The 53,013-nt window shown below is 44.9% G+C and carries 48 protein-coding genes, 1 other RNA gene and 1 pseudogene; 31 read left to right on the top strand and 19 right to left on the bottom strand.

Features of this window, described 5'->3' with window-relative positions; genetic code table 11:
* Positions 1-232 (top strand): integrase core domain-containing protein (locus A3729_RS04505; protein ID WP_156497664.1); only part of this gene is annotated, 232 nt, incomplete at its 5' end.
* A gap of 10 nt (positions 233-242) precedes the next feature.
* Here A3729_RS04505 and A3729_RS30490 read toward each other — a convergent pair.
* From A3729_RS30490 to smpB, 3 genes and pseudogenes are all read right to left on the bottom strand, one after another.
* Positions 243-500 (bottom strand): annotated as a pseudogene (locus tag A3729_RS30490) (transposase zinc-binding domain-containing protein); the annotation flags it as partial.
* 505 nt (positions 501-1,005) lie between these two features.
* Positions 1,006-1,391: a transfer-messenger RNA gene (gene ssrA / locus A3729_RS04515) on the bottom strand.
* Positions 1,392-1,673: 282 nt separating this feature from the next.
* The gene (gene smpB, locus A3729_RS04520) at positions 1,674-2,153 is read right to left on the bottom strand and encodes an SsrA-binding protein SmpB (RefSeq protein ID WP_068514034.1); all 480 of its coding nucleotides are present in this window, start codon (positions 2,151-2,153) and stop codon (positions 1,674-1,676) included.
* Positions 2,154-2,345: 192 nt separating this feature from the next.
* Here smpB and A3729_RS04525 point away from each other — a divergent pair, with 192 nt between their 5' ends.
* A complete protein-coding gene (locus A3729_RS04525) occupies positions 2,346-2,780 on the top strand; it encodes a type II toxin-antitoxin system RatA family toxin (RefSeq protein WP_068553707.1) in 435 nt (144 codons plus the stop codon).
* Between the two features lie 13 nt (positions 2,781-2,793).
* Positions 2,794-3,084 carry an RnfH family protein gene (locus A3729_RS04530; RefSeq protein ID WP_082865264.1) on the top strand — a complete coding sequence of 97 codons (291 nt, stop codon included), beginning with the start codon at positions 2,794-2,796 and terminating at the stop codon, positions 3,082-3,084.
* A 9-nt stretch (positions 3,085-3,093) separates the two neighbouring features.
* Here the strand turns inward: A3729_RS04530 and A3729_RS04535 are convergent, their stop codons facing one another.
* A complete protein-coding gene (locus A3729_RS04535) occupies positions 3,094-3,423 on the bottom strand; it encodes an outer membrane protein assembly factor BamE (RefSeq protein WP_068514039.1) in 330 nt (109 codons plus the stop codon).
* A gap of 163 nt (positions 3,424-3,586) precedes the next feature.
* Between A3729_RS04535 and fur the strand changes: the two genes are divergently transcribed.
* On the top strand, positions 3,587-3,991 hold the full coding sequence (gene fur, locus A3729_RS04540) for a ferric iron uptake transcriptional regulator (RefSeq protein ID WP_068514042.1): 405 nt from the start codon (positions 3,587-3,589) through the stop codon (positions 3,989-3,991).
* Positions 3,992-4,165: 174 nt separating this feature from the next.
* Here the strand turns inward: fur and recN are convergent, their stop codons facing one another.
* Positions 4,166-5,830 (bottom strand): DNA repair protein RecN, encoded by a 1,665-nt coding sequence (gene recN / locus A3729_RS04545; protein WP_068514043.1) that lies wholly within the window; start codon positions 5,828-5,830, stop codon positions 4,166-4,168.
* A gap of 327 nt (positions 5,831-6,157) precedes the next feature.
* Here recN and grpE point away from each other — a divergent pair, with 327 nt between their 5' ends.
* From grpE to greA, 7 genes are all read left to right on the top strand, one after another.
* Entirely contained in the window at positions 6,158-6,745 is a 588-nt protein-coding gene (gene grpE / locus A3729_RS04550; RefSeq protein WP_082865342.1) for a nucleotide exchange factor GrpE, read from the top strand.
* A gap of 160 nt (positions 6,746-6,905) precedes the next feature.
* A complete protein-coding gene (gene dnaK / locus A3729_RS04555) occupies positions 6,906-8,846 on the top strand; it encodes a molecular chaperone DnaK (RefSeq protein ID WP_068514045.1) in 1,941 nt (646 codons plus the stop codon).
* Between the two features lie 258 nt (positions 8,847-9,104).
* The gene (gene dnaJ / locus A3729_RS04560) at positions 9,105-10,250 is read left to right on the top strand and encodes a molecular chaperone DnaJ (protein ID WP_068514048.1); all 1,146 of its coding nucleotides are present in this window, start codon (positions 9,105-9,107) and stop codon (positions 10,248-10,250) included.
* Positions 10,251-10,495: 245 nt separating this feature from the next.
* Positions 10,496-11,299: a 4-hydroxy-tetrahydrodipicolinate reductase gene (gene dapB, locus A3729_RS04565; RefSeq protein ID WP_068511692.1), complete on the top strand. Its 804-nt coding sequence runs from the start codon at positions 10,496-10,498 to the stop codon at positions 11,297-11,299.
* A 349-nt stretch (positions 11,300-11,648) separates the two neighbouring features.
* Positions 11,649-12,779 (top strand): glutamine-hydrolyzing carbamoyl-phosphate synthase small subunit, encoded by a 1,131-nt coding sequence (carA, locus tag A3729_RS04570; RefSeq protein ID WP_068553352.1) that lies wholly within the window; start codon positions 11,649-11,651, stop codon positions 12,777-12,779.
* A gap of 110 nt (positions 12,780-12,889) precedes the next feature.
* A complete protein-coding gene (carB, locus tag A3729_RS04575; RefSeq protein WP_068508947.1) occupies positions 12,890-16,096 on the top strand; it encodes a carbamoyl-phosphate synthase large subunit in 3,207 nt (1,068 codons plus the stop codon).
* Between the two features lie 171 nt (positions 16,097-16,267).
* Positions 16,268-16,744, top strand: coding sequence for a transcription elongation factor GreA (greA, locus tag A3729_RS04580; protein WP_068508948.1), 477 nt, complete (start codon positions 16,268-16,270; stop codon positions 16,742-16,744).
* 66 nt (positions 16,745-16,810) lie between these two features.
* Here the strand turns inward: greA and A3729_RS04585 are convergent, their stop codons facing one another.
* From A3729_RS04585 to A3729_RS04600, 4 genes are all read right to left on the bottom strand, one after another.
* On the bottom strand, positions 16,811-18,040 hold the full coding sequence (locus A3729_RS04585; protein ID WP_068508950.1) for a hypothetical protein: 1,230 nt from the start codon (positions 18,038-18,040) through the stop codon (positions 16,811-16,813).
* Positions 18,041-18,255: 215 nt separating this feature from the next.
* The gene (locus A3729_RS04590; RefSeq protein ID WP_197470067.1) at positions 18,256-19,824 is read right to left on the bottom strand and encodes a cation:proton antiporter family protein; all 1,569 of its coding nucleotides are present in this window, start codon (positions 19,822-19,824) and stop codon (positions 18,256-18,258) included.
* Positions 19,825-19,882: 58 nt separating this feature from the next.
* A complete protein-coding gene (locus tag A3729_RS04595; protein ID WP_068508952.1) occupies positions 19,883-21,523 on the bottom strand; it encodes an iron ABC transporter permease in 1,641 nt (546 codons plus the stop codon).
* Between the two features lie 126 nt (positions 21,524-21,649).
* On the bottom strand, positions 21,650-22,672 hold the full coding sequence (locus tag A3729_RS04600) for a Fe(3+) ABC transporter substrate-binding protein (protein ID WP_156490469.1): 1,023 nt from the start codon (positions 22,670-22,672) through the stop codon (positions 21,650-21,652).
* 161 nt (positions 22,673-22,833) lie between these two features.
* Between A3729_RS04600 and A3729_RS04605 the strand changes: the two genes are divergently transcribed.
* The 6 genes from A3729_RS04605 (at position 22,834) to queF (ending at position 28,524) form a co-directional block, all read left to right on the top strand.
* The gene (locus A3729_RS04605; RefSeq protein WP_068508954.1) at positions 22,834-23,439 is read left to right on the top strand and encodes a hypothetical protein; all 606 of its coding nucleotides are present in this window, start codon (positions 22,834-22,836) and stop codon (positions 23,437-23,439) included.
* 247 nt (positions 23,440-23,686) lie between these two features.
* Positions 23,687-25,009: an HD-GYP domain-containing protein gene (locus tag A3729_RS04610; RefSeq protein WP_068508956.1), complete on the top strand. Its 1,323-nt coding sequence runs from the start codon at positions 23,687-23,689 to the stop codon at positions 25,007-25,009.
* Between the two features lie 99 nt (positions 25,010-25,108).
* The gene (locus tag A3729_RS04615) at positions 25,109-25,744 is read left to right on the top strand and encodes a tRNA-uridine aminocarboxypropyltransferase (protein ID WP_068508958.1); all 636 of its coding nucleotides are present in this window, start codon (positions 25,109-25,111) and stop codon (positions 25,742-25,744) included.
* Positions 25,745-25,870: 126 nt separating this feature from the next.
* Complete coding sequence (locus tag A3729_RS04620; protein WP_068508960.1) at positions 25,871-26,803, top strand: ABC transporter ATP-binding protein; 933 nt, start codon at positions 25,871-25,873, stop codon at positions 26,801-26,803.
* A gap of 1 nt (position 26,804) precedes the next feature.
* A complete protein-coding gene (locus A3729_RS04625; RefSeq protein ID WP_068633283.1) occupies positions 26,805-27,578 on the top strand; it encodes an ABC transporter permease in 774 nt (257 codons plus the stop codon).
* 79 nt (positions 27,579-27,657) lie between these two features.
* Positions 27,658-28,524, top strand: coding sequence for an NADPH-dependent 7-cyano-7-deazaguanine reductase QueF (gene queF, locus A3729_RS04630; RefSeq protein WP_068508964.1), 867 nt, complete (start codon positions 27,658-27,660; stop codon positions 28,522-28,524).
* Positions 28,525-28,538: 14 nt separating this feature from the next.
* Here the strand turns inward: queF and A3729_RS04635 are convergent, their stop codons facing one another.
* Positions 28,539-29,963: an adenylate/guanylate cyclase domain-containing protein gene (locus A3729_RS04635; RefSeq protein ID WP_231872322.1), complete on the bottom strand. Its 1,425-nt coding sequence runs from the start codon at positions 29,961-29,963 to the stop codon at positions 28,539-28,541.
* Between the two features lie 203 nt (positions 29,964-30,166).
* Here A3729_RS04635 and A3729_RS04640 point away from each other — a divergent pair, with 203 nt between their 5' ends.
* From A3729_RS04640 to flgL, 12 genes are all read left to right on the top strand, one after another.
* A complete protein-coding gene (locus A3729_RS04640) occupies positions 30,167-30,757 on the top strand; it encodes a nitroreductase family protein (RefSeq protein WP_068508969.1) in 591 nt (196 codons plus the stop codon).
* Between the two features lie 225 nt (positions 30,758-30,982).
* Positions 30,983-31,390, top strand: a complete 408-nt coding sequence (gene flgB, locus A3729_RS04645) for a flagellar basal body rod protein FlgB (RefSeq protein ID WP_068508978.1) — start codon at positions 30,983-30,985, stop codon at positions 31,388-31,390.
* Between the two features lie 2 nt (positions 31,391-31,392).
* Positions 31,393-31,836 (top strand): flagellar basal body rod protein FlgC, encoded by a 444-nt coding sequence (gene flgC, locus A3729_RS04650; protein ID WP_068508971.1) that lies wholly within the window; start codon positions 31,393-31,395, stop codon positions 31,834-31,836.
* A 13-nt stretch (positions 31,837-31,849) separates the two neighbouring features.
* On the top strand, positions 31,850-32,530 hold the full coding sequence (locus A3729_RS04655; protein ID WP_068508973.1) for a flagellar hook assembly protein FlgD: 681 nt from the start codon (positions 31,850-31,852) through the stop codon (positions 32,528-32,530).
* Between the two features lie 72 nt (positions 32,531-32,602).
* Positions 32,603-34,567 (top strand): flagellar hook-basal body complex protein, encoded by a 1,965-nt coding sequence (locus A3729_RS04660; RefSeq protein WP_068633285.1) that lies wholly within the window; start codon positions 32,603-32,605, stop codon positions 34,565-34,567.
* A 124-nt stretch (positions 34,568-34,691) separates the two neighbouring features.
* Complete coding sequence (flgF, locus tag A3729_RS04665; protein WP_068511763.1) at positions 34,692-35,435, top strand: flagellar basal-body rod protein FlgF; 744 nt, start codon at positions 34,692-34,694, stop codon at positions 35,433-35,435.
* Between the two features lie 179 nt (positions 35,436-35,614).
* Entirely contained in the window at positions 35,615-36,400 is a 786-nt protein-coding gene (gene flgG / locus A3729_RS04670) for a flagellar basal-body rod protein FlgG (RefSeq protein ID WP_068511766.1), read from the top strand.
* 34 nt (positions 36,401-36,434) lie between these two features.
* Positions 36,435-37,133: a flagellar basal body L-ring protein FlgH gene (flgH, locus tag A3729_RS04675; RefSeq protein WP_068511767.1), complete on the top strand. Its 699-nt coding sequence runs from the start codon at positions 36,435-36,437 to the stop codon at positions 37,131-37,133.
* Positions 37,133-38,290 carry a flagellar basal body P-ring protein FlgI gene (locus A3729_RS04680; protein ID WP_082865169.1) on the top strand — a complete coding sequence of 386 codons (1,158 nt, stop codon included), beginning with the start codon at positions 37,133-37,135 and terminating at the stop codon, positions 38,288-38,290. Before flgH ends, A3729_RS04680 begins: the two co-directional genes overlap by 1 nt.
* 43 nt (positions 38,291-38,333) lie before the next feature.
* On the top strand, positions 38,334-39,446 hold the full coding sequence (flgJ, locus tag A3729_RS04685; RefSeq protein ID WP_082880499.1) for a flagellar assembly peptidoglycan hydrolase FlgJ: 1,113 nt from the start codon (positions 38,334-38,336) through the stop codon (positions 39,444-39,446).
* A gap of 1 nt (position 39,447) precedes the next feature.
* Positions 39,448-42,138, top strand: coding sequence for a flagellar hook-associated protein FlgK (flgK, locus tag A3729_RS04690; protein ID WP_068511769.1), 2,691 nt, complete (start codon positions 39,448-39,450; stop codon positions 42,136-42,138).
* Positions 42,139-42,200: 62 nt separating this feature from the next.
* A complete protein-coding gene (flgL, locus tag A3729_RS04695; RefSeq protein WP_068511772.1) occupies positions 42,201-43,418 on the top strand; it encodes a flagellar hook-associated protein FlgL in 1,218 nt (405 codons plus the stop codon).
* On the opposite strand, the gene A3729_RS04700 is transcribed toward flgL, so the two are convergent.
* Positions 43,413-44,864, bottom strand: a complete 1,452-nt coding sequence (locus A3729_RS04700; protein ID WP_068511775.1) for a DUF3336 domain-containing protein — start codon at positions 44,862-44,864, stop codon at positions 43,413-43,415. The genes flgL and A3729_RS04700 overlap by 6 nt on opposite strands.
* Positions 44,865-45,024: 160 nt before the next feature.
* On the opposite strand from A3729_RS04700, the gene A3729_RS04705 reads away from it, so the two are divergent.
* Complete coding sequence (locus A3729_RS04705; RefSeq protein WP_068511777.1) at positions 45,025-45,510, top strand: glutathione peroxidase; 486 nt, start codon at positions 45,025-45,027, stop codon at positions 45,508-45,510.
* Here A3729_RS04705 and A3729_RS04710 read toward each other — a convergent pair.
* The 7 genes from A3729_RS04710 to A3729_RS04735 form a co-directional block, all read right to left on the bottom strand.
* Positions 45,507-45,869, bottom strand: a complete 363-nt coding sequence (locus tag A3729_RS04710) for a response regulator (RefSeq protein ID WP_068511780.1) — start codon at positions 45,867-45,869, stop codon at positions 45,507-45,509. The two genes, A3729_RS04705 and A3729_RS04710, sit on opposite strands and share 4 nt — an antisense overlap.
* Before the next feature lie 119 nt (positions 45,870-45,988).
* A complete protein-coding gene (locus A3729_RS04715; RefSeq protein WP_068511782.1) occupies positions 45,989-46,621 on the bottom strand; it encodes a TetR/AcrR family transcriptional regulator in 633 nt (210 codons plus the stop codon).
* A 1-nt stretch (position 46,622) separates the two neighbouring features.
* Complete coding sequence (locus tag A3729_RS04720) at positions 46,623-47,384, bottom strand: SDR family oxidoreductase (protein ID WP_068511786.1); 762 nt, start codon at positions 47,382-47,384, stop codon at positions 46,623-46,625.
* A 131-nt stretch (positions 47,385-47,515) separates the two neighbouring features.
* Positions 47,516-48,073, bottom strand: coding sequence for a hypothetical protein (locus A3729_RS04725; protein ID WP_068511790.1), 558 nt, complete (start codon positions 48,071-48,073; stop codon positions 47,516-47,518).
* A gap of 85 nt (positions 48,074-48,158) precedes the next feature.
* Positions 48,159-50,648, bottom strand: a complete 2,490-nt coding sequence (locus tag A3729_RS04730; RefSeq protein ID WP_068633288.1) for a hypothetical protein — start codon at positions 50,646-50,648, stop codon at positions 48,159-48,161.
* A gap of 87 nt (positions 50,649-50,735) precedes the next feature.
* Positions 50,736-50,885 (bottom strand): hypothetical protein, encoded by a 150-nt coding sequence (locus tag A3729_RS31315; RefSeq protein WP_156495103.1) that lies wholly within the window; start codon positions 50,883-50,885, stop codon positions 50,736-50,738.
* Between the two features lie 43 nt (positions 50,886-50,928).
* Positions 50,929-51,774, bottom strand: coding sequence for a molecular chaperone (locus A3729_RS04735; protein ID WP_068511797.1), 846 nt, complete (start codon positions 51,772-51,774; stop codon positions 50,929-50,931).
* A 291-nt stretch (positions 51,775-52,065) separates the two neighbouring features.
* Here A3729_RS04735 and A3729_RS04740 point away from each other — a divergent pair, with 291 nt between their 5' ends.
* Positions 52,066-52,272 (top strand): hypothetical protein, encoded by a 207-nt coding sequence (locus A3729_RS04740; RefSeq protein WP_068508080.1) that lies wholly within the window; start codon positions 52,066-52,068, stop codon positions 52,270-52,272.
* Positions 52,273-52,305: 33 nt separating this feature from the next.
* Here A3729_RS04740 and A3729_RS04745 read toward each other — a convergent pair.
* Positions 52,306-53,013 (bottom strand): class I SAM-dependent methyltransferase (locus A3729_RS04745; RefSeq protein WP_068633290.1); only part of this gene is annotated, 708 nt, incomplete at its 5' end.

Below are 53,013 nucleotides of genomic sequence, written 5' to 3' on the forward strand. Positions count from 1 at the left end.
CATCAGAGCTAGCATGGGGGATGTAGGTGCTTGCTGGGATAACTCTGTTGTGGAGCGGTTCTTTGGAAGCTTAAAGCATGACTGGGTTTTGAAAGTGCCCCAGCCAACGAGAGAGCATATGAGAAATGATGTGGCTGACTACATGCGTTATTACAACTTAGAGCGGCTCCATACTTCTAACGAAGATATGTCGCCAATCGAGTACGAAAACTCTTTAAGAAAAGTGTCCTGATTTAGTTGCGCAGAACAGTTGAGAGTGTACGGTAAACGATGCTCAAGACCTTGCCCATCAGCTCCGGGTAACGGTCCAGCAAAAAGCGCAACTGGAAAGGAAAACTCAGCACCCATTGGCGAATAGGCTCTGCGGGAAATACTTCATCCACCAAAAGTGCGGCACTCTCCGCCATCCGCCGAGCGCCACAACTAGGGCAGAAACCACTCCGTTTGCAGCTGAAAGCGACCAAACGCTCGTGATGACAATCTTCGCAGCGCACACGCAATTTGAGGCTGTTCAAATTTTGGTATCTACGAAGCTGGAATATCAACAAGGTCTATCTGTGTTTCTTGTTTTCCTTATGGAGTGTGTCTTCTTTTATCGTATCTCTGCTGTTTGCTATGGGAGCTCTTGGAACTAATCGGCCCTTGGCATTGGCTTTGGTATGTTATTTATTTCTAATTGTTGTTATTTATGCGGGCTCAGTGCACGATCCTTTCTGGTTTAAATCTACTAAGAATAATGAGTTAGCTCTGTTTCTTCAGGTTTACAAATCAGAAATGCTTATTGAGGGCGGGTCGAAGGATTAAAAAAAGGTTCGCAAATCATAGATATTAAAAAGTAAAGCTCATTGAATCATAACGCTATGATTAAATGAGCTTTTTCAGTCTAGAAAGGGTTGCATTTGTCCGGTTGTTGCCAAACTTATGCTTCCCTGTGAACCATAATTTTAGCAAATGCTAAACTTATGGTTACTTCCCTACTTTATTGGTTCTTGATGAACCAGCTTTTGGTGGAGACGGCGGGAATTGAACCCGCGTCCGTCAGCACTCTGCCATCGGCTCTACATGCTTAGAATCCGTTAATTAGTTTAACCTTCCACAGCCCAACGGGCAGGACGTGGTTGGCGAGCTCAGTAAAGTTTAACGAAACGACCCTGAGTAAGCCGCTTGGCGATCCTGTTCTGAGTGACAGTCATTAGCGCGATACAGGCACCTTGCTAAAGACCGTTAGGGCCGTAGCCCTAAAAGTGCTTTTTCACTGCTTACGCAGCTAGTTGAGCACCGTAGTTGTCATCATTTGCAACTATGAGTTATAGCGATTGGAGTACGAGTGCCACTATACACTCGGCATGCACCTTTGGTTTTGTTACCAGCGTCGAAGCCATGTCGTCCCCGTAACTTTTACCAAGATTAAGCGTCTGGCTTCGACTGCGTCGAGTCCCGGCCAGCGGGCGGAGCCGCTGTCGCTTATGCCTTTTGAAGGCCAAGAAATTGGCTTTCAATTTGAGACAAAACAGGCATAAGCCCATGTCGTCCCCGTAACTTTTACCAAGATTAAGCGTTTGGCTTCGACTACGTCGAGTCCCGGCCAGTGTTTTAGCAACTGTCGCTTATGCCGTAATTTAATTGTTAGTCATTATATAGGGGCGCTTGTTGGGAATACAAGGCAAGCCTATTTATTTTACGTGTTCTCGAACAATACGTGCTTTCTGGCGATCCCAGTCACGGTTCTTCTCGGCATCTCGTTTATCGTGATCTTTCTTACCTTTGGCCAGTGCTATCTCGCATTTGATGTGGTTTCCTTTCCAATAAAGCGCCAATGCAACACAGGTGTGTCCAGCTTGGTTCATTTTGGCATTTATCTTTGCGATTTCTTTTTTATGTAGCAATAGCTTTCGTTGGCGCGTTGGTTCAGCGATAACGTGAGTACACGCTGACGTTAGCGGTGTGATATAGACGTTAAGAAGCCAGGCTTCACCGTTTTTTAGGAATACGTGTGAATCCGTAAGCTGAGCTTTGCCTTCTCTTAAGCTTTTGACTTCCCACCCTGTTAGAGCGAGTCCGGCTTCGAACTTTTCTTCAATATGGTAGTCGTGTTTAGCTTTCTTATTGAGAGCAATGGTGCCTGGCAGTTGTTTTGGTTTTTTCTTGGCCATATATCTATTGTTATCACTATCTCGTACAAATAGACCTAAACGTTTCTAGGGCTATAAAAATGAACCATTCTACACCATGTTTCAGTCATTTGTGCCAGCCTTCTGAAAATTTATGTTGCGTGTTTTTATTGAGGCTAGGCGACCACGGTCTTGGCGGGTACAATAGAGGTAAGATAGTTTAGGGTGATGTGAATGTCTTTAAGTATTAATCGTAGTGCCTTGGTTATGCACTCTGCTGAGCGTATGAGTGCACTGGTAAATGATGTGGCGGCTTACTCGCAGTTTCTTCCTTGGTGTTCAAGCTCGCAGGTCTTGGAGTCTGAATCGGAGTATATGTTGGCGAGCATTGAGGTTCAAAAGGGCGCGCTGAAGCAGTCGTTTACCACGCGTAACGACTTGTCTGAAGATGGCAGAATTATTATGAGCCTGGTGGAGGGACCTTTCAGCTATTTAAAAGGCGCCTGGGAATTTATTCACCTGAAAGAAGGAGCTTGTAAGGTTGAACTTACGCTCGATTTTGAGATTAAACAAAATTTGGCAAAAATGGCCTTTGCCAAGGTATTTAATCAGGCAGCTAACTCGATGGTTGATGCGTTCTGTGAACGTGCAAATCAATTATATCGTTAAGGAAACGTAAATAATGGAAAATATGATCCAAATAGAAGTTGCCTATGCCGCGCCTGATAAGCAGAAAATACTAACAGTCGAGGTGAAGCCGGGTACCAACGTTTTTGATGGGGCAAAAAACTCGGGAATTGATAAGGTTTTTCCTGAGATAGATTTCGATAAGGCCGATATGGGAATATTTGGTAAAGCGGTTCGTAAACCACTGGAGCAGGAGCTGAAAGAAGGGGATCGTATTGAAATTTACCGCCCATTAATGATCGACCCTAAACAGGCTCGCTTAAATCGGGCGGCAAAGAAAGACTAAATAGAGCGCTTAATATGCTGGGTTGCTCTCAAGTAGTGTGCCTTCGTAGCGTTGGTACACGCCTTGGCTATAGTAGACTTTTATGGTTTGTTTCTCGATTTCACCGCCCGCAACTTGATAGGTGTATACGTAGTTTTCGAGTTCTGTATCGAAGGTGTTGTCTAGAACGGGAGCACCTAATACGAAGTGAACCTGTTTTTTAGTCATACCTGCTTTTAATGTGTCGAGCATGTCTTGGGTGATGATGTTGCCTTGCTGGACATTGATTTTGAAAACGCCAGGAAAGCTACAGGCGCTTATGCTTAAAGCGGTGAGAATAATAATTAAAAACTTTTGCATCTAATTTTTGAATTCCATTATCTTTGCTTTACAATGTTTTCGGCTGATCTTTATGAAGATAGGCGAAACGCAAGCAAAGTATGTTGTAAAGAAGAAACTAACATTATAGCGAGGCATGATACCTGATTCGTGCAAACGCTGTGAATAGGATTACAAATAAATCATGCCAGACAACTCAGAGTTAAAAAAAGTTGGTTTGAAAGTTACCTTACCACGATTAAAAGTATTGGGGCTTTTGGAAGAAGCTGATGAGCACCATATGAGTGCGGAAGATGTCTATAAGGCTTTATTGGAATCGGGTGATGATGTAGGTTTGGCGACCGTTTATCGTGTACTTACCCAGTTTGAGGCTGCCGGTCTGGTCTTGCGTCATAACTTTGAGGGTGGACATGCGGTATTCGAGTTGGCGAAAGATGATCATCATGACCATATGGTCGATACCGAAAGCGGTAAAGTTATTGAGTTTCTAGACCCTGTTATTGAAAGGCGTCAGCATGAAATTGCAGAAGAGCATGGTTATGAATTAGTCGATCACAACCTTACGCTGTATGTTCGTCCCAAGAAGTAAGATTTGATATTACTGTGTTTTCTAAAGCCGCTCTTTGAGGCGGCTTTTTTTATAAAGAATAATTAACCACAGAGGATACAGGGCGCTACGCTTCACCGAGAAAAAAGAAAAGTCTTAAAAGCTTTTCTCTGTGAAGGCTGAAAGTTGCTCAGTGTTCTCGGTGGTTTATAGTTTTTATGCGGTCTCCAACATCTCCCTGGCATGAGCAAGTGTCTGCTCGGTCATTTCAATACCGCCTAGCATGCGAGCAACTTCCTCGGTTCTGGCTTTCTTATTAAGCAAGTCAATCGAAGAGCTAACTTTTCCGTCAATTGATTTCTTGCTAATGAAATAATGGTTGTCACCTTGTGAGGCAACTTGTGGCAGGTGGGTAACGCAAATGATTTGTCCATTCTTGCCTAGCGATTTGAGTAGTCGGCCAACAATTTGTGCTGTGCCGCCGCCAATGCCTACATCCACCTCATCGAAAACCAGTGTTGGAATGGTCGAGTTTTGAGCGACAATGACTTGAATCGCTAAGCTGATTCGGGACAGCTCACCGCCTGAGGCAACTTTGTTGATGGCTTTGGGGGGCTGTCCAGGATTGGTGCTAATCAGGAATTCGACGGTATCCAGACCGTGCTGGCTTACCTTGCTGTTATCGAGAGGTGTTAGGCTGACGCAGAACTTCACTGACTTCATATCCATCAATGCTAGCTGCTCACATATTTTCTTTTCTAAAGAGCTGGCACACTTTATACGCTTCTGACGCTGCGTTTCAGCTAAGGCCCGGTAAGTGTTTTCCAATTCGATTACTTCAGCTTGCAGTTGCTCCAGATTTTGGTCGCCATTATTAAAGTCATGTAGTTCTTTGCTGAGTTTGTTTTGTATGGTTAACAGCTCAGTGGGTTCACAGCGGTGTTTTCTTGCTAACTGGTAAGCAGTGCTTAGGCGTTCTTCGATTTCTTGCAGGCGTGCTGGGTTGAGTTCAAATGAGTCGATAAAATGGCGTAAATTACTACCTGCCTCTTCAATTTGGATTTGCGCTTCATTCAGCATGTTGAGTGCTTCACTAATCTCATGATTTTCGCTGGGTAGGTTGTGTAGTGATGAGGAGGCTGAAGAAACCATGCTGGCGGCATTAGCATCACCCTCTGAACATAACGCTAGAGCTTCATGTGCTCTACTCAAAAGCAGTTCTGCATTTGCTAGCTGGGATTGCTCTTTTTCGAGCTGCTCAACTTCACCTTCTTGTAGGCCCAGTGCCTCGAGCTCTTCAAGTTGAAAGGTAATGAGGTGAATGCGGGCAGTAATCTCATCCTGGTTGTTTTCAAGTTTAGATAGGTGCTTAGCTTGACTTGACCATTTATTAAAAGCGCTGGAAACCTTGTCTGAGGTACTTTGTAGTTGGCCAAAGTTGTCGACAATCACCCGGTGGTTATCTTTGTTAAGTAAGGATTGGTGTTCGTGTTGGCTGTGAATATCAATCAGTAGCTCGCCAATTGATTTTAAATTCTGTAGAGGGCTAGGGTGGCCATTTATATAGCTGCGCGAGCGGCCCTCGGCTGTGATGACTCTGCGCAATATACATTGCTCGCCTTCTTCCAGGTCGTGGTCTTTAAGCCATTCAAGTGCCTTGGGGTGTTTGTCTAACTCAAAGGCTGCAGAAATTTCAGCCTTGGGCTCTCCGTGACGCACCATGCTCGTATCAGCCCTGTCGCCAAGCGCCAAGCCTAATGCGTCGAGAATAATTGATTTACCAGCTCCGGTTTCTCCGCTGAGTACGGTCATGCCGTTGTTGAATAAAACTTCCAGGTGGTCAGCGATGGCGAAGTTGGAGACTTTGAGTTGGCTAAGCATGGTTATTTTTCCGTGTCTGGATATGCAAATCAAAATTTGCTAAATATTACTGTATCTATAACCAGTTGGTAAAGATAAATATTATTCTTTCAGGCCGAGATTAAATGCAGTTAAAAAATAACTTGGTGGTGACTTGAAACTTTTCAGAGTGGCCCCCATATAGGCACCAACTTATTTATTACTGGCGATGCTTAAGTGCACGTAGAGCATTTGAAAGTCGCTATGTCAGGGTGTGCAGCATGTGCTGCGTAACGTTAATTAGTTTGATTAACTGCTGTTTTGAGATTGATAAGCGAAATAGCAGAGTTGTGGTCAGTGGAGGCGCAGGTGAGCGTAGAAAACGAAAATAATTCAAATGAAGAGCATATTGTAGAGGCAGCTCAAGAGGCTGTGGAAGCTGCTCAGGAAGAAGTCGAAACTAGTGGCCCTGAGCAGAATGCTGAGGCAGATGGCAAGGATTGGCAGGCTGAGGCTGAGTCTTTGGCGAAGCAAATTGAAGATCTTAAAGATCAGGCAATTCGTGCCAAAGCTGAAGTGCAGAATGTTCGCCGCAGAGCAGAGCAGGATGTAGAGAAAGCGCATAAATTTGCTTTGGAAAAATTTGCCAAAGAATTATTGCCTGTCATCGACGGCTTAGAGAAAGCGGTAGAGGCGGAAGTTGCAGCGGGTAATGAAATGACGACCTTGCGCGAAGGTGTAGAAATGACGCTTTCGATGTTTTTGAGTGGCGTGCAGAAGTTTAATCTGGAGCAGGTTGACCCGGTTGGTCACCCATTTGATCCAACGTTGCACGAGGCGATGTCAATGGTTCCTGCGCCGGATGCAGAGCCAAATACAGTGATTGCAGCAATGCAGAAAGGTTATACCTTGAATGGTCGTTTGGTCAGACCGGCAATGGTTGTTGTATCCAAATAAACGCACAAAAAAAGTACAAAATAATGGTTTAAAGCTTGAAAATGGAAATTTCGGCCAAATATAAGCGTTAACCCAAAAATATAGGCGCTAAGGCTTAAGATGAAAAAAGCCATTAAGCCTTACCAACAGAATTTAGAAATTAGAGAACGGGAGTAAATCAATGGGCAAAATAATCGGAATTGACTTAGGTACAACTAACTCATGTATTTCATTGCTAGATGGCGAAAAGCCAAAAGTTATTGAAAATGCAGAAGGCGATCGTACCACACCTTCAATCATTGCATTCACTGACGATAACGAAATCTTGGTTGGTCAGCCAGCTAAGCGTCAGGCAGTAACGAACCCGACTAATACTTTGTTTGCGATCAAGCGTTTAATTGGTCGTCGTTTTGAAGATGAAGTTGTACAGAAAGACATCTCAATGGTGCCTTACACCATTTCTAAAGCTGACAATGGTGATGCGTGGGTAGAAGTTAAGGGCGATAAGAAAGCGCCACCTCAGATCTCTGCAGAAATCTTGAAGAAGATGAAGAAAACGGCTGAAGACTTTCTAGGCGAGTCAGTAACTGAAGCGGTAATTACAGTTCCTGCTTACTTTAACGATTCTCAGCGTCAGGCAACTAAGGATGCCGGTAAAATTGCTGGTCTAGATGTTAAGCGTATTATCAACGAGCCAACTGCAGCAGCACTAGCGTTCGGTTTAGATAAGAGCAAAGGCGATTCAACAATTGCTGTTTATGACTTGGGTGGTGGTACTTTTGATATTTCTATCATCGAAATTGCTGACGTTGATGGCGAGAAGCAGTTTGAAGTATTAGCGACTAACGGTGACACCTTCTTGGGTGGTGAAGATTTCGATATGACGCTAATCGATTACTTGGCTGATGAGTTCAAGAAAGATAGCGGTATCGACCTTAAAGGTGATCCTCTAGCGATGCAGCGTTTGAAAGAAGCGGCTGAAAAAGCAAAAGTTGAGCTTTCAAGTGCGCAACAGACAGATGTAAACCTTCCTTATATTACGGCTGATGCGTCAGGTCCTAAGCACCTTAACGTGAAAATGACGCGTTCGAAGCTAGAGTCGCTAGTTGAAGATTTGGTTGAACGTAGTTTAGCGCCTTGTAAGACTGCATTGAATGATGCAGGTCTTAGCGCTTCAGAAATTGACGACGTTATCTTGGTTGGTGGTCAGTCTCGTATGCCTTTGGTTCAGAAGAAGGTTGAAGAGTTCTTCGGCAGAGAGCCACGTAAAGACGTTAACCCAGACGAAGCGGTAGCAATGGGTGCAGCGATCCAGGCTGCGGTATTGGCTGGTGACGTAACAGACGTACTGCTACTAGACGTTACGCCATTAACTTTGGGTATCGAAACAATGGGTGGCGTAGCCACAGCATTGATCGAGAAGAACACGACTATCCCAAGTAAGAAGTCCCAGATCTTCTCAACGGCTGAAGATAACCAGTCTGCTGTAACGATTCACGTTGTACAGGGTGAGCGTAAGCAAGCGGCTCAGAACAAATCTTTGGGACGTTTCGACTTGTCAGATATTCCTGCGGGCCCTCGTGGTATGCCTCAGATCGAAGTGACTTTTGACATCGATGCAAACGGTATCTTGAACGTATCGGCGAAAGACAAGGCGACAGGTAAAGAGCAGTCTATCGTGATTAAAGCTTCTTCTGGTCTATCTGATGATGAAGTCGAGCAAATGGTAAATGATGCAGAAGCAAATGCTGATGCCGATCGCCAGTTCGAAGAGCTAGTGACTGCGCGTAACCAAGGTGATGCGATTGTTCATGCGACTAAGAAGACTCTAGAAGAAGCTGGTGATAAGGCGACTGAAGAAGAGAAAACTGCGATTGAAGCTGCGATTACTGACCTTGAAGAAGCGCTTAAGGGTGATGATAAGGCAGATATCGAAGCGAAGACTCAGGCATTGACTGAAGCTTCATCAGGTTTGGCTCAAAAGATGTATGCTGAGCAAGCAGCAGCGGGCGCAGGCCCAGAAGCAGCAGCGCAAGGCGGTGCAGCAGAAGAGCCAGCTGGCGCAGCGGACGACAATGTGGTTGACGCTGAGTTTGAAGAAGTTAAAGACGACAAGAAGTAAGTTGTCGATAGGAGGGCGTAGCCCCTCCTGTTCTGAGACTTAAATAGCGTAATTTTTGAATCTTCTGGTTTGAAAGCTTACGTTTGAACGCGGAAGCATCGCCTTCCGCGTTTGCATATCTTCAGGTTTATTTTGCTAGGTCAGTTTGTATTAATGCGCAATAGAGCTATTGAGAGCTGCGCTAGCAAAATGATTCATCCTTCGGCAGAGGTCGGGGAAGAGTTTTATTTACGGTTTTATTGAATACGGTTGTTGCATATGTCGAAACGAGATTATTACGAAGTTCTGGGTATTGAACGCTCAGCTGATGCGAAGGAAGTTAAGAAGGCCTACAGACGCTTGGCGATGAAGTACCACCCGGACCGCAACCCGGATGATGCTCAAGCAGAAGAAAAGTTTAAAGAAGCAACTGAGGCTTATGAGATCCTTTCTGATGAGCAGAAGCGTGGCGCTTATGATCAGTATGGTCACGCAGGTGTTGACCCGCAAGCTGGTGGCGGTGGCTTTAGTGGTGGTAATGGTAACTTTAGCGATATTTTTGGTGATGTTTTCGGTGATATTTTCGGTGGCGGCGGAGGTGGCGGTGGCCGCCAGCGTAGCGCTCGTGGTGCTGATTTACGTTATACCCTCGACTTGGACTTGGAAGATGCCGTTAAGGGTACAACAGTAAAAATTCGCGTACCAACTCATGTGACCTGTAAGCCTTGTAATGGCTCGGGTGCTGCAAAAGGTTCTAAGCCTGAGCATTGTGGTACTTGTAATGGTGCGGGCCAGGTCAGAATGCAGCAAGGCTTTTTCTCTGTGCAGCAGACCTGTCCAAATTGTCGCGGCCAGGGAACAATGATTAAAGATCCTTGTCGTTCATGTCACGGTTCGGGTGTGATAGAAGAAACCAAGACTTTGTCTGTTAAGGTTCCGCCGGGTGTCGATACCGGTGATCGAATTCGCTTGGCAGGTGAGGGTGAAGCGGGCACGCATGGCGCGCCGTCAGGTGATTTATATGTACAGGTTTCGGTTAAAGAGCATCCGATCTTTGTGCGCGATGGCAAGACCTTGTATTGCGATGTGCCAATTTCCTTGGTAGATGCTGCTCTGGGTGGTGAGCTGGAAGTGCCTACACTAGATGGTCGCGTTAAATTGAAGATTCCGGCCGAGACTCAGACAGGCAAAATGTTCCGCTTGCGTGGCAAAGGTGTTGCCCCTGTTCGCGGTGGTGCAGCTGGTGACTTGATGTGTCGTGTGACTGTTGAAACGCCAGTTAACTTATCTAAAAAGCAGAAAGACCTATTGCGCGAATTTCAGGATACGCTAGATAAACATGGTGATAAAAAGCACGCGCCAAAAAAGCATACCTGGTTTGAAGGTGTGAAAAGCTTTTTTGATGATATGACGAGTTCTAATTAGATTATTGCCTCCACCACCGTCATTCCTGCGCAGGCAGGAATCCATTGTCTCGCGGAGTTAGATACACCCAATTAGTAGGTATCGACGGGGAAATCATGGTATTTAGAATGATCTAGCATTTTCCAGCACCTGAGGTGGGTTCAAAACAATGGATTCCCGTCTGCGCGGGAATGACGAGAATCTGCGCGAGAATGACGTAGAGGTAGTTGGGCCGGTTTATTCGCCTATAAATAAGGAAAAACAAAGTGACAAGAATTGCAGTGACCGGTGCAGCTGGTCGAATGGGTAAAATGTTAATTGAGGCCGTGGGTCTATCTTCTGAAGCAGAGCTAACGGCAGCCATTGAGCGCCCAGAAAGTTCCCTTGTCGGAACGGATGCTGGAGAGTTAGCAGGTGTGGGTGCGAACGGTGTTGTTGTCTCAGGTAGCTTGTCTGAAGTGATTGGTCAGTTCGATGTCTTGATTGACTTCACTGCGCCCGTAGCGACCTTGGCAAATGCTAAGTTATGTGCGGAGCATGGTAAGGGTATTGTTATCGGAACGACTGGCTTTACCGTTGAAGAAGAGGAGGAGTTGTTATTGGCTCAGTCTTCTGCGGCAATGTGTAAGGCTGCCAACTTTAGTACAGGCGTAAATGTTTGCCTGAACCTGCTTCAAAAAGCGGCTGAAATTTTGGGTGACGACTACGATGTTGAGGTTTACGAAGCTCATCATCGACATAAGGTTGACGCGCCTTCTGGTACTGCACTGGCGATGGGGCAAGCGGTGGCCGATGGTTTGGATCGGGATTTACGCTCGGTTGCGGTTTATGGGCGAGAAGGTCAAACCGGTGCACGTGATAAAGAAACTATTGGTTTTGCGACCGTTCGTGGTGGTGATGTTGTCGGTGATCACACCGTGATGTTTTTGGGCGAAGGTGAGCGTGTAGAGATTACTCACAAAGCGTCTAGCCGTATGTCTTTCGCTCGGGGTGCAGTTCGTGCTGCAGCCTGGTTGCAGAGTCAGAAGCCTGGCTTGTATGAAATGCGAGATGTTCTGAATTTGAAATAAGTGGCTTGGCTAAAAAATGCGCTATGAACTGCCTCTCACTGATAGACATAATTGTCATAAATGTGTACAATGCCGCCGTTTGAATAGTGGTTGTCTATTCAAAGCCCGCATGTATCAGCAGGGTTAACATTGAAGCGCGCGCAAGTATAAGAATTTTAAGCGAGGTGGGGTAAGCTCCGTCTCGCTTTTTTGCAACTTATCTGTGTGAAAATGCTGCTTTGAATGCCTGCTCGGGGACCAGATGCTTATCGCTTATACCTAGCGTGTAGTTTCTGAAGGCCACTTCAAACCCGCCTAAAGACGGTATCTTTATTATTCTCTCCTAGCCGATTACGACGAGGAACTGGCGTTGACAAAACCTGCAATTTTAGCACTTGAAGATGGCTCCATTTTTAAAGGAGTCTCCATTGGATCAGACGGTGAAACCATCGGGGAAGTTGTATTTAATACAGCGATGACCGGGTATCAAGAAATCCTGACTGACCCTTCCTATGCAAAACAAATCGTAACTTTGACTTATCCGCATATCGGAAATACCGGTGTTAATGCCGAAGATGTTGAGTCAGATAAAATTTGGTCAGCAGGCTTGGTTATACGTAACTTGCCTTTATTGGCGAGTAGCTGGCGTTCAGAAAAGCCTCTTAACGAATACCTTGAAGAAAACGGCATTGTCGCGATTGCAGATATTGATACACGCCGTTTGACGCGAATCTTGCGTGAAAAAGGTGCACAGAATGGCTGCATTATCGCTGGTGATGACATTAGTGAAGAAAAGGCGCTAGCCGCTGCGAAGTCGTTCCCTGGTCTAAAAGGTATGGACTTGGCGAAAGAGGTGACACGCACTGAACAGGCCTCTTGGACAGAAGCTGAGTGGTCACTAACTGACGGGTATGGCGAGCAAAGCGAAACAGAATTCCATGTTGTGGCTTATGACTTTGGTGTTAAGAATAACATTCTAAGAATGCTCGCGGAGCGTGGTTGTAAACTAACAGTTGTTCCAGCGAAAACGCCTGCTGCGGATGTACTGGCTATGTCACCTGACGGAGTGTTTCTATCTAACGGCCCGGGCGATCCAGAGCCATGTGATTATGCGATTGCAGCAATCAAAGACATACTGGAAACCAAGGTTCCGGTATTCGGCATTTGCTTAGGTCACCAGCTACTTGCGCTAGCGAGTGGCGCGAAGACTGAAAAGATGAAGTTTGGTCACCACGGTGCGAACCATCCGGTACAGAATCTAGAAGACAAAACTGTGATGATTACCAGTCAGAACCACGGTTTTGCAGTGGACGAGAGTTCACTACCAGATTGTCTAAAAGCAACACATAAGTCTCTATTTGATGGTTCCTTACAAGGTATTGAACGCACGGATACTCCAGCGTTTAGTTTCCAGGGCCATCCCGAAGCGAGCCCGGGCCCGCATGATGTCGCGCCTTTGTTTGACCGCTTCATCGATACGATGAGAGCTCGTGCTAAGTAATTAGTACTGTTGTTTAGTCAGCAAAATACTTGCTGAAAGTGAACCTATTTTGTTGTGAGTGAGCACCTTAGCTATTTACAACCTAACTCTTAGAGAACGGAAAGAATTAAATGCCAAAGCGTACCGACATAAAGAGTATTCTAATACTAGGCGCCGGCCCTATCGTCATCGGGCAGGCCTGTGAGTTTGACTATTCAGGTGCTCAAGCGTGTAAAGCGCTTCGCGAAGAGGGTTATCGAGTTATCTTGGTTAACTCTAACCCGGCAACCATTATGACTGATCCTGCAATGGCCGATGCGACTTATATCGAGCCGATTACCTGGCAGACAGTTGAAAAGATTATCGAGAAAGAGCGCCCTGACGTGTTGTTGCCAACAATGGGTGGTCAGACTGCATTGAACTGTGCATTGGACCTAGAGCGCGAAGGTGTGCTTGATAAGTACAACGTTGAAATGGTTGGAGCGAATGCTGATACCATCGACAAAGCGGAAGATCGTGAGCGCTTTGATAAAGCAATGAAGGCAATCGGCCTTGAAACACCGCGTTCTGCGATTGCTCATAGCATGGAAGAAGCGCTTCAGGTGCAAGACTCTTTAGGCTTCCCTTGTATTATTCGACCTTCTTTCACCATGGGTGGAAGTGGTGGCGGTATCGCTTATAACAAAGAAGAGTTCGTAGAGATTTGTGAGCGTGGTTTGGACCTGTCACCCACGAACGAGCTTTTGATTGATGAGTCCCTGATTGGTTGGAAAGAATATGAAATGGAAGTTGTTCGTGACAAGAACGACAACTGTATCATTATCTGTTCTATCGAAAACTTTGACGCGATGGGTGTTCACACCGGTGACTCGATTACCGTTGCACCGGCACAAACGCTGACCGATAAAGAATATCAAATAATGCGTAATGCCTCTTTGGCAGTACTGCGTGAGATTGGTGTTGAAACTGGTGGCTCAAACGTCCAGTTTGGTATGAACCCGAAAGATGGCCGTATGGTGGTTATCGAGATGAACCCGCGTGTATCGCGTTCATCTGCTTTGGCGTCTAAAGCAACCGGTTTCCCGATTGCCAAAGTTGCCGCTAAATTGGCGATTGGTTATACCCTGGATGAGTTGCAGAATGATATTACAGGTGGCGTAACGCCGGCTTCATTCGAGCCATCAATCGATTATGTTGTCACTAAGATTCCTCGTTTTACCTTCGAGAAGTTCCCTCAGGCAGATCCGATTCTAACGACACAGATGAAGTCGGTAGGTGAGGTTATGTCTATTGGCCGAACCTTCCAGGAATCGCTACAGAAAGCTTTACGTGGTTTGGAAGTCGGTTCTTACGGCTTCGAGCCGAAATTGGATCTGGCTTCTGAAGATGCTAAATCAGAGATGATTCGAGAGCTTCGTAACCCGAGTGCCGAGCGTATCTGGTATGTCGGTGATGCTTTCCGTTCTGGCATGTCGGTTGATGAAATTTACAAGCTAAGCGGCATCGACCCTTGGTTCCTGGTTCAGATTGAAGATTTGATTGAAGAAGAGTGTGTTGTATCGAATATGACACGCACAGACATGACTGCTGAAGCGATGCTTCGTCTTAAGCGTAAGGGTTTTGCTGATCACCGTTTGGCAGAGCTACTTGGTATTACCGAGAAAGAATTGCGTACGCTACGTCAGGGCTTCGATATTCGCCCTGTCTATAAGCGTGTTGATACCTGTGCTGCAGAATTCTCATCGAACACGGCTTACATGTACTCAACCTATGAAGAAGAGTGTGAGTCTCAGGTTACTGACAAAGAAAAGATCATTGTTATCGGTGGTGGCCCTAACCGTATTGGCCAGGGTATTGAGTTCGATTACTGCTGTGTTCATGCTGCCTTTGCCATGCGTGAAGACGGTTACGAGACCATCATGATCAACTGTAACCCAGAGACGGTTTCAACGGATTACGATACTTCAGACCGTTTGTACTTTGAGTCAATTACCCTGGAAGACGTATTAGAAATCGTTCAGCTAGAGAAGCCAAAGGGCGTGATTGTGCATTATGGCGGTCAGACGCCACTTAAGCTTGCGCGTGGTTTAGAAGAAGCTGGAGTGCCAATTATTGGTACTAGCCCAGATGCAATCGACCGTGCAGAAGATCGTGAGCGCTTCCAGCAAATGATTGAGCGCTTGGGCTTACGTCAGCCAGAAAATGCCACGGTTCGAAGCCATGAAGAAGCGATTACTAAAGCGACTGAAATCGGTTATCCGCTAGTTGTTCGTCCATCTTATGTATTGGGCGGGCGTGCAATGGAGATCGTCTATAACGAAGCTGAGCTAGTTAAGTACATGAAGGAGGCGGTTAGCGTATCTAACGACAGCCCTGTCTTGCTAGACCACTTCTTGAACGCGGCGATTGAGGTTGATATTGATGCCATTAGTGATGGTAAAGATGTCGTGATTGGTTCAATCATGCAGCATATCGAGCAGGCGGGTGTACACTCGGGTGACTCGGCTTGTTCATTGCCTCCATATACCTTGTCTCAAGAAGTTCAGGAAGAGATGAAGGAAGTCGTTAAAGCTATGGGTCTAGAACTTGGTGTTGTAGGTTTGATGAACGTCCAGTTGGCTTATCAGGATGGTTTGATTTACGTGATCGAGGTTAACCCTCGAGCATCACGTACAGTACCGTTTGTTTCTAAAGCTATTGGCACTTCATTGGCGAAGGTTGCTGCACGTTGTATGGCAGGTAAAACCCTGGCAGAGGCGGGCTTTACCGAGGAAGTGGTGCCTAAGCACTTCAGTGTCAAAGAGTCTGTTTTCCCGTTCAACAAGTTCCCATCTGTTGACCCGATCCTTGGCCCTGAAATGAAGTCAACGGGTGAAGTTATGGGTATCGGTGATACCTTCGATGAAGCCTTTGCTAAAGGAGTTATTGCTGCAGGTGGTGTATTGCCGAGCGGCGGTAAGGCGTTCTTGAGCGTGAGAGAAGTTGATAAGGAAGGCGTAATTGAAGTGGCACGCCTGCTTAACGAAATTGGTTTCGCTTTGGTCGCAACCTCCGGTACTGCGAAAGCGCTAGCAGAGGCAGGCTTGGAAGTTGAGTCTATTAATAAGGTTCAAGAAGGTCGTCCGCATGTTGTTGATGCCATTAAGAATGGCGATATTGACCTGATTGTTAATACTACTGAAGGTAGACGAGCCATCGCAGACTCTGCTCAAATCAGACAATCTGCTTTGCAGAAGAAGATTGCTTACAGTACGACTCTTGCTGGTGGTGATGCAACTGCACGAGCTATTCGTTTTGGTGCTGAGAAGCACGTACGTAGACTTCAAGACTTACACTAGAAAACTCGTTTATTTTATAACCCGGAGCTAATGCTTCGGGTTATTTTTTTCAGCTGTTTATACAGATGGCTCTTTTTTGATAACTCGAATTAATTGCTTGTTGATGATGAGTATAAGCGTGACTGAAAGAAGAGCTCTCACTAAATATGGTAAAAGAATAAAGGAAGGAAGATGAATCGAATTCCAATGACTGTTGAAGGCGAAAAAGCCCTTCAAGAAGAATTAGTAGAATTGAAAACTGTAAAGCGCCCACAGGTTATCGAAGCGATTGCCGATGCGCGTGAGCACGGTGATCTAAAAGAAAATGCTGAATATCATGCAGCGAGAGAGCAGCAAGGCTTTATAGAAGGTCGAATTCAGGAGCTGGAAGGTAAGCTTTCAAACTCCCAGATTATCGATGTTAAGTCTATCCCTCATACAGGAAAAGTTATTTTTGGTACCACGGTTTCATTGATCAATATCGATACGGATGAAGAAGTTCGTTATCACATTGTTGGTGATGATGAGGCTGATATCAAGGCAGGCAAAATCTCTATTTCTTCACCAATCGCTCGAGCGATTATTGGTAAAGAAGAAGGTGATACCGTAGGCGTTCAGGTGCCTAGCGGAATCGTTGAGTATGAAATTGATGAAGTGCTTCACGTTTAATCTTGATCATCTTTTAAAAAGGCTGAGGTTAGCATTGACTTCAGCCTTTGCCTTCCTGGTTAGTTACTAATCTATTAAGCCTAATTCAATAGCTAGCTTAATCATGGCTTTTAGGGCAGCCTCTTTCGGAAAGGGATGGTCTAGGTTTGGTGACCCAAATCTCATTAGTTTAGGGAATGCATCGTAGGACATATCCCAATGATGTGCGTTTAACATGGCTAGATCTGCTGACATGCCGGTCTTTATTTTTGCTTGAGCTTGGGTAAGCTGCATATCATTATGAGCGTCGTATTTGTTTAACTCCATTACGCCCTGCATTTGAAAATAAGGTACTTCCAGCGCTGTTGTCGAACCCGTGATGTTAAAAATAGGGATGTCTAAAGAATCAAATAATTCTCTATTCTGATCTAGGAAGGACATTCGCGCTTTAGTTGTCAGATCATATACCGCCTCTTTTACATTGTATTCATCCATACGTCTAAACGTGCCAGATTTGAGGTTTATTGCGGGTGAAATGAGCGATAAGAAGCTTGCTAATGCTTTTTCAACTTTAGGGATGTCTAGGTTCTTAATCGAGTTATATATGTCATCCGCTAAATAGGAGCCACCGATGGCTCCTCCCCAATTATAGATACAGCGAATTTTGTTTTTTAAATCGGGGCGCTGCGCGAGCAGTTCGTAGATATCGGGAGCACCTTTGCTGTAACCAATTAAAAATATATCTCCGGGTGTCTTTTGTTCGGACGGTGGGATTGTTGTTGTGTCAGCTGCTAATCCGGCACCGTGGTCAATCGCGGCGATCAAGTCATCAATATTAGAGCTGCAACCGCGCATAGGGTGATTGTCTGCTCGTATAATCCTTATACCGAGCTCGTCCTGGATTTTAGGGAAGGCGTTTTGAAAAGCCCTAACAGGCAACATGCCATTCAACAGACCGGGTGAGAATATTAGCGTAGTATTACGAACTCTATTTGTGCTCTTAAATTCGGGGATTTCCAGTTTCCATTCCCGTATTTCATCGCCCCTCAAAAACTGTTCTGCAAGTTTTTGTTTGTTTGGTCGCTTGTCTTTGCGGCCAAGTAGTTTGGTTTTATCTGCTTTTTTTAAAGCAATATTGTCTTGAAGTGCTTCGGTTAGAAATATATTTCTCCATCGAATGCCGCACCAGCGCTTAATATAAGGGTGCGCATAGTTTTTACGGTCGCTTTGTAGAATCAATCTAATATTCGTAATTAGTTGTTCGTAATCGCCTTTGTTCTCCAGTGTTTCGAGTAGATTCAGTTGTTCCTTATTCATTATAAGATCAATGTTCCTTTAATGTCTCAATATGTTGAATAGCGATCATTATATAATAGAATAGTTCGAAGTCGAACTCTTTGGTCTTTAAGTTAGCGCGTGTCGTCACAACACGAGAGAATTATTTAATAGAGAGTCTTATTCGCAGTGAAGTCTTCCTGAATAAAAAGAAAGACGTGTTCGATAAAATTTTGGTTTGTGTTGTGTAAAAGAGCTTATTGCCCTTTTAATAAGTGGATGCTTTCCTCAGCGAAGCCAGTTCCTACCTCTGCATAGTAGTTGAAAGCAATATCGGCACCTAAACCCATTAGCTCTTTTTGTTGGTCTTCATATTGTGCAATGACGGAAATTTTTCCTGAATAAGAAGTATGCTTCAACTGATAGATAATGTTCTTCATCTCGTTGACTGAAGGCAGGGCTAACATAATTAGTTTTATGTCGCTTAATGGGGCCTGTTCCCAGAACTCAATGTCATCACCATCACCGCATATAATATTAATGCCTTGTTCCTTGAACCCCTGTGCCCGTTTTGGGTCAAGCTCAACACCGCAGATCTTCCCGGGGAGATCCCTTTCTGCTTCATGATAAGCGCCTTTTCCAACACGCCCCATGCCGACAATTAAGACTTCTTTGTCTTTGATAGGTAAAAAGGTTTGTTGGGAGGTATCACAAGGACGTTCAAAACGCGAGAAGGCGTCTTTTTTGTTTGCGTATATTCGATGTGCAAACTTGTAAATAATTGAGCTAAATACCATCGAATGAGTTGTCGATAGGGCGATGATGACCAACCATTCATGGCTTAGCCAGTTTTGATCAACACTTAAGCTGGCAACGATCAACCCGAATTCGCTGTAGTTGGCTAGCAAGAGTGCTGACAAGAAGCTGGTACGCAAGCGTAAGCCAACCGCATTAAACACAAAGAAGAAAAGCAATAACTTGATGGGGAGTAAAATAGTCAAGCCTAAGGCGACGAGCCACATTTCCAAAGTTGGTAACGCGGTGAACCCGATAGACAAAAAGAAGCAGATTAGGAAGAGGTCTTTGAAGCTCATTAACGACTTATAGAGTTCGTTAGATTTAGGTAAGCCTGCGAGTAGCATGCCCATGACTAGTGCACCCAAGTCACCCTTCATGTCGACAAGCTCAAAAAGCTCCGGGCCGCCAAGTGCAAGTAAAAAACCGTAGAGTGGGATCAACTCTCCGTGACCGCTGGAGGCCATCATTCTTTTTAATAAAGGGCGAAGGAACCAAAGGCCAAGCAAGCTAAATGCCCAAAGGCTTGGTGATTTGCCGGTTGCAAAGAATAGAAACAGAACAGCCGCAATATCTTGCCAGATTAGTACGCCGACAGCGAGGTCACCGTGTTTGGATTTTAATTCCGCATTGTCTTCCAAAATCTTAATGACGCAAACAGTGCTACTGAAACTAAAAGCAAAAGCGATAATGGCGCTTTGCGACAAACTGAGATCAAATAAGCTGTGGCTGAGGGTAGTTGTGCAAAGAATTATCAAAGGAAGTAGGAGTATCATCCACCCACTCATATGAATAAAGGTTCCGGACCATAATTGTGGCCTCATAAGCTGTCTGAAATCAATTTTAAGCCCGATGGTAAACAGCATTAGCGTAATGCCAAGGTCTGCAAGCATCTCAAGTGTCGGTTCTGGCGTAACGCCACTTGCATGGAGCAAGAAGCCAGCAATTAGATAACCAACTAAGGGTGGGAGTGTGATTTGTTTCGCAATGAAGCCAAATATGAAGGCAACTAAAATCCAGATGATGCTCATATTGCTTATTTACTTCTCTTAAGTCGATGAATGTTTGGGTTGCTAATTGCTTCGTATCTTAGGACTTTTGGCTAATACTCTTGTCTAACAATATAACTGGCAGAATACCCACTGCAACGATGATTAGTGCGCTCAAGGCGCTTTGCTCAAGTAACTCATCGGAAGCAAATTGGTAAACCTGTGTAGCCAGTGTTTCAAAATTAAAAGGCCGTAAAATTAGTGTAGCAGGCAATTCTTTCAAACAGTCTACAAACACGACAAGCATGCCGGTAAGAGCACCCCGCTTGATAATGGGCAGGTGTACTTTAAATAGTGTCGATAAATAATTATGGCCAAGTGAGCGCGATGCCATGTCCATGCTTGGTGTTACTTTAGATAGGCTGGACTCTACGGACCCTGAAGAGACAGCTAAGAAGCGAACAGAATAGGAAAATACAATTGCGAAAGCCGTACCGCTCAAAATCAATCCTGTTGAGAAATCAAAGTGCTCTCTCATAAGACCGTCAAGGGTATTATCGAAGGCAGCAAAGGGAATGATAATTCCGATCGCAAGCACCGCGCCTGGTATGGCGTAGCCTAGGCTAGAGAAGTTGACCAGGTGCTGAGTGAGCTTATTGGAATTTAGTCGTTTGCTGTAAGTAAGTACGATGCCTAAAACCAGTGTGGCAAAGGCGGCAATACTGGCTAAAACAAAACTGTTTAGTGCGTACTCTATAAAATTGCTGTGCCAGGATATTTCAAAGTATTTGACTGCATAAATCGTTAGAAGTGAGAAGGGAAACAGAAACCCTAACAATACCGGTAAGAAGGCGACTGCGAATGCCAGATAAGCCCTTATTCCATATAGCTTATGGCTTGGAATGGTTGAGCCTTGGTTGCGCGACTGGTATTGCTTTTGTCTGCGTCGAGAGTAGCGTTCAGAGCTAATAAGAATAACCACGACAGCCATCATTAGTAAGGCTATCTGTGCTGCACCACCCAAGTTGCCCATGTTCAACCACGTGTCGTAAAGACCCGCTGTTAAGGTTTGGACGGCGAAATAATCTACCGTTCCAAAGTCGTTAAGTGTCTCCATTAGTACTAAAGACAGGCCAACCGCAATAGCGGGCCGTGCAATGGGTAAGGATACTCGATAAAAGAACTGGAAGGGCGTAGAGCCTAGACTGCGTGAAATGCGATAGAGGGAAATCGACTGCTCAAGAAAGGCCGCGCGTGCCAGCATGTAGACGTAAGGGTAGAGTACTAGTGACATCATGATAATAGCTCCCCCCATACTTCTGATTTCGGGGAACCAATAATCTCTGCTGGTCTTCCAGCCAAATAGCTCTCGAAGCGCTGATTGCACGGGGCCTGCGTATTCCAGAAAATCAGTGTAGGTATAAGCGATGACGTAAGCGGGTACGGCAAAGGGGAGTAATAAGGCCCAACTCAGCCACTTTTTGCCGGGGAAGTCGTACATGGAAATAAGCCAAGCTGAGCCAGTTCCAACCAGAAAAGTTAGGGAGCCAACGCCAAGCATAAGAATCAGCGTGTTTTTCAGATAACTAGGTAAAACTGTATTAAGCAGGTGCGGCCAGGCGTTTTCCTCTGGAAAAAGAGCGAGGTAAGCCACCGCAACAATCGGGAGACCGATAAGGGTTGCGATAATGAAAGATGAAATGAACCAGGGACGCTCTTGAGCGTTTAGTCTGAAATTCAAGAGTGATAAACCTTCAAAGTATTCGAGTTACGCCGAGCTGAGCAAGATACATTAAAAACGAAAAGCGGCATAGTGCCGCTTTAGTTTATTTTTCTAAAAGCCATGGCCTTAGCTTATCTAGAGTCATTATTCATCGAAGGCAACTTCATCAACTAACTGTGCTGCACGCTTTCTTAGATTAGCAATATCTGCGAGTGGCAGTGTATCTGACTTGAAGGAACCCCAAGACTTTACCAGGCTCGATGGTTCAACCTTAGTATTAACCGGATACTCGAAGTTTTGTTCTGCATAGAGGCTTTGCGCATAGTCCTGTGTTAGGAACTCCATTAGCTTGATTGCACTTTCTTTGTTTGGTGCGTGTTTAGTAAGTGCTACGCCACTGATATTCACGTGGGTGCCTCGGTTGCCTTGGTTAGGAAAGGTTAGGTGGACAGAGTTTGCCCAAGCAACCTGTGCTTTGTCGTTTAACATTTTGCCGAAATAATAATTGTTGCCAAGTGACAGGTCACAAATACCCTCGTTGATTGCTTTTACTTGTGCTCGATCATTTCCTTGAGGACGTCTCGCCAGGTTGTCTTTTACACCTTGTAACCAGGTTTTTGCTTCTGCTTCGCCGTGATGAGCGATCATTGATGCGATCAGCGCAAGGTTGTAAGGGTGCTTGCCGCTTCGGGTACAGATACGGCCTTTCCAGACGGGTTTGCTCAAGTCTTCATAGTTTTGAATGTCAGCTAGGTTAGCGCGCTCTTTTGACGCATAGATAGAGCGAGTACGTGTCGTTAAACCAAACCAACGGTTTTCTGGGTCGCGATATTGTACCGGGACATTCTTTTGTAGCGTTTCTGATTCAACAGCTTGAACCAAGTCTTTGTTGGTCACTTCCATTAAACGGCCAATATCGACAGTGAAAACTAAATCGGCAGGGGAGTTGCGTCCTTCACGAGTCAGGCGTTCAGCTAAACCTTTCTTAGCAAAAACTACATTAACCTTAATACCGCTTTGTTCGGTAAACTTATCGAACATAGGTTGAACCAGAAAGGGCTGGCGGTAAGAGTATACGTTAACCTCTTCACTGCTTGCTGAAACAGTTGTCGTGAATAAGGAAGAGAGAGTTAGAAGGGTGACGCAAATAAAGCGAGACAGAGCCATAAATAAATATTCCTAATATAGTTTCCATAAAGTAATGCGAATCATTCTTAAATAAAAAGAATTGTTAGTCAAGAATTTAAAGCATTTAACTTGATGGCTATCAAGTCAACTAAGCGATAAAATGCCATTTAAATATTGAGCTTTGGAGTAAAAGAGCGCTAATGAAGAGTTTCTCCCGCTTGCTACTAGTCGGACTGTTTGCTTTCTTAACGGCTTGTGCAACCACAGATTATCAAACGCATTATGGTTGGTTTATGGCGGAAAACTCTGCTGGCGAACTTAGACAATTTAGAGTTTATTGGCAGTCTGTTCGTTATGAAGGTTGGACAAGTGACGAGCTTCGCCCAATGCCGGTAGTGATTGAGGCGCAATGTAGCGAGCGGAAAGTTCACTTGTTTGACAGCTCGTTTGGCCCCGGCCGCCGCTGTAGTGATCGCCAAGGTGAAGGAATTGTTTTCTGTGGTCGTTCAGAAGTTGATGTGAATCGACGTGGCTTAGAGATAGAGAATAACTCCCTATGTGCAACGATTACCGATAGACAGGGCTCAAGTAGTATTCTGGATTTGGAGGGAGAAGTCCTCATTCACATGTCTTGCCGCCCAAAACGAACACAAAAAATACGAGGCGGTAAGAAAATAAATATAGATTACCTGCTTAGTTCTCAGCAGCCTTATATCGTCTCTACCAAGAAGGTAAAGGGCGGCGATATTGAGCAATTAGTTCCCGAATTATTCAACCACTCTTCTGTCTGTGACCCGGATGCCTAATATTTGATGGAAGGACGACTTTACTTGGTTACAAATCTAACTGCTAATTGATTAGATCTTGATCTATATTTAGAGTGTAAAAGCTATTTTTGAATAGATGCTAGTGTGACCGGTTTGGCATTGATAAGAAACAACCGGGTATTGTTACCTGAGCTTACATAAGCCAACGCTACGTAGTGGTGTTGCCTGAAGATATTGTCAAAAATGTAAGGAAGATAACTAAAAGACCAGCTTAGTAGGTATTGTCATGTCGACAAATCGTTTAAAACTCGAAGTAAATGCGCTGAAGGAAGGCATGTTCGTCGCGGACTTGGATTGTCCGTGGCATGAAACGCCTTTTCCTCTACAGGGCTTTTATATTCGTATGGATGACGATGTAAAGGCTTTGAGCGAATACTGTAAATTTGTTTATGTTGACGTGAAGCGAGAAAAGGTCAAAACGGTTCATGCGAATCACGCTGTGCCTAGTTCTGAAAAAGGTAAAAAGGGTATCTCTGGAAGTTCCGAGAATAACCCCGAAATAGAACTCCCTCCCATTGTTGTCAAAGCTCCTCATCACTATGAAGCAAGCGTCTCCATTAACAAAGAAGTTGCCCGCGTAGAAAAGCTTCATCGTCATGTATACGATGCGATTGACCAGGTGTTTCTCACTGTCGAGCAAGGTGGTGATGTAAGCATTAAAGAAACCGAGTCAGTTGCTAAAGGTATGGTCGAAAGCGTTATTCGTAATCCCGATGCCCTGGTTTGGCTGTCTAAAATGAATGAAATAGATGCTTATAGTTATCAGCATTCGGTGAAATCCTCTATATGGGCTTTAGTTTTGGGGCGTCATATGGGCTTGAAGAAGGAGATGCTGGAAACCTTAGCTTTGGGTGTTTTATTGTCGCATATTGGTAAGGCTAGAGTTGCGCAAAAAGTACTTGATGCCTATCCGGACCTTGAGAGTAGCCAACTATCAGCCTATCAGCAATATGTTGAAAAGAGTGTCGAGTTACTAACTGAGATAGAAGGTTTACCTTCTGGCGTTGCATCAATTGTTGAATTTCACCAAGAAAGACACAATGGTACCGGTTACCCGAAAGGTGTGACGGGTGAGCGCATTCCTTTGTTAGCTAAGATTGCCGGTTTGGTTGATTATTATCAGGAGTTGATTACACCGCGTGATGACGAACTGGGTATGTCTCCTTATGATGCTGTTGCCCGTTTATACGAGCTGCGTAATATCGCTTTTCAGAAAGATCTTGTTGAGCGCTTTATTGAAGCGGTAGGCGTATACCCTACAGGTACATTGGTTGAGCTAAGTTCTGAGGAAGTGGGTATTGTAACCGGGCATAATGAAGATCGCCGCTTACAACCGAAAGTAATGGTTGTACTCGATGCTCAGAAGCGAGCAATGAAGTGCGGTAAAGTGGTAGACCTAAAAGAGGTAAACCGCGATAGAAATGTTTTAAGCATTAAAGACAGTTTACCTAAGGGAGCTTACGACATAGATGAGCAGCGGTACCTGTTATCCGGTGCAACCTCTAAATGGAGTTGGCGACACTTGGCATCCTCATTCGCGTCTGGCTAATTTGTTATTCTCTTCTGGGCGAGCAAGCCTAATAAAACTTGATAAAAGGCAGTTTGATGATTCACACTGCCTTTTTTATTGGCTGAAAGAAGATAAGCGATGGCGAGAGTGTATTGTCAACGGTGCAATAGGCCTGAAAAAGTTTGCTTGTGTGCATCGATAAGCAAACAGAGCAACACAAGAACTCTGATTATTTTTCAGCACGATGACGAACAAAAGAAGCCGCTTTCGACTGTGCCATTAATCCAGCAGGGGTTATCTGGCGTAGAGGTGCTGAACGGCCTAAGATTTGACCGAGAAAAATGCTTCTCTTTGCTAGCAAAGCATGGCGCTTGCAGCCCTTTGCTGTTGTATCCTGAGTCGCTATCTGATGACGAAGAACATCTTGTATTAGATCTGAGCGATCTAGCTTCACCGCTTTTAAAGTCGCTACAACAATATGATTCGCTAGTTATCCTCGATGGCACCTGGAGGAATACCCGGGAGCTGGTTTTGGTGAATACTTGGCTGCAAAGTTTGCCGACACTCGCCCTGTTAAATGCCGGGAAAAGTCGCTATCGTATCCGCAAATCGACACATGAGTTTTCATTATCAACAATTGAAGCGGTCGCAAAAGTGCTGCCCCTATTGGATGAAAATATTGATAGCGAAACTTTGTTGAAGCCTTTTGAGAAAATGATTGATCAGCAGATTCAATATATGGGAGAAGAGGTCTTCCTGCGAAATTACCGATAGGATGCAGAACCCTTTCTTCGAGATAAGCGGATATTCATTCCTTGGTGACTTGAAATTCCTTTGCCTAACCCCAAGATAGAGCACTCCACTTTACCTCTCTACTTACAAGCAGGCACTAAACAAATCATGCAAAACGCTCTAGAGATTCGCGGCTTAAACAAAACTTATGGTAATGGTCATGTCGCTTTGCAGAATGTCAGTGTCAGTGTCGAGCAGGGTGACTTCTTCGCTTTATTGGGGCCTAACGGTGCGGGGAAATCAACGACACTTGGTATTGTTTCTTCCTTGGTTAATAAAAGTTCTGGAGAGGTCAAAATATTTGGCCACGACATCGATAAACAGTTGGTTAAGGCAAAGACCTGTTTAGGTGTGGTGCCTCAGGAGTTTAACTTCAACCAGTTCGAGAAGGTCCGTGATATCGTTATTACTCAGGCTGGTTATTATGGTATTCCCGTTTCAGAAGCTGAGGAAAGTTGTGATCATTATCTGAAGAAACTGGGCTTGTGGGATAAACGGAATGAACCATCCCGTATGCTCTCCGGGGGTATGAAGAGAAGGTTAATGATCGCCAGAGCTTTAGTGCATAAGCCTAAATTGCTCATTCTTGATGAGCCCACAGCGGGTGTAGATATCGAATTGCGACGCTCAATGTGGGAGTTTCTAAAGGAAATCAATGAGCAGGGTACGACAATTATCTTAACGACGCACTACCTGGAAGAGGCGGAAGCGCTATGCCGCAACATTGCGATTATTGATCAAGGGAAAATTCTGACAAATACCAGTAAGCAATCTTTATTACAGCAATTGCATCTGGAAACCTTTGTGCTAGAACTTGATAAACCCATGAGCACTGTTCCTTTGCTAGAGGGCTTTGAGGCAAGACTTAACGAAGAGGGCCTGCTAGAAGTTGATGTGCGCAGTGAGCAAAATATAAATGATCTTTTTTCCAAGTTGGACAGTTTGAGTATTCAGGTCAGGAGTATGCGTAACAAGGCAAACCGCTTAGAAGAGTTGTTTTTGGATTTGGTTGAGAACGCCAAAACGCAGGAGGAAGTGTAAGATGAATGCGCATCAGGTATGGGTCGCTTTCTTGACTATTGTGACCAAAGAGGTTCGTCGCTTTACTCGTATATGGGTACAAACATTGTTGCCACCGGCGATAATGATGGCTTTGTACTTCGTCATCTTTGGCAACTTGATTGGCCCGAGAATTGGTGACATGGACGGTTTTGACTACATGGACTTTATTGTTCCCGGCTTAATCATGATGTCAGTGATTACTAACTCCTATGCTAACGTAGTGTCCTCTTTTTTTAGCATGAAGTTTCAACATAGCATTGAAGAAATTCTGGTCTCACCTGTACCTAACTGGGTAGTCTTGTCCGGTTATGTGATGGGCGGTGTTGGTCGCGGTATATCTGTTGGTCTGATCGTGACACTACTGTCGCTGGGTTTTACCGATTTACGTGTTGAAAATATCGCCGTAACGGCCAGCATTGTTATTCTGACGGCTATCCTGTTCTCGATAGGCGGTTTTATCAATGCGATTTATGCGACAAAATTCGATGACATATCGATAGTGCCAACGTTTATATTGACGCCACTTACTTACTTGGGGGGTGTTTTTTATAGTATCAGTTTGTTGCCTGAGTTCTGGCAGGGGGTCTCCCAAATTAACCCTATACTGTATATGGTTAACGCTTTTCGCTATGGTATTCTTGGTGTAAGTGATGTCGATATTGGTATTTCATATTTGATGATTTGCGGATTTATCGTAATAGGCTTTTCTTATGCGCTTTACTTATTGAATCGCGGAAAAGGCATAAGAGCGTAATATGATTTTGCCTCTAAGCTAATATATAAGAATCAGTACATAGCGTAGTTTTTTCACTTTCAGAACTTAGGAGTAAAAAGTGACGGATGCTCATCAAAGCCAATTAGGTAAAGGGACTGAATACGATCAAAGCTATTCACCCGAGATACTTTTTCCCTTAGACCGAAAACAAAATCGTGAAAGTCTGAACCTGAGTGCTGATATTCCTTTTCATGGTGAAGACCGCTGGACCTGTTACGAGCTGTCCTGGCTTAACTCAAAAGGTAAGCCTCAGGCAGCGATCGCGTACTTTAGCATTCCATGTGATTCGCCATACATGATTGAATCGAAGTCTTTTAAGCTTTATTTGAACTCTTTCAACCACCTTTCTTTCAAAGATGCTTCGGCTGTAGAGCGATTGTTAAGTAAAGACTTAAGTGCTGCGGCCGGTGGAATCGTTTCTGTAGAGGTTCTTGCATTAAAAGATACAAGACATCATGTGGCAGAGAATTTATGCCAGGGAAGTTCAGCAGAAGAGTCTTTATATGCTAGCGCAGAGTGTATTGATGAAATAGATGCGGAAGACTTTGAATATCAGCCGAACCCTGAGCTACTCAAAACGGTGCCAGGTGGGGTTGAGGTGAACGAGACGCTCTACTCTGACTTGCTTCGCTCGAATTGTCCTGTGACGGGGCAACCAGACTGGGGGACTGTATTTATTCATTACGCGGGGCAGCAGATAGATCGCGAGAGCTTACTAAAATATATTGTATCTTTTAGGCAGTGTCAGGACTTTCATGAGCATTGTGTCGAGCGAATCTTTATTGATTTACTGCAATATTGCCATTGTGATTCTTTAAGTGTTTATGCGCGCTACACTCGCCGAGGTGGCTTGGATATCAACCCCTACCGCGCAACAGCAGATCTTAAGGCGAGAACGGAGAGCCTGAGAACTCCAAGGCAGTAACGAGCGTTATTGTGTTAGCTGTCTTTTAGTTTCTCAGTTGCTTTTTCAAGGGCATGGACGATAGCGTCTTTATTAGTGTCGTCTATTTTTCCGGTATCCAGATACATCGCAAACCCTTCAGCTTCATGCTCTATGAAGCTCTGACCGGCACCGATATCGCGTCTAAGGTCAACGATTTGATAAATCGGAACGGGTCTAGCGAAGCCTTTAACGGTAATCTCTCCCTTATCACGACACATAACCTTATCTTTTATCAGAGAGAAAGTTTCGTAAGAAACCAGGATTTCGCCTGGCTCTGATAGTGCTTCCAAGCGAGAAGCCAAGTTAACTTCCTTGCCGATAATGGTGTAGTCCATGCGGTTTTCAGCGCCAAAATTTCCTACAGTGCTGAAGCCCGTACTGATCCCAATCCGAATTTGCAGTGGCGTCTTGATTCCTTGGCTCTTCCACTTTTGACGCAGTATCTTCATGTGCTTACGCATCTCAATTGCCATGGAAACACAAGCCATCGTATCTTCTTTAGCGCCACGACTGGTTGGGTCACCAAAGAAAATCATAATACTGTCGCCAATAAACTTATCGATTGTGCCGCCGTATTTTAAGGCGATTTGCGACATTTCGTTGAAGTAGTTGTTCAGCAGCTCGGTCAAACCTTCGGGTTCCATTTCTTCCGACAGCTCTGTAAAACCTTTGATGTCAGAGAAGAAGATAGATAGACGCTTGCGCTGTGTTTCCAGGCGCACGTCACGTTCGCCGGTAAAAATTGACTGCCAGACTTGTGGAGATAGGTATTTAGCAAGCTTGTGAGAAAGCGATATAGACTGCTCTCTTTGTGTCTGAATCTGGTGCTTGGCCTTATGTAAGGCTTCGGCTTGTTGGTGGGTATAGTAAGCAGTAACCGAGACATAGACTGTAGCGCTAATACCGGCCACTAGATCGACAATCATTGGTGCGTGAGGCGCGAAGTCAAGGCCGAATATCATGGAGGAAATAATGGTGGAGGTAAGTAAGATTAGGTTGCCTTTGAGCCAGGTCGACATACCTCCAACGACGATGAAGCTAAAACTCGCCATGAGAATATTGAATATGGTTGCCGTCGGGCTGAAGTCAATTAGTACAATAATGACACCGACCAAAGCGCCATCTATTAGTAGTGTGTTCTCACGTGCTGCAGCGCTTTGCTCTAGCTTTAAATGTCTAATAACAAAGTAAAGAAGGTGTGGCCATAACATGGCCGCAGGAATAAACCAGATCAAGTAGTCGTGGAAATGTCCTTCAAGAACACCGACCGCCATCGTGATACTAGACGTCAAATAAGCCAAAACCCTGCCGTTGTATGCGGGCATGACTGACGGTGGCGTATCTATTTTGTCGGTGGAGTGTTGTGTCGCCTTATTCTGTGTTGACGATTTTTTATTAGATATTTTCAATGGGATCATTTTTTCATACATCTCTGATAAGCAGCAAAGGTTATCAGTTCCCTTATATATAGACAAATTTTGCTTACACTGTTTTAATTTCGTTCTTGGGAAATAGCGCTTGCACTAAGGTTTCGTGATCTAAATGTGGTTATATCATTATGTTCACCTGAAAAGAATAGTGCAGGTTAGGTAGCTTATATTAAAGCAGGAGATACGCGGGTATGAATGAGCATAAAACAATTGATGAGGCGGGCTCTCATGCGGTGTTGGAAATATTGAAGTCCAGGGTTTCTCATCCTCGCTTGAGTGCTCCAGCCCCAAGCCCTGATCAAATGGAAACTGTTTTTCAAGCAGCGCTTAGGACGCCTGACCATAAATGCTTAAAGCCATGGCGATTTCTTGTGATCGAAGGGGACTCGTTACATCGTCTGGGTGATTTGTTTTGTCAGGCTGCTGAAGCGAATGAGGGAAAGCTTAGTGAAGCGCAAGAAAATAAATACCGCTCAATGCCGCTTCGAGCGCCCAAGATCATCGTTGCTGTGTCCAAAAACATCGAACACCCTAAAGTACCTTTCGAAGAGCAGGTTGTGTCCTGCGGCGTTGCGGTGGGTTATATGTTGTTAGCGCTTCAGGCGCAGGGCTTTGGTGGTATTTGGCGTACCGGAGAAATGGCATTGAATGGCGACGTGAAGCAAGGCCTGGGTTTATCGCTCGAGGAGTCTATCGTGGGCTTCTTATATATTGGTACACCGCTTGCCGAAGCCAAAAAGTTAGCGCCTGTTGCTAGTAAGGATTACTTTGTCCCATGGTAGTGCTCGGCGATTTTCCTCTGACTATAAATTGGGTCAACCCAGGTGATATCTTCGCTTGTTCCCTCAAAAAACGGCAAATCTAAAAGGATAGGAATTGCCGATCTAAAAAACTCCATAAAACCATAAGTATTTGATTTTTAAGTATTAAAAAAATATTTATTGGTTGGCATCGCAATTGCTTTATCTAATCGTAGAAACTTTATGATGAAGCAAGTGGGAGTATCGATGTCGATTTCATTCAGCAATGCATTAGGAATTCACGAACAAGCGCTGGAGTTACGTGTTAACCGTGCTGAGGTGTTGGCTAATAACTTGGCTAATGCAGATACACCCGGATTTAAGGCAAGAGATATAGACTTCAAAGCGGTCCTGGGTAATGAAATGGCTAGCCAGGGAGGCGCAAAGTCTCTCGAGATGGCGACCACGAACGGACAGCACTTGCCTCATGCTAACTCGAGCGGAAGCAATGAGTTGCTTTATCGAACGCCCAGCCAGCCATCTGTTGACGGTAATACCGTTGATACCCAAGAAGAAATGGCAGAGTTTATGAAGAATACCTTGCAATACCAATCCAGCTTCCAGTTTTTGAATGGCAAGTTCAAGTCACTAACCAATGCGATTCGGGGTGAATAAATATGTCTCTTAGTCAGATTTTTGATATTGCCGGATCCGGCATGGCTGCTCAATCTATTCGCTTGAATACCACTGCTAGTAATATTGCTAATGCAGACAGTGCGGCAAGTAGTATTGATGAAGTATATCGCGCCCGAAAGCCCATCTTTTCGGCTGTCCAAGAAGATGCCATGCGCCAGGCAGTTGGTGGGGATTTCTTACAGCAGACGCCTGAGTCGGTAGGTGTTGAAGTAAAAGGGATTGTTGAAAGTGATGCACCTTTGGATATGCGTTACCAGCCTGACCACCCGTTGGCTGATGAGCAGGGATATGTGATGTACCCGAATGTAAATGTCGTTGAAGAGATGGCTGACATGCTTTCTGCTTCTCGAAGCTTTCAAACCAATATTGATGTAATGGATGCGGCAAAAACAATGATGCAGCGTTTGTTAACGCTAGGTCAGTAAGGGGCTAAATCTTATGACAGATATAAATACAACGGTGTCTTCTGCTGATGCTTTATCAGACTACCGCTATGAACCGACGACCAAAACACAAGGTTCGTCTGATCTAGGTCAGAATGAGTTTATGGAGTTGATGATTGCCCAGATGGAGAATCAAAGCCCGCTGGACCCTCAAGATAATGGTGAGTTCATTTCTCAGTTAGCAGAGTTTAGCTCTCTTGAAGAAATGCAGAAACTAAGTTCGCAAGTAGAAAGTTTTGCAACCCAGTATCAGTCTAGTCAGGCTTTGCAGGCTTCTGCAATGGTTGGGCGAACGGTTTTGGTGCCAGGTACTGAAGCTCCCATGGCGGCAGACGGAACAATTAGTGGATTGGTTGATCTTGAAGCCAGTACAGGTTCATTAAAGGTAAGTATCTTTAACGGTTCTGGTGAGTTGGTTAATCAGGTGGATATGGGGCAACAACTTGCCGGTTCTGTACCATTCTCGTGGGATGGAACAAATAGCAAGGGGGAGCAGATGCCCTATGACAATTACACGATCGCTGCTGAATCGAATCAAGGAGGAGATGTAAGTCAAATTACGACCTTGCTTTCCGCCAATGTGAGTAGCGTATCGATCGGGACTGGTGGTGCCATTTCGCTTAACTTAGCCGGTATGGGCGCTATTCCTTTAGAAGATGTTAGAGAGATTAACTAGGCATGAGTATGTGTCTGGCGTGCGAAATAATTGTAATCATTACGACAAAAAGAATCAGAAGAGAGGTGTAGTATGCCGTTTAACGTTGCATTAGGTGGGTTGAGAGCATCCTCCACGGACTTGGAAGTTACGGGTAATAACATTGCGAACGCGAGTACTGTTGGTTTTAAGCGTTCGCGTGCCGAGTTTGGTGATGTTTATTCCAATAGTTTTTTCGGCAGGGGGGCTACCTCAACGGGAGACGGTGTCGCAGTACAAAATATTCGACAGATGTTTGGTCAGGGTAACGTAAGCCTTACTGACAATAACCTGGACTTAGCAATTACCGGAAAAGGCTTTTTCGTGCTTAGTGATCAGGGTGAGGCCAAATATTCGCGTGCTGGTCAGCTAGGTGTGGATAAAGATGGTTTCATGGTCAATAACACGGGTATGCGTGTCCAGGGCTTTCAGGCTGATGAAGGTGGGACGGTATCGGGAGTTCTGGGTGATCTGGTTGTTGATGCGAATGATCTGCCTCCATCAAGATCAACTAATGTCGAAGCAGCTTTGAATCTGGATTCTTCAGAAGAAGCTTTGACTCAGAGTGGCACAACGATTAACTCGAACGGTGCAACGGATGTTGGTGTAGCACAAGCAGGAATTGTGAATGGCTATGCGAGTCAGGATATCGAAGTGACCTTTCCGGATGGCACGTCGCAGACCATTACAACGACTGCGGAATCAACTGCCGGGGCAATTGCATCTCAGTTTTCGCTTTTAGAAGGTGTGGATGCGACTGCTAGTACCAGCTCTACAATAACCTTAGCTGGATATGATAATGCCTCAGGAAATATGAGTATTAGCTTAAACGGAATTAGTTTCCAGCCAGCCGGTGCAACAGATGCATTGCAATTGGCCGACTTGGGAACTCGTATTAACTCGTCTGCGTTGGTGGGGGTTACCGCCGTCATAGATAGTGCTACTGGTGATTTGCAGATTATTCAGGATCAAGGAGCTAACTTGGTATTCGGTTTTGCGGGTGTCTCGGGCGATAGTTTTGAGGTTCTTGGGAGTGATGCCGCGGCGACGCCGGTAGTGCTTGACCCTGATGCTGTTCCTGCCGTTTTGAATGCGACTGTAGGTGGTGGAGTTAGCATTGTACTTGACGAGGGGGTCGTTGCGACCAACTTAAGTGCCTCAACGCCCGTCATTACCAACTTTACCGGTGCGCCTTTTGTTAATAACCAATTTTCACCAACGGATCCTGGTACCTATAACCACGCGACGTCAACGACTATTTTTGACAGTCTTGGTAACTCTCATGTTTTGACCATGTATTTCGTTAAGCAGCAGTCTTCGTTGTCGGGAGAAAATACCTGGCAAATGCATGTGCAGGTGGATAACCAGGATGTTGGAGATCCATTAATTGGAACAGATGCATCGCGAGCGACTTATAATTTGGTATTCCGCGATGACGGTACTTTAAATGAAACATTGTCAGATGATGTTTTGATTTCTAATTGGGACCCTTTAGATAGTCAAGGCAATCAAAATGGGGCGGCACGACCTTTGAATGTTGTGGATGGCGGGGTTTTGCCGATTCCTCAGCCGCCAACTAGCTCAAACTTTGAGGTAGATGTATCATCGTTTACTCAGTTTGGTAGCCCGTTTGCTGTAAATGACTTAAGTCAGAATGGTTATACCACAGGTCGATTAGTCGGTCTGGATGTCGATGAGTCGGGTGTCATTCTGTCTCGTTTCTCCAACGGTGAGTCTTTGGTTCTAGGGCAGGTAGCTTTGGCTAACTTCAATGACGTAGAAGGCTTATCACCTGATGGCGATAGTGTTTGGGTGCAGACTTTTGCTTCGGGTGACCCGATTGTCGGGGCGCCTGGTACGGCGTCTTTGGGTCTATTAACGGCCTCTGCAGTTGAGCAATCGAATGTTGATTTATCTGCTGAGCTGGTAAATCTGATTGTTGCGCAGCGTAACTATCAGGCCAACTCCAAGACCATTGAGACGGCCGATACAATCCAGCAAACTATCTTGAATATCTAGTACTGAATTTCGCTCATAGCCTTCCTTGTTTGGGTTGGCTAGATAATTGCAGAGCTTAGGCTAAGGCGTTTGCAGTGTCCGTTTCTTTGACGCTGCGTATTGTTTGATCCTAATGGTGAAGTAAATGGATAAAGCGTTATATATTGCAATGAGTGGTGCCAAGCAGAATATGCTGGCGCAGCGCGCTCATGCCAATAATTTGGCAAATATTAATACGACGGCGTTTAAAGAAGATTTCGCTCAGGCGCGTGCTATGCCGGTGTTTGGCGAGCATCATCCATCGAGAGCCTATGCCTTGACCGAAAGGCCGGGAACAAATTTTGAGGCGGGTCCCCTGAATCAAACCGGCAACCCTTTGGATGTTGCGGTAAAGGGTGATGGATGGATTGCGGTTCAGGCCGCAGATGGTTCGGAAGCCTATACCCGGGCAGGCGACCTGCAGGTAGATGTCAATGGGCAGCTAAGGGCTGGCATTGGTTTGCCTGTTTTGGGTAATGGTGGTCCAATTGTTTTGCCGCCTTCGGCAACTGTTGAGATTGGTGCTGACGGTACGGTTTCGGTTCTTCCTTTGGGTGGTGGAGCTGTTGGCTTAGCGGCGGTTGATCGAATTAAGCTAGTTAATCCCGACCCTGATATGATCGAAAAGAAAGAAGATGGTCTATTGCATATGAAGGGTGATGAGCCACCGGCAGTTGCTGACCCGAACATCAAACTGGAAACGGGGTTTCTGGAAGGTTCTAATGTAAATGCGGTATCGTCTTTAACAGATATCCTATCTCTATCGCGACAGTATGAGCTTCAAGTTAAATTAATGAGCCAGGCTGATCAAATTTCTCAACAAACGGCACGTTTGTTGCAGTTCTCCTAGTAAGACCTGAAAAACGTCATAAAAGCGGCACGTAGTTGCAGATTTATAGAGTGCTGATTTTTTGACTGCTTCGTTAGCGGTATTTGCTTACTAGCTTTAAATAAGGGGTATCACAGATAGCCCTTAAACGCTTCAGGTCTGATTGATTCGCAGTAGAATTTCAATTTGGGAGAAGCATCATGCATCCAGCTCTTTATGTCAGTAAAACCGGTCTAAGTGCACAAGATATGTCCTTGACCACGATTTCCAACAACTTGGCGAATGCTAGTACGGTTGGCTTTAAGCGTGATGAAGCGGTTTTTCAGGACCTGTTGTATCAGGTGAAAAGAGAGCCAGGTGGCTTGAACTCACAAAACTCTCAATTACCATCTGGTCTCCAGCTCGGTACGGGTGTCAGGATCGAAGGGACGACTAAGCAATTTACCCAAGGCTCCTTAGAAGTGACTGACCAGGCTCTCGATTTAGCCGTTAATGGTAGAGGCTTTTTCCAAGTTATATTGCCAGATGGCTCGACCAGTTATACCCGAGATGGGCAGTTCCAGGTTAACTCAGATGGCCAAGTCGTCACTGCTGGTGGCAACCTATTAGAACCCGCCATCACTATTCCACAGAATGCTTCTTCAGTGACGATCGGCGAAGATGGCATTGTATCGGTCAGTATTTCTGGTGAAACCACTGCACAGCAAGTTGGCCAGATTAATACGGTCGACTTTATTAATCCCCAAGGTTTGAAAGCGCTAGGGAATAACCTGTTTGCTGAAACTGAAGCCAGTGGTAACCCTCAAGGGGGCACGCCGGGCTTGGCAGGTTTTGGTGAGGTTAAGCAAGGCATGCTAGAGCAATCGAACGTAGATACGGTGCAAGAGCTGGTCAGCATGATTACTGTCCAGCGCGCCTATGAAATGAACTCAAAAGTTGTGTCTACGGCTGACCAGATGCTCCAGTACATTGGGCAGAACCTGTAATACGCGCTTAGTTGTTTGAGGGGAAGGTGATTATATGAGGCAGATTAATCAAGTATTCAAAGCAGTGCTAGGCCTGAGCTTGGTCGTGTTGACTAGTGCATGCAGCATCATGACTCGTGAGCACCCTTTGCCCAATGACCCGGCTTACGCTCCTGTACCTTCGAGTGCGCTGAAATCAGGTGAAATGGTGACGGGGTCGATCTATCAGGTTAACCGAAACTTTAGTATGTATGGTGATCAGGTTGCCTTAAACGTTGGTGATATTCTGACGGTTACCTTGCAAGAAAACACCAGTTCATCCAAGTCAGCAGATACCAGCTATGACAAAGATGATGAAGTGACTTTTAATGAGGCAACCATTCTAGGCAATGTTATTCAAAAACATGGTTTGAGCCTTTTGACTAATCCTAGCTTAGAGCGAGCGTTTGATGGTAAGGCATCTAGTGATCAGAGCAATAGCTTGAGCGGTAGTATTTCAGTCACAGTTTCAGAAGTTTTGCCAAATGGCATTCTTCGAATTCAGGGAGAGAAGTGGCTGCGCTTGAACCAGGGAGATGAATATATTCGTTTAACCGGTTTGGTGAGGCCGCAAGATATTGGCACAGATAATACGATCCCGTCTTCTAAGGTTGCTGATGCTCGTATTGCCTATGGTGGAACAGGAGATTTTGATGATGTTAATCGTCAAGGCTGGTTGTCCCGATTCTTCAACAGTGAATGGTGGTTCATGTGATGTCTTATAGTGTAAAGGCTTCTTACAAAGCTACTGCAGCGGGTATCGCTTCTTTAGTTAGCTCGTTCTGCCGCTCCAGTTTATTGTTGCTGGGTTTTGCTTTGGTTAGTTTTGACGTTAGCGCGGATCGTTTAAAAGATATTGCCAATGTACAGGGGGTTCGTTCGAATCAGCTGGTTGGTTATGGTTTGGTTGTCGGTTTAAGTGGTACAGGAGATAACACGCCTTTTACTAGCCAGACCTTCCGCAACATGATGAATAAATTTGGTATCACCATTCCTGAAGGTGTGGATCCGAAGTCAAAGAATGTAGCAGCGGTTTCAATTCATGCAGAGCTTCCGCCTTTCGCTAAACCTGGGCACAAGATTGATATCACAGCCTCATCGTTAGGAGACTCCAAGAGCCTTAGAGGTGGTAGCTTATTGATGACTCCGTTAAAGGGCGCAGATGGGCGCGTTTATGCGCTTGCTCAAGGCAGCCTTGTCGTCGGTGGTTTTGGTGCTGAAGGTGCCGATGGCTCCTCTATTCAGGTTAACGTTCCGAGTGTGGGACGGATTCCTAATGGCGCGACGGTTGAACGAGCCATCGCATCTCCTTTTCATCGTGGCGACACATTAACCTTTGATTTACATCGCCCGGACTTCACAACGGCGATGAATTTAACCAAGAAGATTAATGACTTGCTAGGGCCTAATACAGCGTACGCCAGCGATGCAGCTTCGATTACCGTCAAAGCCCCTCGCGATGCATCTCAGCGAGTTAGCTTTTTGTCGATGCTCGAAAATATGAATGTTGAAACAGGGGAAGAAGCGGCGAGAGTGATTATTAACTCTCGTACCGGCACCATCGTTGTCGGTCAGAACGTTAAGGTGCTTCCAGCTGCGGTTACCCACGGAAGTCTTTCGGTAACAATTACTGAAGACCCTGCAGTCAGTCAACCAAATCCGCTTGGAGGTGGTCAGACGGTTGTCGTACCACGCTCCGATGTTGATGCAGAACAAGAACCTAGTCGAATGTTTCAGTTTGGCCCTGCAGCGACGCTGAGCCAGATTGTTCAAGCGGTTAATCAAGTTGGTGCTGCGCCAGGAGATATCATGGCTGTACTCGAAGCCTTGAAGCAGGCTGGTGCCTTAAAAGCAGATTTAATTGTTATATAGAAAGAAATATAAGCAAAGCCATGTGGAACCTTAGAGGTTAGTGATGAATAGCGCACTGATGAGTCAGATAAATAATCCGATGATGATGGCGACTGATAATATAGGGAATCAGTTGCAGAACAGTGCTGCCCGTTTTAATAAGCATACCCAGGGCTTAAATGACTATAACAATCTCAATGCTCTGCAGTCTCTTAAGCATCAATCCAAGACAGATAGAGACGGCGCCCTAGATGCTGCCGCCAAACACTTTGAATCGATATTCGTCTCGATGATGATTAAAAGTATGCGCGATGCTAATAAGGTATTTTCTGAAGGAAACCTATTGCAAAGCAACCAATCAGACTTTTATCAGCAGATGTTTGATAGCCAGATGGCAGTAAGCTTATCAACTGGTAAAGGTATTGGTCTGGCTGAAGTGATCAAGCGACAAATGTCAAAAGGCGTAGGTGGTGAAGAGTCAGATTTAAGTTCCTATCCATTAACCTCTCAAGACAAATCTTTTTCTCTGAAAGACTATGCGCGCCAGCCATTTGTTAGCGCAGAGAAAATTGCAAAGATTGAAACGGCAATGAATCAAATTGATCAGACGATTGCTAGCCTGGACTCAGATAAAGTTGCTGAATCAAGTAAGTTAGACTTCAGTTCTCCCGATCAATTTATCGCTTCTCTTTATCCCTATGCTAAACAGGCAGAGCAAGAAACAGGTATTGATGCTCGTCTAATGTTGGCTCAGTCAGCACTGGAAACTGGTTGGGGTAAACGAGAGATCTTAAATTCTGATGGTAGTCCTAGCCATAATTTATTTGGTATTAAGGCGCAAACAGGATGGACGGGTGACAGCACAAATATAACGACGACTGAATATCGAAATGGTGTCGCAGTGAAGGAGCGCGCAGACTTTAGGTCTTATTCGGGTTACCAGGAAAGCTTTTCAGATTATGCGCGTTTTTTGAGTACTAATGCCCGATATGAGCAAGCGCTCGAGAAAGCGGGTGATCCGTATGACTTTGCACACGAGCTACAAGATGCCGGCTATGCAACCGACCCAGACTATGCCAACAAGATTAATCGTATTATTGATCGTTATATGAATATTGATGAACTTTCTAGTCTGGACCTTGGCTCTACCGCAAGCAAATTAGGAATTGGAGGCTGATATGCCAGATCTAATCGGTATTGGCCTTTCAGGTCTACAAGCTCATCAGACAGCCTTATCGGTCACGGGTAATAATGTTTCTAATACCAATACACCTGGCTACAGTCGTCAGGAGGCCGTGTTTGTAGATAATAAATCTATTCTTACTGGTAGTGGTTACACTGGTCAGGGCGCGAATATTGCCACGATTCGTAGAAATGCAGAGGATTTTATTAGCGAGCAGGTTCGTGCCGATACAACCGTTTATCATGAACGTGATGCAGTGCTTACTCAAGCAGAGTCGATCGATAACTTGCTTGCCAGCACGACAACTGGTTTGACGCCTGCTATGACTGCTTTCTTCCAAGCCTTCCAAGGTGGCGCTGATGACCCAACCTCTATCCCTCAGCGACAGTTATTATTGACGCAAACCGAAGGTTTGGTTTCCAGGTTTCATGCATTGGACAATCGACTTAATTCTCAGATGGAAAATATTGACGTAGAGCTGGCGGCCTCGGTTGCTGCGATCAATAGTTTGTCTCAAGGTTTGGCCGAATTGAATCAGTCTATTGCTGTTGCAATTGGTGCAGGGCAGGGTGATTTACCCAACAATTTATTAGATGCTCGGGATGAAGCTTTACGAGAGCTATCTGAATACGTAAACGTAGCAGTTTTTCCTACAGGAGCAGATGGTCAGGTCAACGTATTTGTGGGAAATGGTCAGCCTCTTGTTTTAGGAAGCTCTTCAAATCAGTTGGATGTGACTTTAAACCCTAGTGACACTGAACGAAAAGAAATTGTTATGCAGGTTAATGGTCGCTCTCAGATAATTAGTAATGAGCTGACCGGCGGAAAAGTAGGTGGGCTTCTAGACTTTAGAGACAATGAACTTACAACAGCAGTTAATAGTCTCGGTCGTATAGCTATGGTTTTGTCAGACACCGTCAACAAGCAGCATGGCTTGGGTATGGATCTGGAAGATAATTTAGGCGGCCTATTCTTTAGGGATGTTAATGAGGAAGTGTTGGCACGAAGCCGCGTTCTGGGAAATAGTACCAATGCTGAACCTCAAGATCATAGTATGCAGGTTAACATCATTGATGCGACCGAGTTGACAACCAACGATTACGACCTGAAATTTGAAGGTCCATCGAGCAACGATTATACCCTGTTCATCGCAGGTACAAATAATGTTGTGACCAAAGGGATACTACCTGGAATTTTTCCGGCTAGTGTTGAAGTCGATGGTTTTCAGCTGCAGTTTAATTCCGGCACATTCAAGGTTGGTGATCGTTTTGTTATTAAACCCACAAAAAATGGTGCAGAGGATATAGGCGCAGAAATTGACAGGGTTGAAGCGATTTCTTTCGCCGCCCCAGTTCGTGCGGATGCTAACCTGGGTAATACCGGTAATGCGAATATTAGCCTTGGGACCATGCTTGATGTAGAGAGCCCGCTGACTAACGCAACCTTGCCAATCTTTGATACCGAAGGGCAGTTATCTCCACCCTTGGAAATTGAGTTTATTACTGATACCCGCTTTCAAGTATTGAATGTGTCTGACCCGGCTAACCCGATACCGCTTACACCAGCGATGAATAACCTATTGTACAACCCAGGTATTACTAATACGATTTTCACCTCTGACCCGGGAGAGATGCGAGTTTCGGCATTGGGAAGTGATACGTTCCAGGTTGGAACGCCAGCGGCGAGTACTGGCACTTTGGTAAATGGCTTTGGTGCTCAAAACTTAACTATCTTGAACCGCGATACTGAGACGGGTGTCGTTAGCTCGCAGGTACTAGGAATAACCGCGAACAGCTCTGCAAAGGAGATCGCTGATAGTTTACAGGCCGTTCAAGGAATTCAGGCAAATGCTTATACCCAGGTTCGTTTGGATAATTTTGTTGATGCGGCCAATGGTACGGACCTGGGCTTCGTCATTAATGGCGAAACCATTACCATTCCGGTAGGTAGTATTTCGACTCAAGATGACCTGGCTAGTTTGATTAATGAAAACACGACTTTGCAGGATTTGGATATCTATGCTGTAAGTGATGGCAATGACGTTGAAATTCATGCCAGTAACGGTATTGATATTGTTGTGTCGGTCACTGGTGCAGCAGGTGACAGTGTCAATGTCAGTGCTGTGGATCCTTATAACCCGGGCGCATTTTCAGCGGATACAGAAACGGTGATAGCGGGAAATGGTGTTTCTGTCGGTGGCGCGGTTGACGTAACACTTGCGGATGGCATCAGCTTTACCTCTGACGTCGATAGTGTTTTTGAACGGGCACCCGTAGGGCAGTCAACTTACCTCGGGTTTCAGTTCGAGATTAAAGGCCAAGCTGAGGCGGGTGATAGTTTCAGAATAGATTACAACACAGGTGGTGTCTCGGATAACCGCAATGCTTTAGCCATGGCTGGGTTGGAAAGTGCAGGGACGGTTCAAGGTGGTGTGATTAGCTATGGTGAAGCCTATTCACAGATTATTGAAGAAATTGGCACAGTAACAAATCGGGCACGTCTGGAAGCTGATTCTGCGAAAGCCTTATTGGTTCAGTCTGAAAATAATAGAGAGTCTATTTCTGGTGTTAACCTGGATGAAGAGGCAGGTAAGCTGGTGCAGTTTCAGTCTGCTTATAACGCTTCGGCACAAGTTGTTTCGGTCGCCAGAGAGCTTTTTGATACGCTATTGAATGCCTTTAGATAGAGTTTAATTGAAGATAGAGTTGGGAAAAACAGGGGTGGTCTAAGTACCATCAAGTGACGCTTATGAGAATATCAACGCAGCAGCTTTTCAACCGTGGTCTGGAAGCGATTCAGGATGTTCAGTCTGATCAGCAAAAGACACAGTTACAAATATCAACGGGCAAGAAAGTCTTAACGCCCGCCGATGACCCGGTTGCTTCAACGCGAATTTTAGAGCTGAATCAGGAGCTGGAACTAAACTCTCAGTTTCAACGGAATATTGAACTGGCTCGTGGTCATTTAAACTTGCAAGACGACTTACTTGGTAGTATCAACTCAGTTGTCCAGCGTATTCGTGAATTGACGGTGACCGCAGGGAACGGTGTTCTAAACAAAAGTGATTTATCGGCGATTTCAACCGAGGTGAAGGAACGCTTGTCGCAACTTGCGGGTTTGATGAACTCACAAGATGCCAGCGGTGAATATTTATTTAGTGGCTTTCAGGGTGGTACGGAGCCCTTTCAGCAGAATGTTTCGGGTACTTACGTTTATCAAGGAGATGAGGGGAGACGTTTTGTTCAGGTCGAGCCAAATGTTACAATTGCTTCATCTGAAAATGGCAAACAAATATTTCAAGATATTGCTGTTGATAAAAATACCTTCTATACCGCTGCAAACCCTCATAACCAAGCTGTACCAGAAGCCAGAATCACGACGGGGCAAGTGATAGATCAAGAGCTTTATGACCAGTTTTATCCTGGTGATATGATAGTGACTTTCACCTCGCCTTCAGAGTTTAACGTGACTGACAAAGCGACGGGTAGATCTTATCTGGCCAATCAGGCTTATTCACAGAATGATCCGATTGTCGTCAATGGCGTTCAATTTGAGATAACCGGCACGCCTACTGCGGGTGATAGCTTCTTTATCGAATCAACTGAAAAGCAGGGCGTTCTGTCAACGATTGAGAAGTTTATCTATACCTTGGATAACTTTACTGCCACAGAAGAAGGTCGAGCGACTTTTGATGCGAACCTGGAAAGTGCCTTGATAAACCTGGATAGCGCTGAAACCTCTATTCTAGAAGCTCGAAGCCAGATTGGTGCACGTCTGAACACTGTTGAAACAACAGAGGAACAGCTTAAGGATGTGGAGCTTCTAACAGAGCAAACTCTGAGCGACCTAGAATCGGTTGACTATGCGGAAGCAGTCAGTTTGTTGTCTTTGCAGCAGTTCACTCTGGAAGCTGCCTACTCTTCTTACTCCCAGGTGTCCTCGCTTTCCTTATTTGATCGCTTATAAGGCTGTGGCCTTTAAGCTTTCTTCTTTGACGCTTTGCTCCAGATGAGCGATGCAAGCCTGTAAGGTTCGGCTTATCTGAGTTTGATCCCTAATCATGGCTAGTTTTGGCCAGGTGCAGCGTTCACCCATTTTCAAGATATAGTCTCTTTCTGAAGGGCTGGGGTTCTTCATGAACTTAGCATACCAGGAAGGCGGAAATTCAGGGTGGATATTGATATCGCCCAAATAGTCCTGATCAAGCATCAAGGAGGCGTGATTTAGCCACGAGCTCCAAGCTTGGGAGTGAAATCGACGCTTGCCCAATTTAAGTAGCGCCTTGCCTTGAGAGAAGCTACTGCTGACCAATAGGTCGGCAAGGAAGGCTGCAAAACCATCTTCCTGACGTTGAGAGACAAAAGGCACAATATGTGGGTTGGCCTGGCTGACTATAAAGTAGTTTGCATTGTGAAGTCGGCTCATTCTTTGTCTTGGAATATCGGTAGCAAAAGAGCCGTCATACCAAAGCTCTCCTTTCAGGTAGGTTTGCTTTTCCCCGCGGGCATTCTTCTCGTAGAGCTGGCAAGGAGGAAATAAGCCAGGGACAGAGCAAGATGCTTGCGCTGCGGATGCGACAAAAACACTTGGTGCAGTTTGGTAGTTCAGAATTCTTGGCTTTTGGCCTGTTCGGGCAGGTGAAATTGTAATGCTTACGTTTCGGCCGGTTTTTTTAAAGGCTTCTTCAAAAGTCATTAATCCGACGTTGTGTTCAACGCAGCTGCGCAGTTGCTCTGGGTCGAGTAATGATTGCTGTTGCCAAATACCTTTAAGCGGTAAACGCTTCAAAGGGCTGTAGTTACTTTCCTCGGGCTTACCTAGAAGAGTAAGTACTTCCTTATTTGTGTGAGTAGCCAGCATGCCCGCCGTGATTGCTCCCATACTGCTACCAGATATGATGGAGGGGAGGAGCTTGTGATTGATGAGTGTTGCGACCACGCCTATATGATAAATACCGAAGGTTCCACCGCCACTTAGCATTAAGGCAGGGCGACCAAAATTATGCTCGGCCTGTTTGAACTGGGCGAGCTTGTCTTTTGTCGAGATGCTATCGATCTCAGATTCGCAGAGTATCTTTAACGCTTTATCGATCAACTTTAAGTAATTGCTAACGAGGGTCTTGGTTCCTGTGTAGGCGGGTTGATAGAGCTTGGGTTTACTGAGTTCCGCGGTGGTTCGATACAGGCTTTCCTGAATATAGGGAATCAGCTTCAAATAATCTTTATTTTCTAGCAGTTCAGAAATTGTTTGATAATGTCCCTGCAGCACTTTGTATGGGTAGTGTTTAGACTCGGGTTTTTTTTGCCAGTCATAACTGCCGTTAAGCTTATCGGCTTTCGAGGCAGCGGTGAGCCATTGCTCATAAGTTTGTGCCTCGCTCATAGTTTGCTGCAATTTGCTTATATCTGACATTTTTGTGTTTACGCTTGTAAGCTAAAAAAATATATTTGCCTATCGCATAATCAATGTCAAACGCTTATTCCTGAGCATTGATGTAAATCAATAGGCTTTTAACGCTGATAATTTAGGGGTAGGATGCTTGTGAATAATTATCATTAATAGGGAGAGACTCGTGTCTGATATCTATCAGTTCAGTGCTAATAATATTAAAGGAGAGGAAGTTCCTCTTAAAGCGTATCAGGGGAAGTTGCTGATAATCGTCAATACGGCAAGTAAATGCGGATTTACGCCTCAGCTCAAGGGGCTTGAGGAGCTGTATTTGGAGTATAGCGAGAAAGGGCTAGAGATCTTAGGCTTTCCATGCAATCAGTTTCTAAAGCAAGACCCAGGAACAGATAGTGAGATTAGCGAGTTTTGTTCTTTGAACTATGGGGTTACGTTTCCAATGTTCTCCAAAATAGAAGTAAACGGCGATAATACTCATCCCTTGTATAAATACTTAAAATCAGAAGCGAAGGGCTTGATGGGCTCTGAAAAGATAAAATGGAATTTTACCAAGTTTTTGGTCGATCAACAGGGCAAGGTTGTTAAACGCTATGCGCCCAATACCGAGCCGAAAGACATGGTGAAAGATATCGATGCAGCGTTGGCGCCTTAGCCTAGTAGTTTCTTTATCGCAGGAAGCAGGCGGTCTTTGGTAATGGGTTTGATGATCCAGCCATTCGCGCCTGCTGCTCTGCCTGCAGCTTTTTTCTCTGCTTTATTCTCGGTGCTAACAATGAGTACAGGAACACCCTTGTAAGCGGGGAGTGCTCTAATAGCTGCAGTGAGTTGTATGCCATCGAGTTTTGGCATATATAAGTCGCTCAGTACCAGGTCAAATCGTTCTGCTTTGGCTGCATTTAATGCGGCTTCGCCATCGACCGCTAGCGTCAGTTCGTGTGGCTCGTCTTGAAGAATGACTTTAAACATGTTGCGCATTACTAATTGATCATCGGCGATCAGGATTTTGGCCATATGTTTCTTGTACCTATTCTTTAATGAATGAGAGTCTCTTACTTCACTTTAGTATAGCCAAATGTGCTGGAATATCTTGTCTCTTAGGTCTTACTCGTTAGATTTCTGATGCGTATCACTTAAGGGGCAATTTGTCGGGTGATGGTTTCTATATGTGCGAGCAAGGCGCTATAAAAATCTCGCTTAAAAACATCTAAAGGCGGAGACTCAATAACCTCGGCAATTGCACCGACAGGGTGAGTCATATGCCAAACGCCGATCAATGCTTGCTGAACTTGCATGAGTAGGGTGAGCGCTTGCGCTTGAGGCAAGTCTTGCTCTGCTTGTTGCGCTAGTAACTGAGCAAACTTATGCATCAAATGGAGTAAGGTCTTTTTGAATTGCAGTGCTTCCTCTACGGTAAGATTACGCTCTAGGATTGTGTGTAAAATTGCACTCAATTTACAATAGATAGGGTTGGCAATTAAGGTGTCCGTGATTAGAGTTGCCAGGGGCAGCTTATTTGGCATCTCTCGAGCCGAGTGAATTAATTCTTCAAGGGTTTCTACAAACAACGCGAGGAACAAAGTCTCTTTATTTCTAAAGTAGCGATATAAAGCGGCCTTAGTAATACCCACATCTGCAGCAATCACATTCAGGTTAAGGTCTTCGTAGGCAAGATCAGAAAATCGTTTTCGTGTAGCATCGAGAATTTGCTGTTTTCTGAGAGCTTTTTGTTCCGGATTATTCGCGCGTTGTTTGATTAAACACATTTTAGGCTTGTAACCATCCTGCAAGTTTTCGTGTGACTGAACGTGGGGATAGTTTACCAGACCAAACACCAAAAATATTCTTCCAGCCAGTGATAACAATGGCGCGGTCTTTTTTCTTGAGCGATTTCCTGACAACAGCTTCTGCTGTCATGGCACCTGCTTTGAATAGTTTTGTGTTAGTCATATTAGCTTCTGATGCAAACTCAGATGCGGTTGCACCTGGGCAAAGTGTGCTGACGGCAATACCTTGGCCCTTAAGCTCTTCATATAGTGCTTCAGAGAAGGACAGCACAAAAGCCTTGGTCGCGTAGTATATAGCCATGTTAGGTCCCGCTTGAAAGGCAGCGGTTGAGGCAACGTTAATGATAAAGCTATTACTCTGTTGTGATAGCTTGGGGATGAGTCGGTGCGTTAGATCTACCAGGCTGGTGACGTTGAGCTGAATCATTTGTAACTGACGATCCAGTGACAGTTCAGTGAATGCACCGCGGTCTCCAAAGCCTGCATTGTTGATTAGGCCGTTTAGCGCCCAACCTTCGTTGATTATTTTGCTAGCTAGCGTTTCGGCACCGTTTGAGTCAGACAAATCAGCAGCGATGATTTGTGTCGAGATTTTATATTGGCTTTCCAGCTTACTGGCTAGCGCTTGAAGGCGCTCTTCTCTGCGGGCGGTCAGAATCAGGTTGTGACCTTGAGCGGCTAATTGTTCTGCGAATACTTCGCCAATTCCGGCGCTTGCACCGGTTATCAAGATGTAGTTCATTGTGTGTTCCTTTATTATTTGAAGTTAAGTTACTCTGGGTTACTTAATATAGAAGAATGAGTTCTTGATGTAAATAACCTAGGGTAACTTAATTGGCATGCGAAATTAATAGGGCGCTAGGGCTTGTAAATCTAGGGGTAAAGTACTTCTACACCGTATTGAAGGACTGCTTGGGTATTAAGTGCTGAGTTACTTGTATTGTGTTGATAAATGGTTCCACCAATATTTACGCTGTGAGAACTGGTGCTTAGCTGAAAGTTTTCAGTTTGATCATAACCATTATATAGCGTCGGTTCGAAGCTTAGAGAAGCCGCGCTTTCGCTATTTGTGACTGATTCACTTAGTTTTACCGAGATGGCTTGTGCGGCACGCCCGCTAATATCTAGCTGAGGTGTATCGACGGATGGCTCAAGGCAAGCGTTACCTTGTAGAGACCCGCTTTTAGGGTCGATGGTGCATTGGCTGTTATCGAGCTTTTTAACTGGCATCGACAAGGTTTGTTGAGTGCTGCCGATAGCGCTGACCGATGCTGGGTCGACTAGGGTCAACTTCACTTTTGCCTTAAAAGATTCAGCTTGTGCGCTTACTGAAAACGTAAAGCATGAAAGCAGTACTAATGCTAAGGGTGCTTTTCTCAAGCCGGTCTGCCTCCACTTTTTATCGCTGATTAAGTCCTGAATACCACTCAAGTATAGTAGCTAGTGCTAAGGCAGCAATGCTTAAAATGTGAAAAAGTGAAAAATATTTATTTCTTGCGCAAATGAAAAAGCTGGGCTATGTGATCGTGGCTTGTGTGGTTAACATGTTGAAAAGTAAGAGTTTATTTTTTTGTTTGAGATGTGTGGGAGGAAGGTAAATGATACCTTCATCGCCTGAAGTCTTGAGCTCTATAGTTGGTGTTACGCTGAGGTTTTTACTTTGAAGGTAGTCAGGATCTATTTTAAGTAAGTAGCTACCTGGTAGGACGTTTTCGAATATGTAAACACCATCGTACTCGGTTCGGGTTTGCTGTATCAGTGAGTCATCGAGTGTAAAAAGAGAGACAGGAATACCTGCTTTCGGTATAAGTTTACCATTGTTTTCAAGCAGCACTTCTCCTTCGAGTTCCATCGCAGTTTGGAAGCCGATACTGATCTCGTTGAGCTTGCCCGAGTGAGAATAGAGCGTGAAATGCTCCTTCTGTGGCTTCAGAAACGGGTCTTCAATTTTTCGGGAATTGATACTGATCGTTTGCATTTGAAGATCAGGAACCCCCCATAAAGAGACATAACCTTCTTCGTTTGTGGCGCTGTTTCTCCAGCTGTTCTTTCCTTTAAAATGTATATTTGGAAGAGGGCTGTCCTGTTCATCAAACCTACCGTTATTGTTGTGATCCAAATATGTGTGTGCGAGCACGCTGGCACTAGAGGCCACACTTTCAGGACTAAGGTAGAGGCTATTATGAGGTTTGTCGTAGGCAAGGGCAGAGCTAATGCTTAAGCCAATACTTTGATGGTCTTGTGTATCAAATCCGGCAGAAAGAGAAAACGAGTATTTGTCCAGACGCCAGCTGATCATATTGTCGAAGCTGTATGTGTCTTCTTCCGATAGAATGTAGCCTAACGAGGCTTGATAACTTACCCGTTTACTTGCTTGATAGTTGGCACTCGATTGGATGGAGTCCAGAACACCTTTCGGTAATATTTTATAGTTAGCTTCGGTCTTGAGTCTCCAGCTATGCCAGCGCCTGGTTGCGCTTAACGTGGTGATAAGAGAGTCTTCCACGTCATCTATATTATTGTGTGAGTAATTGATTAGATTGGCAATTTGGGTCTGACCAATGCGTGTGCTTAAGCGTTTAGAAAGTTGCCATTGTTCCTGTGCATTAGCATATTGAGCATGTTGAAGCTCCAGGTCGTAGGATATATCTTGTGACCAGATATCTGCCCAAAGACCATTGATTCGTAGTTTGCTATCCAGCTCCAGTTTCCCATCCGGGTTCTTATCACTAATGAAGTCTGTATATTTTTCTAAATCAAAGTTGATATTGGTATTAAGCAAGCGGGTCTTGTATGCAAGTGACCATGCGTGGCCGCTTTGCTGGTCAGAGACATATTTCAATTGTCCAAAACCTCCACCAAGCGAAGCGAAAAAGCCCAAGCTTGTATAGAGATGTTCTATCTCGTTGTCTATGGGGGTAAAGCGGCTGAGGGCACCTTGAATGGTGAGATAGTCGTTAAGCCCTGCGTTAAATTCAGACATAAAAAAAGATGAGGACTCGTCAAGCTCCTCTTCCTCAAGGCTAAGCAGGCGCTGGTTTCTATTTAGAGCATAGAGTTGAAAGTCCCACAAACCTTTGGCCAGCATTTGACCTCCGACCGTGATTTTTTTCTGTTCGCTTCGATATTGTCCCTGGGGCCCATAGATACGAATATCAAAGATGTTCTCTCCTAAATAGGTAGAAATTTTGTCAAAGCGATATTGGCCATTGCTAGATGTGCTTGTGAAGTCAATTAAAGCGCCATTTCGATAAAGCTCAACTTCCCAGCCCGGCGGTGCATCGCCTTCTAGAAGTAGGTCACTGCTTTGTTCTTGGAGTGCATTGCTACCGCGCTTTAAGTGGACACCGCTGCCACTAACGGAGCCGGAAAGCAAAGCACTGGAATGACTGTTTACGTCACCAAACTTATATTGATCGATACCCAGAAATAATCGTTGCTCTGGCCCGCTTGCCGCTTTGCTAAAGGTAAGTCTAAGGTCTTGAGCCCCATCTTGGTTAACGTAACTGGTTTGTAGAGAGTGTTTCAGAATATCCATGACACCCTGAACAGTAGCCGAACTGTATTGGCTGATATCTGCCTCATACCTGCCCGTCAGATCGTTATATTTCTCAAAGCGCTCAGCACTGTGTGAAAACTCAATATCAAACGAAGGGGAACCAAGCCAGTCGTATTCATTGGGAAGGTAGTCGTGAGCCGTTTGAGCTTTAGCTTGTGGCTTTAGCTTGGCTCTTTTCTGGGCTCGCAGCTTTTGTGTCACGATTGGTAGTGGACTTGAGGACGATAGTTTAAGTTCAAGTTGCGATACATCCAGCAGTAAGCTGAGGTCGAACCATCGCTCGATGCTTTTTAAATTAATATATAAATCAAAACCATCAAGTGCATACTGAAAATCTTTTGGCCAGGTTTGGCGTTCGCCTTTGAGAAAAACACTTTTCTGATTGATGTCGAGAGAAAAGTTTCGGTCTTCTGAAATAAACCAGCCATCAAGCGACAGCGAATCCAAATTTAGCGTTAGAGGAAAATCCAGAGAATCTATCAACCCTTGTACGGGAATAAATGTATTCTCGGGTGTTTGATAGACGAAAAGAGATTATTCGAGTAATAGCTGATCGTAACTTAATTGTACGATCAGTATATTATCCTCTGCCAACTCAACAGGTTCTGGAGGGAGCTCTGCAAAAGCATGCTCCCATACAGCTAAGTAAACGAGAAAAATCGAGAGGCCGGCATAGCGTGGCATATTAGGTAAAATCCATCTTACGTTATAAGAGTCTGCCAGGTGTCTAGAATGTTATCGTTTGCTCGATGACATTGCTGCCACCAAACTTTTCGTCCTCAGTAAAGCGTAGAAGATATTCTTTTCCAGTTAATGATGCCGCTTGGCTTAAGCGGACTTTGACTAGTCGTTTTAAAGTTGGAGTATATAAAGCGATACCTCGAATAAAGCCTACGCGGGAGCCAAGTTGCTCACCGTTCTTCTCATATAGTTCCACGTTCCCATAGAGAGAAAAATTTCCTTGGCGATGAAGCGAGAAGTGGAGCTCTTCTACTTGCTCGTTTTGCACGATTGGCTGAATGTCAGAGATGCTTGCCGTGGTCGTAGAAGCGCCTTTTCTAACGATTACGGGGATTGCTAGTTTTAATACTGGCTGAACGGCAAGGTTTAGTTGGATATCTTCATCGTTCTTTGGGGTAGCCGGAGAGTTCGCGTCAGCTTTTTGCGGGATCTGTTTAAGTACCAGGTGAGATAGATATTCCCCTTCTGCCAAACCTTTAGGGCGTCGAGCGGCGACACGAATTGTTTGAGATCCACCGGCAGGAATATCAACTCGGCGAGGGGAGTAACGAATCATATCGCCTGCATAGGGCCCACCTTCTTCTGGGTTTTCTATATCAACGATACTGCCGTCTTCTTTCATATACTTGTGCTCGAAGTATATTTGGTATCGTCCTGCTTTATAATCAGTGTTTAGTAAGTCCAAGCTTGCACTTCTTTCTCTGTCTTGTAACACGATGCGCTGAGGGTTAAGAACAAGTCCGGCAGAGACTTGGAATGAGATGAGTGCGGTAAGTAGAATTAATAATGTATTCTTGAAAAGCCAAAGGCTAGATTTGTTTCGCTGTTTCATGTTGGTTCGTATAACGTTTTCGGTCAGTGTTTGTTAGATGGTTTATTATTGCTGGCGCAATAATAAACCATCTAACAAACAGTTAAATACCGAAAAGCAAAGGTCATAATTGAAGAACTGCAGCAGGCAGAATTACCTTTAGCTTTAATACCTGATGCACGTAAGAAAATAGTCTTAAAGCCAAACGGAAACTTAGCTGCTGCGACCAATGCTGATATTGTCGGCGGTCATGCGGTATCGGGTCACTATAGAATCTCTAGCGATACTGAGCAGTCAATTACGATTGATGTGATGAGTACTGAGGACGATCCTAAGATTGTGCTAAAGAACTTTAAGCTGAAGTATCAGGGCGTCACGTATAAAAAACCTCCCGTTACAGGTTTGCCTTCTCCTGGCAGTGGCGAAGACTTATTTATTGGCTTTACCGTGATATTGAAATCCGGGGCCGGTGAAGGAGAGCGCTTCCTTTCTTACACCATCGATGTAATAGAAGAATAGCTGACTCAGTTTAGGTGATTTGCCCTCTCTATATTATAAGCTCACTGCAATGAGTTTTAAGCCTTTGCTAGGGTCGTTTTCTTTGATCTCTGCACAGCTATCTATGATGGTCATTTCTTTGGTTTCTGGGAAACAGTCGCCCAGTTCATCTTTAAACTGCTGATGTGTAACATGCGGATTGTTGAGACTGACAAGTAAAGTGCCATTCTCGTTCAGGCAATCCTTGCACCAGCCAAGTAGTCGCTTGTAGTCCTGCCAGCCTCGAAAGGCCTTTTTTTGGTAGGGCGGGGGATCGGTAATAATCAAGTCAAAGGGGCCGTAAGAAGAAAATTGTTTGCGTGACTTCAATATATCCCGTTTTACAAAATTCGCTTTACCCTGACTGATTCCGTTGAGATTATGATTACGCTGAGCTGTTCGGAGTGCGCCAGCAGACATATCCATATTAATAACTTTCTTGGCGCCACCTTCTAGGGCAAACAAGGAAAATATGCTGGTATAAGAGAACAGGTTCAACACAGACTTGTCCTGTGCATTTTCTTCAACCCATTGCCAACCTGCACGCATATCCAGGAACACGCCGGTGTTTCGGTTTTTTCCTAGGCTCACATGGCTTTTAAGCTTGTCGCTCAGTTTAGCGGTATGCTCAATCGGGAGTTCACACTCGCTTCGTTGGTAGAGAATAGATGTTTCTAACTCAGGCCAACTGCGTGTTTGTATGATGATCGCTGAAATATACAG

Source organism: Oleiphilus sp. HI0043 (assembly GCF_001634935.1).

Excerpts from the sequence above, each read along its gene's own strand:
- A3729_RS04615 (WP_068508958.1), top strand. The coding sequence starts at position 25,109 with ATGGCGAGAGTGTATTGTCAACGGTGCAATAGGCCTGAAAAAGTTTGC.
- flgF (WP_068511763.1), top strand. The coding sequence starts at position 34,692 with ATGGATAAAGCGTTATATATTGCAATGAGTGGTGCCAAGCAGAATATG.
- A3729_RS04525 (WP_068553707.1), top strand. The coding sequence starts at position 2,346 with ATGTCTTTAAGTATTAATCGTAGTGCCTTGGTTATGCACTCTGCTGAG.
- A3729_RS04700 (WP_068511775.1), bottom strand. The coding sequence starts at position 44,864 with ATGTCAGATATAAGCAAATTGCAGCAAACTATGAGCGAGGCACAAACT.
- A3729_RS04610 (WP_068508956.1), top strand. The coding sequence starts at position 23,687 with ATGTCGACAAATCGTTTAAAACTCGAAGTAAATGCGCTGAAGGAAGGC.
- A3729_RS04530 (WP_082865264.1), top strand. The coding sequence starts at position 2,794 with ATGGAAAATATGATCCAAATAGAAGTTGCCTATGCCGCGCCTGATAAG.
- dnaJ (WP_068514048.1), top strand. The coding sequence starts at position 9,105 with ATGTCGAAACGAGATTATTACGAAGTTCTGGGTATTGAACGCTCAGCT.
- A3729_RS04620 (WP_068508960.1), top strand. The coding sequence starts at position 25,871 with ATGCAAAACGCTCTAGAGATTCGCGGCTTAAACAAAACTTATGGTAAT.
- A3729_RS04585 (WP_068508950.1), bottom strand. The coding sequence starts at position 18,040 with ATGAATAAGGAACAACTGAATCTACTCGAAACACTGGAGAACAAAGGC.
- A3729_RS04535 (WP_068514039.1), bottom strand. The coding sequence starts at position 3,423 with ATGCAAAAGTTTTTAATTATTATTCTCACCGCTTTAAGCATAAGCGCC.
- A3729_RS04655 (WP_068508973.1), top strand. The coding sequence starts at position 31,850 with ATGACAGATATAAATACAACGGTGTCTTCTGCTGATGCTTTATCAGAC.
- A3729_RS04720 (WP_068511786.1), bottom strand. The coding sequence starts at position 47,384 with ATGAACTACATCTTGATAACCGGTGCAAGCGCCGGAATTGGCGAAGTA.
- flgJ (WP_082880499.1), top strand. The coding sequence starts at position 38,334 with ATGAATAGCGCACTGATGAGTCAGATAAATAATCCGATGATGATGGCG.
- flgK (WP_068511769.1), top strand. The coding sequence starts at position 39,448 with ATGCCAGATCTAATCGGTATTGGCCTTTCAGGTCTACAAGCTCATCAG.
- A3729_RS04590 (WP_197470067.1), bottom strand. The coding sequence starts at position 19,824 with ATGAGCATCATCTGGATTTTAGTTGCCTTCATATTTGGCTTCATTGCG.
- A3729_RS04635 (WP_231872322.1), bottom strand. The coding sequence starts at position 29,963 with ATGATCCCATTGAAAATATCTAATAAAAAATCGTCAACACAGAATAAG.
- flgL (WP_068511772.1), top strand. The coding sequence starts at position 42,201 with ATGAGAATATCAACGCAGCAGCTTTTCAACCGTGGTCTGGAAGCGATT.
- flgH (WP_068511767.1), top strand. The coding sequence starts at position 36,435 with ATGAGGCAGATTAATCAAGTATTCAAAGCAGTGCTAGGCCTGAGCTTG.
- A3729_RS04680 (WP_082865169.1), top strand. The coding sequence starts at position 37,133 with ATGTCTTATAGTGTAAAGGCTTCTTACAAAGCTACTGCAGCGGGTATC.
- fur (WP_068514042.1), top strand. The coding sequence starts at position 3,587 with ATGCCAGACAACTCAGAGTTAAAAAAAGTTGGTTTGAAAGTTACCTTA.
- flgC (WP_068508971.1), top strand. The coding sequence starts at position 31,393 with ATGTCTCTTAGTCAGATTTTTGATATTGCCGGATCCGGCATGGCTGCT.
- A3729_RS04600 (WP_156490469.1), bottom strand. The coding sequence starts at position 22,672 with ATGGCTCTGTCTCGCTTTATTTGCGTCACCCTTCTAACTCTCTCTTCC.
- greA (WP_068508948.1), top strand. The coding sequence starts at position 16,268 with ATGAATCGAATTCCAATGACTGTTGAAGGCGAAAAAGCCCTTCAAGAA.
- carB (WP_068508947.1), top strand. The coding sequence starts at position 12,890 with ATGCCAAAGCGTACCGACATAAAGAGTATTCTAATACTAGGCGCCGGC.
- flgG (WP_068511766.1), top strand. The coding sequence starts at position 35,615 with ATGCATCCAGCTCTTTATGTCAGTAAAACCGGTCTAAGTGCACAAGAT.
- A3729_RS04640 (WP_068508969.1), top strand. The coding sequence starts at position 30,167 with ATGAATGAGCATAAAACAATTGATGAGGCGGGCTCTCATGCGGTGTTG.
- A3729_RS04740 (WP_068508080.1), top strand. The coding sequence starts at position 52,066 with ATGAGTACTGAGGACGATCCTAAGATTGTGCTAAAGAACTTTAAGCTG.
- flgB (WP_068508978.1), top strand. The coding sequence starts at position 30,983 with ATGTCGATTTCATTCAGCAATGCATTAGGAATTCACGAACAAGCGCTG.
- A3729_RS04710 (WP_068511780.1), bottom strand. The coding sequence starts at position 45,869 with ATGGCCAAAATCCTGATCGCCGATGATCAATTAGTAATGCGCAACATG.
- A3729_RS04625 (WP_068633283.1), top strand. The coding sequence starts at position 26,805 with ATGAATGCGCATCAGGTATGGGTCGCTTTCTTGACTATTGTGACCAAA.
- smpB (WP_068514034.1), bottom strand. The coding sequence starts at position 2,153 with ATGGCCAAGAAAAAACCAAAACAACTGCCAGGCACCATTGCTCTCAAT.
- A3729_RS04605 (WP_068508954.1), top strand. The coding sequence starts at position 22,834 with ATGAAGAGTTTCTCCCGCTTGCTACTAGTCGGACTGTTTGCTTTCTTA.
- A3729_RS04660 (WP_068633285.1), top strand. The coding sequence starts at position 32,603 with ATGCCGTTTAACGTTGCATTAGGTGGGTTGAGAGCATCCTCCACGGAC.
- A3729_RS31315 (WP_156495103.1), bottom strand. The coding sequence starts at position 50,885 with ATGCCACGCTATGCCGGCCTCTCGATTTTTCTCGTTTACTTAGCTGTA.
- dnaK (WP_068514045.1), top strand. The coding sequence starts at position 6,906 with ATGGGCAAAATAATCGGAATTGACTTAGGTACAACTAACTCATGTATT.
- recN (WP_068514043.1), bottom strand. The coding sequence starts at position 5,830 with ATGCTTAGCCAACTCAAAGTCTCCAACTTCGCCATCGCTGACCACCTG.
- A3729_RS04735 (WP_068511797.1), bottom strand. The coding sequence starts at position 51,774 with ATGAAACAGCGAAACAAATCTAGCCTTTGGCTTTTCAAGAATACATTA.
- A3729_RS04715 (WP_068511782.1), bottom strand. The coding sequence starts at position 46,621 with ATGTGTTTAATCAAACAACGCGCGAATAATCCGGAACAAAAAGCTCTC.